Source organism: Geodermatophilus siccatus, assembly GCF_900103785.1.
GTDB classification, from domain to species: domain Bacteria; phylum Actinomycetota; class Actinomycetes; order Mycobacteriales; family Geodermatophilaceae; genus Geodermatophilus; species Geodermatophilus siccatus.
Genome location: NZ_FNHE01000005.1, coordinates 170572 through 228242 on the forward strand (window position 1 = coordinate 170572; position 57671 = coordinate 228242).

Annotated in this window: 45 protein-coding genes and 1 tRNA gene (1 of these 46 running past the window's edge); 16 read left to right on the top strand and 30 right to left on the bottom strand. The window is 74.1% G+C overall.

What is annotated here, in order from left to right; all coding sequences use genetic code 11:
- Nucleotides 1-27 precede the first annotated feature (27 nt).
- Entirely contained in the window at nt 28-1488 is a 1461-nt protein-coding gene (gene rpsA / locus BLS21_RS11560; RefSeq protein WP_091218071.1) for a 30S ribosomal protein S1, read from the bottom strand.
- Between the two features lie 214 nt (nt 1489-1702).
- On the opposite strand from rpsA, the gene BLS21_RS11565 reads away from it, so the two are divergent.
- Nucleotides 1703-2557, top strand: a complete 855-nt coding sequence (locus BLS21_RS11565; RefSeq protein ID WP_091218074.1) for a class I SAM-dependent methyltransferase — start codon at nt 1703-1705, stop codon at nt 2555-2557.
- Here BLS21_RS11565 and BLS21_RS11570 read toward each other — a convergent pair whose 3' ends face one another.
- From BLS21_RS11570 to BLS21_RS11590, 5 genes are read right to left on the bottom strand one after another with little or no spacing between them, the layout of a single operon-like run.
- Nucleotides 2558-3529 (bottom strand): zinc-binding dehydrogenase, encoded by a 972-nt coding sequence (locus BLS21_RS11570; RefSeq protein ID WP_091218076.1) that lies wholly within the window; start codon nt 3527-3529, stop codon nt 2558-2560.
- A 2-nt stretch (nt 3530-3531) separates the two neighbouring features.
- Complete coding sequence (locus BLS21_RS11575) at nt 3532-3891, bottom strand: hypothetical protein (RefSeq protein ID WP_091218079.1); 360 nt, start codon at nt 3889-3891, stop codon at nt 3532-3534.
- A complete protein-coding gene (locus BLS21_RS11580; protein WP_091218081.1) occupies nt 3888-4781 on the bottom strand; it encodes a DODA-type extradiol aromatic ring-opening family dioxygenase in 894 nt (297 codons plus the stop codon). Before BLS21_RS11580 ends, BLS21_RS11575 begins: the two co-directional genes overlap by 4 nt.
- Nucleotides 4774-5628: a citryl-CoA lyase gene (locus BLS21_RS11585; protein ID WP_091218084.1), complete on the bottom strand. Its 855-nt coding sequence runs from the start codon at nt 5626-5628 to the stop codon at nt 4774-4776. Before BLS21_RS11585 ends, BLS21_RS11580 begins: the two co-directional genes overlap by 8 nt.
- Nucleotides 5625-6821, bottom strand: a complete 1197-nt coding sequence (locus BLS21_RS11590) for a CaiB/BaiF CoA transferase family protein (protein ID WP_091218087.1) — start codon at nt 6819-6821, stop codon at nt 5625-5627. The genes BLS21_RS11585 and BLS21_RS11590 overlap by 4 nt, the downstream gene beginning before the upstream one ends.
- Before the next feature lie 224 nt (nt 6822-7045).
- Between BLS21_RS11590 and BLS21_RS11595 the strand changes: the two genes are divergently transcribed.
- Both BLS21_RS11595 and BLS21_RS11600 read left to right on the top strand, forming a co-directional pair.
- A complete protein-coding gene (locus BLS21_RS11595; protein ID WP_091218089.1) occupies nt 7046-8539 on the top strand; it encodes an amidohydrolase family protein in 1494 nt (497 codons plus the stop codon).
- A gap of 104 nt (nt 8540-8643) precedes the next feature.
- Entirely contained in the window at nt 8644-9465 is an 822-nt protein-coding gene (locus BLS21_RS11600; protein WP_091218092.1) for an IclR family transcriptional regulator domain-containing protein, read from the top strand.
- A gap of 93 nt (nt 9466-9558) precedes the next feature.
- Here BLS21_RS11600 and polA read toward each other — a convergent pair whose 3' ends face one another.
- Nucleotides 9559-12315 (bottom strand): DNA polymerase I, encoded by a 2757-nt coding sequence (gene polA, locus BLS21_RS11605; RefSeq protein WP_091218095.1) that lies wholly within the window; start codon nt 12313-12315, stop codon nt 9559-9561.
- A gap of 200 nt (nt 12316-12515) precedes the next feature.
- Between polA and BLS21_RS11610 the strand changes: the two genes are divergently transcribed.
- From BLS21_RS11610 to BLS21_RS11635, 6 genes are all read left to right on the top strand, one after another.
- Entirely contained in the window at nt 12516-12920 is a 405-nt protein-coding gene (locus BLS21_RS11610) for a PaaI family thioesterase (protein ID WP_091218099.1), read from the top strand.
- 515 nt (nt 12921-13435) lie between these two features.
- Complete coding sequence (locus BLS21_RS11615; protein ID WP_175479540.1) at nt 13436-14707, top strand: branched-chain amino acid ABC transporter permease; 1272 nt, start codon at nt 13436-13438, stop codon at nt 14705-14707.
- A 3-nt stretch (nt 14708-14710) separates the two neighbouring features.
- Nucleotides 14711-15709: a branched-chain amino acid ABC transporter permease gene (locus BLS21_RS11620; RefSeq protein ID WP_091218102.1), complete on the top strand. Its 999-nt coding sequence runs from the start codon at nt 14711-14713 to the stop codon at nt 15707-15709.
- Nucleotides 15699-16727 (top strand): ABC transporter ATP-binding protein, encoded by a 1029-nt coding sequence (locus BLS21_RS11625; RefSeq protein WP_175479541.1) that lies wholly within the window; start codon nt 15699-15701, stop codon nt 16725-16727. Before BLS21_RS11620 ends, BLS21_RS11625 begins: the two co-directional genes overlap by 11 nt.
- Nucleotides 16724-17596, top strand: a complete 873-nt coding sequence (locus tag BLS21_RS11630) for an ABC transporter ATP-binding protein (RefSeq protein WP_217636095.1) — start codon at nt 16724-16726, stop codon at nt 17594-17596. The genes BLS21_RS11625 and BLS21_RS11630 overlap by 4 nt, the downstream gene beginning before the upstream one ends.
- A gap of 167 nt (nt 17597-17763) precedes the next feature.
- On the top strand, nt 17764-18183 hold the full coding sequence (locus BLS21_RS11635) for a DUF7712 family protein (RefSeq protein ID WP_091218105.1): 420 nt from the start codon (nt 17764-17766) through the stop codon (nt 18181-18183).
- Between the two features lie 69 nt (nt 18184-18252).
- Here BLS21_RS11635 and BLS21_RS11640 read toward each other — a convergent pair whose 3' ends face one another.
- A complete protein-coding gene (locus BLS21_RS11640) occupies nt 18253-19590 on the bottom strand; it encodes an ABC transporter substrate-binding protein (RefSeq protein WP_091218107.1) in 1338 nt (445 codons plus the stop codon).
- A 191-nt stretch (nt 19591-19781) separates the two neighbouring features.
- Nucleotides 19782-20384: an ANTAR domain-containing response regulator gene (locus tag BLS21_RS11645; RefSeq protein WP_091218110.1), complete on the bottom strand. Its 603-nt coding sequence runs from the start codon at nt 20382-20384 to the stop codon at nt 19782-19784.
- A 71-nt stretch (nt 20385-20455) separates the two neighbouring features.
- Between BLS21_RS11645 and BLS21_RS11650 the strand changes: the two genes are divergently transcribed.
- Nucleotides 20456-20529: transfer RNA gene (locus BLS21_RS11650), tRNA-Leu, on the top strand.
- 140 nt (nt 20530-20669) lie between these two features.
- On the top strand, nt 20670-22424 hold the full coding sequence (locus BLS21_RS11655; protein ID WP_245700322.1) for a pyridoxal-dependent decarboxylase: 1755 nt from the start codon (nt 20670-20672) through the stop codon (nt 22422-22424).
- Nucleotide 22425: 1 nt separating this feature from the next.
- On the opposite strand, the gene BLS21_RS11660 is transcribed toward BLS21_RS11655, so the two are convergent.
- From BLS21_RS11660 to BLS21_RS11730, 15 genes are all read right to left on the bottom strand, one after another.
- A complete protein-coding gene (locus BLS21_RS11660; RefSeq protein WP_091218113.1) occupies nt 22426-23307 on the bottom strand; it encodes an acyl-CoA thioesterase in 882 nt (293 codons plus the stop codon).
- The gene (pyk, locus tag BLS21_RS11665) at nt 23304-24719 is read right to left on the bottom strand and encodes a pyruvate kinase (protein WP_091218116.1); all 1416 of its coding nucleotides are present in this window, start codon (nt 24717-24719) and stop codon (nt 23304-23306) included. Before pyk ends, BLS21_RS11660 begins: the two co-directional genes overlap by 4 nt.
- A gap of 165 nt (nt 24720-24884) precedes the next feature.
- Nucleotides 24885-26372 carry a glutamate synthase subunit beta gene (locus BLS21_RS11670; RefSeq protein ID WP_091218119.1) on the bottom strand — a complete coding sequence of 496 codons (1488 nt, stop codon included), beginning with the start codon at nt 26370-26372 and terminating at the stop codon, nt 24885-24887.
- A 53-nt stretch (nt 26373-26425) separates the two neighbouring features.
- Nucleotides 26426-31093, bottom strand: coding sequence for a glutamate synthase large subunit (gltB, locus tag BLS21_RS11675; RefSeq protein ID WP_217636096.1), 4668 nt, complete (start codon nt 31091-31093; stop codon nt 26426-26428).
- A 323-nt stretch (nt 31094-31416) separates the two neighbouring features.
- Nucleotides 31417-32388 carry a prolipoprotein diacylglyceryl transferase gene (lgt, locus tag BLS21_RS11680; protein ID WP_091218121.1) on the bottom strand — a complete coding sequence of 324 codons (972 nt, stop codon included), beginning with the start codon at nt 32386-32388 and terminating at the stop codon, nt 31417-31419.
- Nucleotides 32385-33182 carry a tryptophan synthase subunit alpha gene (gene trpA / locus BLS21_RS11685; RefSeq protein ID WP_091218125.1) on the bottom strand — a complete coding sequence of 266 codons (798 nt, stop codon included), beginning with the start codon at nt 33180-33182 and terminating at the stop codon, nt 32385-32387. Before trpA ends, lgt begins: the two co-directional genes overlap by 4 nt.
- Nucleotides 33179-34555 carry a tryptophan synthase subunit beta gene (gene trpB / locus BLS21_RS11690; RefSeq protein WP_091218128.1) on the bottom strand — a complete coding sequence of 459 codons (1377 nt, stop codon included), beginning with the start codon at nt 34553-34555 and terminating at the stop codon, nt 33179-33181. Before trpB ends, trpA begins: the two co-directional genes overlap by 4 nt.
- Before the next feature lie 244 nt (nt 34556-34799).
- Entirely contained in the window at nt 34800-35609 is an 810-nt protein-coding gene (gene trpC / locus BLS21_RS11695) for an indole-3-glycerol phosphate synthase TrpC (RefSeq protein ID WP_175479542.1), read from the bottom strand.
- A gap of 177 nt (nt 35610-35786) precedes the next feature.
- Complete coding sequence (locus tag BLS21_RS11700) at nt 35787-36398, bottom strand: Trp biosynthesis-associated membrane protein (RefSeq protein ID WP_245700325.1); 612 nt, start codon at nt 36396-36398, stop codon at nt 35787-35789.
- Complete coding sequence (locus tag BLS21_RS11705; RefSeq protein WP_091218133.1) at nt 36395-37891, bottom strand: anthranilate synthase component I; 1497 nt, start codon at nt 37889-37891, stop codon at nt 36395-36397. The genes BLS21_RS11700 and BLS21_RS11705 overlap by 4 nt, the downstream gene beginning before the upstream one ends.
- Nucleotides 37878-38252, bottom strand: a complete 375-nt coding sequence (hisI, locus tag BLS21_RS11710) for a phosphoribosyl-AMP cyclohydrolase (protein ID WP_091218136.1) — start codon at nt 38250-38252, stop codon at nt 37878-37880. The genes BLS21_RS11705 and hisI overlap by 14 nt, the downstream gene beginning before the upstream one ends.
- Nucleotides 38253-38288: 36 nt before the next feature.
- Complete coding sequence (locus tag BLS21_RS11715; protein ID WP_139177085.1) at nt 38289-38843, bottom strand: hypothetical protein; 555 nt, start codon at nt 38841-38843, stop codon at nt 38289-38291.
- 83 nt (nt 38844-38926) lie between these two features.
- On the bottom strand, nt 38927-40579 hold the full coding sequence (locus BLS21_RS11720; RefSeq protein ID WP_091218141.1) for an FAD-binding dehydrogenase: 1653 nt from the start codon (nt 40577-40579) through the stop codon (nt 38927-38929).
- An 86-nt stretch (nt 40580-40665) separates the two neighbouring features.
- Nucleotides 40666-41172: a hypothetical protein gene (locus BLS21_RS11725; protein WP_091218144.1), complete on the bottom strand. Its 507-nt coding sequence runs from the start codon at nt 41170-41172 to the stop codon at nt 40666-40668.
- 44 nt (nt 41173-41216) lie between these two features.
- Nucleotides 41217-41606 carry a hypothetical protein gene (locus BLS21_RS11730; protein ID WP_091218147.1) on the bottom strand — a complete coding sequence of 130 codons (390 nt, stop codon included), beginning with the start codon at nt 41604-41606 and terminating at the stop codon, nt 41217-41219.
- Nucleotides 41607-42188: 582 nt separating this feature from the next.
- Here BLS21_RS11730 and BLS21_RS11735 point away from each other — a divergent pair.
- The 3 genes from BLS21_RS11735 (at nt 42189) to BLS21_RS11745 (ending at nt 49348) form a co-directional block, all read left to right on the top strand.
- Nucleotides 42189-43718 (top strand): aspartate aminotransferase family protein, encoded by a 1530-nt coding sequence (locus tag BLS21_RS11735; RefSeq protein ID WP_091218149.1) that lies wholly within the window; start codon nt 42189-42191, stop codon nt 43716-43718.
- Nucleotides 43719-43906: 188 nt separating this feature from the next.
- Nucleotides 43907-48112, top strand: a complete 4206-nt coding sequence (locus tag BLS21_RS11740) for a Pls/PosA family non-ribosomal peptide synthetase (RefSeq protein ID WP_217636097.1) — start codon at nt 43907-43909, stop codon at nt 48110-48112.
- A 189-nt stretch (nt 48113-48301) separates the two neighbouring features.
- The gene (locus BLS21_RS11745; RefSeq protein ID WP_175479543.1) at nt 48302-49348 is read left to right on the top strand and encodes a M28 family peptidase; all 1047 of its coding nucleotides are present in this window, start codon (nt 48302-48304) and stop codon (nt 49346-49348) included.
- 46 nt (nt 49349-49394) lie between these two features.
- Here BLS21_RS11745 and BLS21_RS11750 read toward each other — a convergent pair whose 3' ends face one another.
- Entirely contained in the window at nt 49395-51224 is a 1830-nt protein-coding gene (locus BLS21_RS11750) for an ABC transporter ATP-binding protein (RefSeq protein ID WP_217636098.1), read from the bottom strand.
- The gene (locus BLS21_RS11755) at nt 51221-53011 is read right to left on the bottom strand and encodes an ABC transporter ATP-binding protein (RefSeq protein ID WP_245700328.1); all 1791 of its coding nucleotides are present in this window, start codon (nt 53009-53011) and stop codon (nt 51221-51223) included. The genes BLS21_RS11750 and BLS21_RS11755 overlap by 4 nt, the downstream gene beginning before the upstream one ends.
- Nucleotides 53012-53114: 103 nt before the next feature.
- Here BLS21_RS11755 and BLS21_RS11760 point away from each other — a divergent pair, with 103 nt between their 5' ends.
- Nucleotides 53115-53738, top strand: coding sequence for a TIGR03085 family metal-binding protein (locus BLS21_RS11760; RefSeq protein ID WP_091218159.1), 624 nt, complete (start codon nt 53115-53117; stop codon nt 53736-53738).
- A gap of 57 nt (nt 53739-53795) precedes the next feature.
- Here BLS21_RS11760 and BLS21_RS11765 read toward each other — a convergent pair whose 3' ends face one another.
- From BLS21_RS11765 to priA, 4 genes are all read right to left on the bottom strand, one after another.
- Complete coding sequence (locus tag BLS21_RS11765; protein WP_091218162.1) at nt 53796-55202, bottom strand: FAD-binding oxidoreductase; 1407 nt, start codon at nt 55200-55202, stop codon at nt 53796-53798.
- A 100-nt stretch (nt 55203-55302) separates the two neighbouring features.
- Nucleotides 55303-56097 carry an imidazole glycerol phosphate synthase subunit HisF gene (gene hisF, locus BLS21_RS11770; RefSeq protein WP_091218167.1) on the bottom strand — a complete coding sequence of 265 codons (795 nt, stop codon included), beginning with the start codon at nt 56095-56097 and terminating at the stop codon, nt 55303-55305.
- A complete protein-coding gene (locus tag BLS21_RS11775; RefSeq protein ID WP_091218170.1) occupies nt 56094-56486 on the bottom strand; it encodes a RidA family protein in 393 nt (130 codons plus the stop codon). The genes hisF and BLS21_RS11775 overlap by 4 nt, the downstream gene beginning before the upstream one ends.
- A complete protein-coding gene (gene priA / locus BLS21_RS11780) occupies nt 56483-57214 on the bottom strand; it encodes a bifunctional 1-(5-phosphoribosyl)-5-((5-phosphoribosylamino)methylideneamino)imidazole-4-carboxamide isomerase/phosphoribosylanthranilate isomerase PriA (protein WP_091218172.1) in 732 nt (243 codons plus the stop codon). Before priA ends, BLS21_RS11775 begins: the two co-directional genes overlap by 4 nt.
- A gap of 133 nt (nt 57215-57347) precedes the next feature.
- Here priA and BLS21_RS11785 point away from each other — a divergent pair, with 133 nt between their 5' ends.
- Nucleotides 57348-57671: the 5' portion of a nitroreductase family protein gene (locus tag BLS21_RS11785; RefSeq protein WP_091218174.1), read on the top strand. 276 nt of this gene lie beyond the right edge of the window; only the first 324 of its 600 coding nucleotides appear in the window; it begins with the start codon at nt 57348-57350; its stop codon lies beyond the right edge, outside the window.

Below are 57671 nucleotides of genomic sequence, written 5' to 3' on the forward strand. Positions count from 1 at the left end.
GTGCTGCTCAGCCGCGCTGAGCGGGGGTCACTCGCCGCCGGCGAGCTTGGCCCGCAGCGCCGCGAGCGCCTCGTCGCTGGCGAGGGTGCCGCCGGAGGTGTCCCCGGTCTCGACCTCACCGCTGGAGTAGTTGCCGCCGGCCGCAGCCTCGGCGTCGGCCTCGCGGGCCGCCGCGATCTGCTTGCGGTGCGCCTCGTAGCGGGCCTGGGCCTCGGCGTACTGCCGCTCCCAGGTCTCGCGGGCCTCCTCGTAGCCCTCGAGCCACTCGCCCGTCTCCGGGTCGAACCCCTCGGGGTAGATGTAGTTGCCCTGCTCGTCGTACGAGGCGGCCATGCCGTAGGCGGCCGGGTCGAACTGCTCCTCGTCGCCGATGACGCCCTCGTTGGCCTGCTTGAGCGACAGGGAGATGCGGCGCCGGTCGAGGTCGATGTCGATGACCTTGACCAGGATCTCGTCGCCGACCTGCACGACCTGCTCGGGGATCTCGACGTGCCGCTCGGCCAGCTCGGAGATGTGCACCAGACCCTCGATGCCCTCGTCGACGCGGACGAACGCACCGAAGGGCACCAGCTTGGTGACCTTGCCGGGGACGACCTGGCCGATCTGGTGGGTCCGGGCGAACTGACGCCACGGGTCCTCCTGCGTCGCCTTCAGCGACAGCGAGACCCGCTCGCGGTCCAGGTCGACGTCGAGGACCTCGACGGTGACCTCCTGGCCGACCTCGACGACCTCGGACGGGTGGTCGATGTGCTTCCAGGACAGCTCGGAGACGTGCACCAGACCGTCGACGCCACCCAGGTCCACGAACGCGCCGAAGTTGACGATCGAGGAGACGACGCCGGTGCGGACCTGGCCCTTGGCGAGCTTGTTGAGGAACTCGCTGCGGACCTCGGACTGGGTCTGCTCCAGCCACTGCCGGCGGGAGAGGACGACGTTGTTGCGGTTCTTGTCGAGCTCGATGATCTTGGCCTCGAGCTCGCGGCCCACGTAGGGCTGCAGGTCGCGGACGCGGCGCATCTCGACCAGCGAGGCGGGGAGGAAGCCGCGCAGGCCGATGTCGAGGATGAGACCGCCCTTGACGACCTCGATGACGGTGCCGGTGACGACCTCGTCGGCTTCCTTCTTCGCCTCGATCGTGCCCCAGGCGCGCTCGTACTGGGCGCGCTTCTTGGACAGGATCAGGCGGCCTTCCTTGTCCTCCTTCTGGAGGACGAGGGCTTCCACCTCGTCGCCGACGCTGACGACCTCGTTGGGGTCGACGTCGTGCTTGATGGACAGCTCACGCGAGGGGATGACGCCCTCGGTCTTGTAGCCGATGTCCAGCAGCACCTCGTCCCGGTCGACCTTGACGATGACGCCTTCGACGATGTCGCCGTCGTTGAAGTACTTGATCGTCTGGTCGATGGCCGCGAGGAAGTCCTCGGCGGTGCCGATGTCGTTGACGGCGACCTGGGGGGTGCTGTTAGGACGGACCTGGGTGGAGGTCATGTGGTCGAGTGCTCCGGACGGGGGATGCGTAGGGACAGGACGACCCGCGGCCGGGTGACCGCGGGGAGCGGGGAGAGCCGGCGCGCGCCGATCCCCTGGTGGGCTCAGCACTGACAGACCTCTGGCGCATTCCCATGGTACGGAGCCGGGGAGCACCCGGTCCACCTGGGTGCGGCGCCTCCCCGGGCCCCCGGCGTGTCACGATCGGCGTGTCATGGACAGCCCGGCCGCTCCCCCGCCCGACCTCCCCCTCGCCGACGACGGCTACCCGGCGCCGAGCGGCGTCGCCCGGCGCCCGGCAGGGACGGCGGAGTCGGTCCGGGCCAACCGGCGGTGGTGGGACGCCGCGGCGCCGGCCTACCTCGCCGAGCACGGCAGCGACCTCGGCGACGTCGACTTCCTGTGGTGCCCCGAGGGACTGCGCGAGTCCGAGGCGCACCTGCTCGGGGACGTGACCGGCCGCCGGGTGGTCGAGATCGGCTGCGGGTCGGCGCCGTGTGCACGCTGGCTGCGCCGCGAGGGGGCGGACGTCGTCGCGCTCGACCTCTCCGGCGGGATGCTGGCCCGGGCCGCCGAACTGAACCGGGCCACCGGCATCGACGTCCCGCTGCTGCAGGCCGACGTGGGGGCGCTGCCGCTGGCGACCGGCAGCGTGGACCTGGCCTGCTCGGCGTTCGGCGGGCTGCCGTTCGTCGCCGACGTCGAAGGGGCGCTCGCCGAGGTGGCGCGGGTGCTGCGGCCCGGCGGGCGGTTCGTCGCGTCGGTGAACCACCCGTTCCGCTGGCCGCTGCCGGACTCCCCCGACCCCGAGGACCTGCGGGTCGTCTCCTCCTACTTCGACCGGACGCCGTACGTGGAGACCGACGAGGACGGCCGCGCGGTGTACGTCGAGCACCACCGCACGGTCGGCGACTGGGTGCGCGCGGTCGTGGGTGCGGGGCTCGTCCTCGAGGACCTGGTCGAGCCGGAGTGGACGCCGGGCCGTACGCAGGAGTGGGGCCAGTGGTCCCCGGCCCGCGGGGCGCTGGTCCCCGGCACCCTCGTGCTGGTCTGCCGCGCGCCCGGCTGATCAGCTACCGGGGACGAGCACGACGCGGCGTCCGCCGCTCGCGGTGCGGTCCCAGCCCTCGGCAGCCCGGGACAGCGGCAGGACGTCGTGCTCGACCGCCAACTGCCCGGCGGCGGCGCGGGCCAGCACGGCGGCGAGCGCGGTGGACCGCTGCTCCCCGGTGAGCGCGTTGTTGGTGTAGCCGAGCACCGAGGCGCTGCGGCCGCGCAGGGTGGCCGAGGAGAACACGGCGGTGTCGCCCGACGCCCCGCCGAGGTTGACCAGCCGGCCGCCCGCCGCGAGCACCCGCGACGCCGCGGTCGCGGCGGCGCCGAACACGGGGTCGACCACGACGTCGGCACCCCCGCCGGTGGCCTCCGCCAGCCGCGCCGCCAGCTCGTCGACGTCCCCGGTGAGGGGGACGACCTCGTCGGCGCCGGCCCGCGCGGCCCGCTCGGCGGACGCCCCCGGCCGGCACACGGCGACCACCCGTGCCGCGCCCAGCGTCCGGGCCGCGCCGACGGCGGCCTGCCCGACGGCTCCCCCGGCGCCGAGCACCACGACCCGCTCCCCCGGCCGCAGCCGCCCCCGCCAGGTCAGCGCCATCCAGGCGGCGACCCCCGACAGGCCGATCGCGGCCACCGCCGGGTCGGGGAGGTCGGCGTCGAGCGGGACGACGTCGTCGTCGGGGACGGCGCAGCGCTCGGCCTGGCTGCCGTCACCGGGCGCCATGCCGGCGGAGGTGGCGAACCAGACGCGGCTCCCGGCCGGGTGGACGGCGGATGTCTCCACCACGCCGACGCCCTGCACCCCGGGGACGTAGGGCACGGCCGGGCGCCCGAGGTACGACGTCCCGGAGGCGCAGAGCAGGTCCAGGGGGACCACCGGCGCGGCCGTCACCCGGACCAGCGTCCGCCCGGTGGCGGGGACGGGGTCCGGGTGCGGGCGGTACGCCGGCGGTTCCCCCAGGGTGTGCAGGACGGCGGCGTGCACGGTCAGGTCGCGATGTCGGGATAGGGCAGGGAGATGTGCTGCATCGCCCTGCCGTAGGCCTTCTGGTACTCCAGCGGGCCGTGGTCGCGCTCGAACATCGCGATGAACAGCGTGAGCGTCAGGAACGGGTGCGCGCCCATCTGGAACAGCGCCACGTGGTCGTGCTCGCGCAGGGCACGCCGCTCGTCCTCGGTGAACGACAGCCAGGTGGACCGCTCGGCGTCGACGCAGTTGAGGATCCGGTTGGCCATCTCGGCCTCCCACCACGCCACCGTGCCCGCCGGGTCCTCGCGGTAGCGCTCGACCAGCTCGGGGTCGCGGTCGACGGTGTAGAGGAACTTGTCCAGCAGGTACCTGCTCACCGGACTGCCTCCGTCGGGGCGCCGGGCGCCTGGGGCGCGCCGTCCGGGTACCAGGTGAAGTAGGCCTCCATGGTGTGGAACAGGTCGAGGGTGTCGACGTGGTCGGCCTTCTGCCCCTCGCCGGCCACGCCCATCATCAGCATGAAGTCCATGAAGCCGTGGGTGGCGTTCCCCGGCGCGTGCAGGCTGTCCAGGCTGACCTCCGCCAGGCAGCCCTCGATGTCGCCGCCGGCGATCCACTCCACGGCCTTGCGGTCGAACTCCGGGTCGGGGCCGTGCTCGCCGAACTGGCGCGGCCCGCCCAGTTCCAGCGACAGGTGGCCGGTGCCGATGACGGCGACCCGCTTGTCGCTCTCCCAGGACTCGACCATCTCCCGGATGGCCCTCCCCAGCTGCACGAACCGCTTCGGCTGCGGCAGCGGCGGGGCGAAGATGTTGGTGTAGACCGGCACGATCGGCAGGTCGGCCTGCGGGCGCAGCGTGATGATCGGGCACGTGATGCTGTGGTCGATCCGCAGCTCGTTGCTGAACGCCAGGTCGAACCCGCGGTCCAGGCCGTCGCGCAGCAGGTGCGCGGCGAGCTCCTCCTCGCCCCGCAGCAGCATGCGGGGCAGCCCGAACTCGCGCTCCTCGTTGTAGAAGTTCGCGTCGAAGAACGGCGCCTTGCCCACCAGGAACTGCGGCATGTTGTCCAGCCACAGCTGGTGGAAGTGGTCGCTGCCGACCATCACCAGGACGTCGGGCTCGGCGACGGTGAGCGTCTCGCGGAACCGCTCGATCTTGGCCACCCACTCGTCGGCGAACGGCGGCCGGTCGGCACCGGTCGACGTGCTCGCCCGGTAGTAGAACGGGTGGTGCGTGGACGCGATGACCGCGGCCAGTTCAGCCATGACGACCTCCGTCGGCGTCTGGGTCGGGAGCGGGCAGGGGGTCGGGGACGTAGGGGTCCGGGGGGACCGACCGGTTGTTGAGGTCGACGGAGAGGAAGACCTCGTTGGCGACCGGGTGCCGCAGCTCCTCGGCCAGCTGCCCGATCAGCCCGGCGGTGCGCGCCAGCAGCGCGAAGCCGCGCAGCAGCTCCAGCGGCAGCCCGAGGTCGGCCAGCGCGGCGCCGCACACCCCGGCGCCGTTGAGCGGCAGGGTCCTGCCCAGCACCTGCGGGTGCACCCGGCCGATGGCGGCGAACAGCGACAGGTGGGGTCCGTGGAGCCCCTCCTCGGCGGCGATCTGGAACAGCCGGGGGGTGCGCGGGTCGCCGTCCTTGTGCACGTGGTGACCGAGGCCCGGGACGAAGCGGCGGGCCGCCCGCTGCGCGGTCACCGTCTCCAGCGCCAGGACGTCCCAGCCGGCGTCGTCGGTGGGCAGGACGCCGGCCACCCCGGTCAGGACGTCGTGCAGGAAGCGGCCGCAGTCCTCGGTGACCCCCAGGAACCGCGAGCCGCCGCCGAGCAGCCCGGCGGCGAGCGCTCCCTGCACCGAGTCCGGGGCCGACAGGTGGGTCAGCCGGGCGACGATCGCCGTCGGGGTGAAGCCGTGGTCGGCCAGCGCCGCGAGCACCGCCTCGAACACCCGGGTCTCCCCGCGCGTGGGGCGCCGCTGGGTGGCCAGCCAGAAGGCGAGCTCCCCGAAGCCGACCTCCCCCATCACGTCGCGGGCCAGGTCGGTGCCGAGCAGGGTGATGCTGTCGCGGCTGGATGCGCCCAGCGCCGTCGGGTACTCGGGGCGCTCGGCGCTCATCGGCCGTCCTCCTCGGGGGTCCTCAGCCAGCGGCGGATCTCCTCGCCGTGCTCGTCCAGGCCGGGCGGGGGCAGGCGGTAGTCGGCCGGGGTCTCGGAGAACCGGATCGGGTGGCGCACCGACGGGACGGCGGCGGCGCCCTCCCCCACGGTCACCACCGGGTCCAGTCCCACCTCCTCGGCGAAGGCGACGCCCTGGTCCACGGTGTTGATCGGCCCGCAGGGCACGCCGGCGGCGATGATGTCGCGGAACCACTCGAGCTTGGTGCGGGTGCGCAGCCGCTCGACCAGCAGTGGCCGGAGCTCGTCGCGGTTGGCCGTCCGGTCCTCGTTGCGGCTGAAGCGCGGGTCGTCGGCCAGCTCCGGCACGCCGAGCACCTCGACGAGCCTGCGGAACTGCCCGTTGTTGCCCGCGGTGACGATGAGGTCCCCGTCGGCGCAGGGCAGCGGCTCGTAGGGGAACAGGCTCGGGTGGCTGTTGCCCATCCGGAACGGGACGACGCCGCCGGCGACCCAGGCACTGGCGTGGTTGACCAGCCCGGACAGCGCCGAGGCCAGCAGGTTGACCTCGACGTGCTGGCCACGGCCGGTCTCGTGCCGGAGGTTCAGGGCCGAGAGGACGCCGATGGTGGCGTGCAGGCCGGCCATCACGTCGAACACCGAGATGCCGGCGCGGAAGGGCTCGCCGTCCGGGTCGCCGGTGAGGCTCATCAGGCCCGAGATCGCCTGCACGATGAGGTCGTAGCCGGGCAGCGCCGCGCCGCCCGGCTGGCTGCCGAAGCCGCTGATCGAGGCGTAGACGACGCGCGGGTTCGTGGCCGACACGGTGGCGTGGTCGAGGCCGAAGCGGGCCAGGCCGCCGGGCTTGAAGTTCTCCACGAGCACGTCGGCACGACGGGCCAGCTCACGGGCGGCCGCGAGGTCGTCGGGGTCCTTGAGGTCCAGCGCGACCGACCGCTTGTTGCGGTTGACGCCGAGGTAGTAGGTGGCGACGCCCTCGCGCACCGGCGGCTGCCACGACCGGGTGTCGTCCCCGGCCGGCCCCTCGACCTTGACCACCTCGGCGCCCAGGTCGGCCAGCAGCATGGTCGCGTACGGCCCGGCGAGCACCCGGGAGAAGTCGGCGACGAGCAGGCCGGCCAGCGGGCCCGTGGGGCCGTTCCCGGTGCCGCTGCCGGGCTGTCCGACGGTCATGGGTGCTGCGGCCTCCTCGAGGGTCCGGACGCTGACCGCGGACAAGTGTCCGCGGATCCGCCGCAGTCTCGGCCCGCGCCGCCCGCGCTGTCAACAGGTCGCTGAGCTGCCAAGACCCCTTGACACGTGAGCGAGCACGCGGCCAGGGTGGCGCCCACCCGGACGTCGTGACCGCTGTGCGTACGCTTGTCCGGATTCCCGACGACGACGTCCTGGAGGAAGCGATGACCCACCCCGAGCCCGCGGGTGCACCGCCGGAGGCCGGCCGCCCGGTCGTGCTGCGCGGCGGCACGGTGCTGACCATGGACGACGCGTGCACCGTCCTGCCCGGCGCCGACGTCCTCGTCGTGGGCGACCGGATCGCCGCTGTGGGTACGGCGCTGGACGTGCCGGAGGGGACCCAGGAGATCGACGCGCGCGGTGGCATCGTCATGCCGGGGATGATCGACACCCACCGGCACATGTGGCAGACCGCGATGCGCGGCTACGGCGCCGACTGGACGCTCACCCAGTACTTCGTCTGGTACTACCTCGAGCACGGCAAGCAGTTCCGCCCGCAGGACATCGCGGCCGGCAACCGGCTCGCGGCCATCGAGTCGCTCGACGCCGGCGTCACGACGACGGTCGACTGGTCGCACAACCTGCAGACCGTCGAGCACGGCGAGGCGGCCGTCGAGGCGTTGCGGTCGGTACCCGGCCGGTTCGTCATGGCCTACGGCAACATCCAGGCCGGCCCGTGGGAGTGGAGCGCCGACCCCGCCGTCCGCTCCTTCCTCGAGCGCCTGCGCGACGCCGGCGACGACATGATGGGCGTCCAGATGGCGTTCGACGTCACCGGCGACCCGGCCTTCCCCGAGAGGGCGGCCTTCGAGGTGGCCCGCGACCTCGGCATCCCGGTGACCACGCACGCCGGCGTCTGGGGTGCCACGAGCGACACCGGCATCCAGCAGATGTACGACGGCGGCTTCATGACCCCCGAGACGACGTACGTGCACGCCTCGACGCTGACCCGCGACTCCTACCAGCGGATCGCCGCGACCGGCGGCTCGATCTCGGTGGCGACCGAGTCGGAGTGCAGCGCCGGACAGGGCCACGCGCCGACCGAGCAGGTGCTGCAGTACGGCATCCCGGTGTCGCTGTCGATGGACACCAGCGTGTGGTGGAGCGGCGACATGTTCTCCGCCATGCGCGCGACGCTCAACGCCGACCGCATGGCCGAGCACCTCGACGCGCACCTCAAGGGCGAGACGATCACCCACCTGCGGCTGCGCGCCAAGCAGGTCGTGGAGTGGTGCACCCGAGGCGGTGCGCACACGATCGGCCGCGACGGCGACCTGGGCAGCCTCGAGGTCGGCAAGAAGGCCGACCTCGTGCTGATCAAGAACGACACCTCACCGGTGTCGTTCCCGCTGCTCAACCCGCTCGGCCACGTCGTCTTCCAGGCCCAGCGCGGCGACGTGCACACCGTCGTCGTGGACGGCCGGGTGGTGAAGTACGACGGCGAGCTCGTCGGCATCGACCTCGCCCGGGTACGTGCCGAGGTCGAGGACACCATCGACCACCTGAGGGGCGCACTCGGCGAGGAGACCTGGCAGGCCGGGATGTTCCCGGAGATGCCCGAGGCCGAGGCCTCGATCCTCGACAACCCGTACCAGTACACGGACTTCAAGGACGAGTCGAAGCGGGCCGGCGGCGAGGAGCGCGTCCTCGGCCGCTGAAGGAGGGTAGGAGGACCCCGCTGCCGCCACCGCTCAGGCTCGCGGCGGGACCCTGCAGCGGGGTCGAGGGCGGGGCCCGGGATGCCCGAGGAGGGAGGTGACCGATGGCAGGACGCGGAGCGGGTCCGGACTTCGTCGAGGCGCTCGCGCGCGGCCTCGACGTCCTGGCGTGCTTCGACGCCGATCACCGGACCATGTCGCTGACCGAGGTCGCCGCCGCGGCCGGGCTGGCCCGGCCGACCGCCCGCCGGCTGCTGCTGACCCTCGAGGAGCTGGGGTTCGTCCGCAGCTCCGGCGGCCTGTTCCAGCTGACCCCGAGGGTGCTCACCCTGGGCACCGCCTACGTCAGCTCGCTCGGGCTGTGGGACATCGCCCGGCCGCACCTCGAGGCACTGGTCGCCCGCACCGGCGAGTCGTCGTCGATGGCCCAGCTGGACGGCTCCGACATCGTGTACGTGGCGCGGGTGTCGGTGCCCAAGCTCATCGCTCTCCGGGTGGAGATCGGCACCCGGTTCCCCGCGGTGCAGACCTCGCAGGGCAAGGTCCTGCTCGCGGCCCTCTCCCCCGCCGAGCTGGAGGCGACCCTGGCGCTGCCCAGCCGCGCCGGGCTGCCGGCCTACATCGGCCGGTCCGCCGAGCAGCTCCGCGACGAGCTGACCGAGGTGCGGGCCCGGGGCTGGGCGCTCGCCGACGAGGAGCTGGCGCCCGGGGTCCGGTCCGTGGCGGTGCCGGTCCGGGACGCCACGGGCGCGGTGCGCGCAGCGATGAACGTGACGGTGCACGCGGCCGAGACCTCGGTCGAGCGGCTGCTCGGCGAACACCTGCCCCTGCTGCTGCGCACGGCCGGCGACGTCAGCGCCGAGTGGGCCCTGTGGCAGAGCCGGCCGCACGTCGAGGTGCCCCGGCGCGGCGACGCCACCGCCTGAGGGCGAACCCCCGGCCTCGGGGACCCGATGGAACCGGCCCCGTCCAGAGGCTCGCCGCGAGCCTGCGAGCGGTGAGGGGGACGGGGTCCTCTTTCAGTGGGCGGCCTCGTTCCAGGTCCGGCCGAAGCCGACCGAGACCTCCAGCGGCACCGACAGCTGCGCGGCGCCGGCCATCTCCCGGCGCACCAGCGTCTCCAGCGCCTCCCGCTCCCCCGGCGCGACCTCGAGCACGAGTTCGTCGTGCACCTGCAGCAGCATCCGGGAGCGGAGCCCCTCGTCGGCGATCGCCTTCTCCACGCGCAGCATGGCCACCTTGATGATGTCGGCCGCCGAGCCCTGGATGGGGGCGTTGAGCGCCATCCGCTCGGCCATCTGCCGGCGCTGCCCGTTGTCGCTGGTCAGGTCGGGCAGGTAGCGCCGGCGACCCAGCGTGGTCTCGGTGTAGCCGGTCTGGCGGGCGTCCTCCACGACGCCGTCCAGGTACTCGCGGATGCCGCCGAAGCGCTCGAAGTAGGCGTGCATCTGCTCGCGCGCCTCCTCGGTGGAGATGCGCAGCTGCGAGGCCAGCCCGTACGCCGACAACCCGTAGGCCAGGCCGTAGCTCATGGCCTTGATCCGGCGGCGCATCTCCGGGTCGACGTCCTCGATCGGGATGTCGAACGCCCGCGACGCGACGAAGGAGTGCAGGTCCTCCCCCGACGTGAAGGCCTCGATGAGCCCCGCGTCGCCGGAGAGGTGCGCCATGATGCGCATCTCGATCTGGCTGTAGTCCGCCGTCATCAGCGACTCGTGGCCGGGGCCGACGATGAACGCCTGACGGATCCGGCGGCCCTCCGCCGTGCGGATCGGGATGTTCTGCAGGTTCGGGTCGATCGAGGACAACCGGCCGGTGGCGGCGATCGTCTGCTGGAACGTCGTGTGGATCCGCCCGGCGTCGTCGACCATGGGGATCAGGCCGTCGATGACGGTGCGCAGCCGGGTCACGTCGCGGTGCCGCAGCAGGTGCTCGAGGAACGGGTGGCCGGTTGCGCTGAGCAGGTTGGTCAGCGCCTCGGCGTCGGTCGTGTAGCCCGACTTGATCTTCTTGGTCTTCGGTAGGCCCAGCTCGTCGAAGAGCACCGCCTGCAGCTGCTTGGGCGAGCCGAGGTTGACCTCGCGGCCGATCACCGCGTAGGCCTCGGCGGCCGCGGCGGCCACCTCGTCGGCGAACTCCCGCTGCAGCTCGCGCAGGAAGTCCAGGTCCGCGGCGATGCCGCGCTGCTCCATGCGGGCCAGCACGAAGGTCAGCGGCAGCTCGAGCTCGTCGAGCAGCGTGTCGCCGCCGCGCTGACCGAGCAGGGAGTCCAGCGCGTCGGAGAGGTCGTTGACGGCGACGGCCTTGAGGACGTCGGCGTGCGCGGCCTCGCGGGCGAGGTCCTCCTCCGACGGCCCCATCCCGTCGAGGGTCAGCTGGGGCTCCTCGGCGGCGGAGTCCTTCAGCTCGCGGCGCAGGTACCGGACGGCGAGGTCGCCCAGGTCGAACGACCGCTGCCCGGGCAGGGCCAGGTAGGCGGCCAGCGCGGTGTCGCTGACCACGCCGGCGAGGTCCCAGCCGCGCGCCCAGATCGCCAGCAGCGGGCCCTTGACCTCGTGCACGACCTTGTGCGCGCCCGGGTCGGCCAGCCAGTCGGCCAGCGCCTGCTCGTCGGTGGCGTCGAGGTCGGGGCCCAGGTCGACGAAGGTGGCGTGGTCGTCGCCGCCGGCGAGCGCGAGGCCGGTCAGCTCACCGGTGCCCCGGCCCCAGGTGCCCCGGAAGATGATGCCGGTGCGGCTGGTGCGCGCGTGCTGGTCCAGCCAGCCGCCCAGCCCGCCGGCGGGCACCTCGTCCTCGGTGACGTCGAAGCCGCCCTCGGCCTCCGGCTCCGCGCTGGAGAGCGTGGCGAACAGCCGGTCGCGCAGCACCCGGAACTGCAGGTTGTCGAACAGGGTGTGCACCTCGTTGCGGTCCCACGCGCGGACGGCGAGGTCGCCCGGGCCCACCTCCAGCGGGACGGCGCGGTCGAGCTCGGTCAGCCGCCGGTTCTGCAGCACCGAGGACAGGTGCTCGCGCAGCTTGTCGCCGACCTTGCCCTTCACCGTGTCGACCTGGTCGACCAGCGCGTCGAGCGAGCCGTACTCGCGGACCCACTTGGCCGCGGTCTTCTCCCCCACGCTCGGGATGCTCGGCAGGTTGTCGCTGGGGTCCCCCCGCAGCGCGGCGAAGTCGGGGTACTGCGTGGGCGACAACCCGTACTTGGCCTCGACCTCCTCCGGGGTGAACCGGGTGAGGTCCGAGACGCCCTTGCGGGGGTACAGCACGGTGACGTGCTCGCCGACCAGCTGCAGGGCGTCGCGGTCGCCGGTGCAGATGAGCACGTCCATGCCCTGCTCGACGGCCTGCACGGTGAGGGTGGCGATCACGTCGTCGGCCTCGTAGCCCTCGGCGGTGATGACCGGGATGTGCAGCGCGGCCAGCACCTCCTGGATGAGGCTGACCTGGCCGCGGAAGTCGGTCGGGCTCTCGCTGCGGTTGGCCTTGTACTCCGCGTAGATCTCGCTGCGGAAGGTCTTGCGGCCCACGTCGAAGGCGACCGCCACGTGCGTCGGCTGCTCGTCGCGCAGCACGTTGATCAGCATCGAGGTGAAGCCGTACACCGCGTTGGTCGGCTGCCCGGTCGTCGTCGAGAAGTTCTCGACCGGCAGGGCGAAGAAGGCGCGGTAGGCCAGCGAGTGCCCGTCGAGCAGCAGCAGCCGCGGGCGGGGTGGGCCGGGTCGGGCACCCGCGGAGGGGACGGCGGGGCTGGACGCGGGGGCGGAGACCGGAGCGGACATCGCCGCCGATCCTAAGAGGACCCCGTTGCCCCCCACCGCTCGCGAGCTCGCGGCGGGACCCTGCAACGGGGCTGACCCTTCCTGCCCTCCCCTCCCGAGCTCGGGGTGGGGCCCGGGGAGAGGGCCGTTCCGGTACGTCACCGGGCGCGCGCCGGGCCCTGCGGTGGGGCCGCCGCGCGGGCGGTGGCTACCGTGCCGGGGTGACCGTGGACCGCCCCGCCTGGCTCGCCGCCGGGCAGATGAGCCCGCTGGACGACAAGCTCGGCATCCGCATCACCGACTTCGACCCCGACCACGTGGTCGCGACCATGCCGGTCGACGGCAACCAGCAGCCGTTCGGCCTGCTCCACGGCGGCGCCACCTGCTCGCTGGTGGAGACGGTCGGCTCCTGGGCCGCGGCGCTGGGCGCGGGTCCGGGCCGGCAGGCGGTCGGGGTGGAGCTCAACGTCAGCTACCTGCGCGCGGCCACCGAGGGGGTCGTCACCGCCGTCGCCACGCCGGTCCGCCGCGGCCGGACGCTGGCCACCTTCACCATCGAGGTCACCGACGAGCAGGACCGCGTGACCGCCAGCGCCCGGCTCACCTGCATGCTGCTGGCCGCCTGACAGCGGACCCCGGCGCCCTTCGCAGGCTCGGAGCGGGACCCGGGGCGCGGCCAGGCCAAGGGGGTCGCCTCGGCCTTCCACGGCGTCGCGCGTGTCGGGCCCGGGCAGCCCGGCCGGCACGCCCCCCGTCCGACCCGGTCGGCCCCCTTGGCGCGGTGCCGGCGCACCCGGGTGCGGTCGGCGGGACGCGCGGCGCGCGTCGTGCCGCGGGACCGCGAACCGGCACGGGAGCCTGTCCGGACGGCGGCCGGAGAGCGCACCCGGCGACCGGCGCGATGACGATGCGGCCGCCCGTGGGACCGGCGTGACGAGTGCGGCGTGTCGCGGACAGGTAACAGCTGGGCCGCGAGGGAGTCGAACCGCAACACCGCTGGGTTACCGTCCCCCGTCATGCACAGAGCCAGGGAGGTCGAGTGACGCACGCACCAGGCCGTGTACCGGGACGCGGTGCACCCAGGGGACCCGCCCGCGCCCGGCGCCGGTCCGCACGGGGATCCCGGGTCGCCGGCGGCCGGATGCTGCTCCGCCTGCTCCTGCTGACCGTCCTCGGCGGCCTCGCCCTGATGCTGGCGCCCGGTGCCGCGTCGGCGCAGACCGAGGAGCCCGCGGCCTCCGAGCAGGTGTCGGGCACCCTGCGGACCAACCTCAGCGGGCCGGTCGAGGGCGTCGAGGTGGTCGTCACGGCCGCCGACGGCGCCGAGGTCGACACCGTGGAGACCGACGAGGACGGCCGGTGGGCGGTGCCGGTGCCCGGTCCGGGTCAGTACACCGTCACCATCGACGCCGACGACCTGCCCGAAGGCGTGGTGCTCACCGGCGAGAACAGCCGCACGGTCACCGTCGACGCCGGCCGCAACCAGGGCGTGATCATCGCGCTCAGCGACGGCAGCCGGGAAGCCGGCGGCGGCACGGTCCGCTGGGTCCAGCTGCTCGTCGAGGGCCTGCGCTTCGGCCTGCTCATCGCCATGGCGGCTGTCGGCCTCTCGCTGATCTTCGGCACGACCGGGCTGACCAACTTCGCCCACGGCGAGCTGGTGACCATCGGCGCGATCGCCGCGTGGTTCATCAACGTGCAGGGCGGCGTGCCGCTGATCCCGGCCGCGCTGATCGCCATGGTGATCGGTGCAGGTGTCGGGGCGCTCAACGAGCTGGTGATCTGGCGGCCGCTGCGGCGGCGCGGCACCGGACTGGTCGCCGCGCTGGTCATCTCGATCGGCCTGTCGCTGCTGCTGCGCTACCTGTACCAGATCATCTTCGGCGGGGGCTCGGAGGCCTACGCCGCGTACCGGGGCCAGCGCGCCGTCGACTACGGCGCGTTCACCATGACCAACGCCGACCTCGCGTCGATCGTCATCGCGCTGGTCGTGCTGCTGCTGGTGGCGGTCATGCTCCAGCGCACCAAGATCGGCAAGGCGATGCGGGCGGTCGCCGACAACCGCGACCTGGCGGCGTCCTCGGGCATCAACGTCAACCGGGTGATCCTGGTCGTCTGGATGATGGGCGGCGCGCTCGCGGCCCTCGGCGGCGTCCTGCTCGGCCTCTCCGACGAGGTGCAGTGGGACATGGGCTTCCGGCTGCTGCTGCTCATGTTCGCCGGGGTCACCCTCGGCGGTCTCGGCACCGCCTACGGCGCCCTCGTCGGCAGCATCGTGGTGGGTGTCTTCGTGCAGATGTCGACGCTGGTCATCCCGAACGACGTCAAGTACGTCGGCGGGCTGCTCCTGCTGATCGTCATCCTGATCGTGCGGCCGCAGGGCATCCTCGGCAGCCGGGTGAGGGTGGGCTGAACGATGGGTGAGTTGATCGACGCCCTGGCGGTCGCGCTCAAGGCCGGCCTGGGCTTCCAGGCCATCTTCCTCGCGCTGCTCGCCATCGGCATCAACGTGCAGTTCGGCTACACCGGGCTGCTGAACTTCGGGCAGATCGCCTTCGCGATGCTCGGCGGCTACGGCATCGCCATCTCGGTGAGCAAGTGGGGCCTGCCGTTCTGGGTGGGCGTGGCCGTCGGCATCCTCGCGGCCGTCGTCCTCGCGCTGCTGCTGGGTCTGCCGACCCTGCGACTGCGCGCCGACTACCTGGCCATCGCCACCATCGCGGCGGCCGAGGGGCTGCGGCTGCTGTTTCGCTCGGTGTCGGCCACCCCGGTCACCAACGGCACCCGCGGCCTGTCCGGCTTCAACGCCGACTTCGTGGCGCTGGCGCCGTGGGACACCGCGCGCCGCTACCCGATCCTCGGCACCCAGTGGAGCGGCGCGGAGCTGTGGGTGACCACGGTCGGCTGGCTCCTCGTCGCGCTGTCCTGCCTGCTGATCTGGCTGCTGGTGCGCAGCCCCTGGGGCCGGGTGGTGAAGTCCATCCGCGAGGACGAGGACGCCGTGCGCGCGCTCGGCAAGAACGTCTACGTCTACAAGATGCAGGCGCTCGTCCTCGGCGGTGTGCTCGGCGCGCTGGGCGGCATGGTCTACGCCCTCGGCACCGCGTCGGCCAACCCCGACCAGTACCAGAACGCCAACACGTTCCTGGCCTACGCCGCCCTCATCCTGGGCGGCGCGGCCCGCGTCCTCGGCCCGGTCGTCGGCTCGATGCTGATGTTCTTCATCATCCAGTTCGCCGACACCGGCCTGCGTACGCTGATCGACAACGGGGTGATCCCCGAGGACCTGCTCTCGGCGACCGACGTGGCTCAGATCCGGTTCGTGCTCATCGGGCTCGGACTCATGCTGCTGCTGGTCTTCCGGCCACAGGGCATCTTCGGCGACCGACGAGAGGTGATGCTCGATGCCCGCTGACCCCACCGCCGGCCAGCCGGCCCCGCACGGCGCCCACGCCGCGTCCCTGGACCCGGCGGCCGCCGGCCGGGCGCCCCGCCTGCTCGCCCGGGCCGCGCTGCGCGACGTCCCCTGGGAGGTCGGGGTGGCCAAGCCCGACCCGGCCATCGTCGTCGACGGCGTCACCCGCACCTTCGGTGGCCTCACCGCGGTGTCGGTGGACCACCTCGAGGTGCAGCGCGGCGGCATCACCGGCCTGATCGGGCCCAACGGCGCCGGCAAGACCACGCTGTTCAACCTGCTGACCGGCTTCGACCAGCCCAACACCGGCTCCTGGTCCTTCGACGGCCGCCCGCTGGGCAAGCTGGCGCCGCACCAGGTGGCCCGGCTGGGCGTCGTCCGCACGTTCCAGCTGACCAAGGCGCTATCCCGGCTGACCGTGCTGCAGAACATGCTGCTCGGCGCGCAGGGGCAGAAGGGCGAGAGCTTCCTGCGCGCGCTCGTGCCGGGCACCTGGCGGGCGCAGGAGCGGGCCAACACCGAGAAGGCGATGGATCTGCTCACCCGGTTCAAGCTGGACCGGAAGAAGGACGACTTCGCGGGCACGCTCTCGGGCGGCCAGCGCAAGCTGCTGGAGATGGCCCGCGCGCTCATGAGCGACCCGAAGGTCGTCATGCTCGACGAGCCGATGGCCGGCGTGAACCCGGCGCTCACCCAGAGCCTGCTCGGGCACGTCAAGGACCTGCGCGAGCAGGGCATGACGGTCGTCTTCGTCGAGCACGACATGGACGTCGTCCGGGACATCAGCGACTGGGTCGTCGTCATGGCCGCCGGGAAGGTCATCGCGGAGGGCCCGCCGGAGTCGATCAGCCAGAACCAGGCGGTCGTCGACGCCTACCTCGGCGCGCACCACGACGCGCCGCTCACCGTCGAGGAGGAGGACCGCGTCCTCGCCGAGGCGGAGGCGGCCATCGCCCGTGAGGAGAACGCCGACGGCGACGTCATCGGCTCCGACACCCGACGCGAGGAGGACCGATGAGCACCATGGACGACCCGGCCATGGAGGACCCGATGTTCCAGGTCGGGCACTCCGACGGCGGCACCCCCGACCAGCGGGCGATCGCCGGGGAGCTGTCCCGGGCGGAACTCGCCGCCACCCGCGAGGAGCACGTGCGGCTCGCCGAGGGGGCGCTGGTGCGGGCCGACGACCTGGTCGCCGGCTACGTGCCGGGCGTCAACATCCTCAACGGCTGCGACTTCTACCTGCAGGACGGCGAGCTGGTCGGCATCATCGGCCCGAACGGCGCCGGCAAGTCCACCCTGCTCAAGACGCTGTTCGGACTCATCCCGGTGCGCTCGGGCACGGTCAGCCTCCGCGGCGAGGACATCACGTCCGCGCCGGCTCACCGGCTGGTCTCCCTGGGTGTCGGCTACGTGCCCCAGAACAACAACGTGTTCCCCTCGCTCACCATCGAGGAGAACATGCAGATGGGCGCCTACCTGCGGCCGAAGGTCTTCCGCGAGCGCTTCGACTACGTGGCCGACCTGTTCCCGCTGCTCGGGGAACGGCGCAAGGTCAAGGCCGGATCGCTGTCGGGCGGTGAGCGGCAGATGGTGGCCATGGGCCGGGCGCTCATGATGGAGCCGTCCGTCCTGCTGCTCGACGAGCCGTCGGCCGGCCTGTCCCCCGCCTACCAGGACGAGGTGTTCATCCGCTGCCGGCGGATCAACGCGACCGGTGTCTCGATCATCATGGTCGAGCAGAACGCCCGCCGGTGCCTGCAGATTTGCGACCGCGGCTACGTCCTCGACCAGGGCCGCAACGCCTACACCGACACCGGGGAGTCGCTGATGAACGACCCCAAGGTCATCGAGCTCTACCTGGGGACGCTGGCCAAGGCCCACTGACGGGGGACCACCCTCCCCCGCCTCGTAGCAGGACCCCGTCCACCTCGCCGCTCGCGGCGAGCTCTGGACGGGGCCGGCGGGCCCGGATGGTGGCCGTTCCAGTGCCGCACCCTGACGGCGCCGGCCCCCTGTGGGGCCGGCGCCGTCGTGCTGGGTAGACAGCGGTCGTGAACTGGACCTGGGAGCTGCGGTCCCGCGACGGCGGGATGAACGGGCTGGAGTTCTCCCGCTCCACGACGGCGAGCGGCTTCTCCCGCGTGCTGGTGCACGCCGCACCCGCGCAGCTGGAGCTGACGGTGGTGGCCGACGACGACACGGTGGTGCTGCGGGGCGACGCGGACCGCGACGGCGCCTACTCCCCCATCACGCTGCTCGAGCTCGACGGCGGCAGGGTGCGCCGCACCGAGGTCTGGCCCGGGCCGGAGCTGTACGGGCTGCCGGTCCTGCTGCCCGGCGGCGAGGTCGGCGTCCTGACCGCGTGGGAGCACGCCCCCGACCGCAGCTGGTGGCGCTGGTCGGTGGAGTTCTCCACCCACCGCGGCCGGCCCGCCGACTGGGCGCCGGAGGGCCAGCACCTGCAGCGCTGACCCCGTGGACGACGACGGCCCGGCACCCGCGAGGGGTGCCGGGCCGCTGCCCGTGGGGACGGAGCTACATCAGCGCTGCGGGCCGACGCCCTGCGAGTTGAGCCCCTCGATGATCCGCGCCGACTCCTCGAAGCCGATCACCACGATGGCGTCGGGGTTGAAGTCCACCATCTGCTGGATCTCGGCATCGTAGTTGGCCGCCTGCGGGTCGTAGGTCAGCGTCTGGATGCTGTCCTCGGCCAGGCCCGCCGCGATGAGGTTCTCGCGGGTGTTGTCCATCAGACCGGTGCCGTACGGGTCGTTGAGCGCCATGATCCCGACGGTGTTGTTGCCGTCGTTGATGATCAGGTCGGACAGCGCCCGGGCCTGCAGCGTGTCCGGGGGCGCGGTGCGGAAGTACAGCCCGTTGTCGTTGTAGTCGGTGAACTGGTCAGACGTGTTCGCCGGCGAGAACTGGAGGACACCGGCGCCGGTGATCCGGTCGATCACCGTCAGGCTGACGCCCGAGGACGCCGCACCGATGATCGCGTTGACCCCCTCCTGGAGCAGCCGGTCGACGGTCTGCGTGGCGGTGTCGGTCGACGCGTCACCGGAGTCACCCTCGGCCAGGCGGACGTCCTGACCGAGGACGCCGCCGGCGGCGTTGATGTCCTGGACCGCCAGTCGGGCGCCGGCCACCTCGGGCGGGCCGAGGAAGGCCAGGTTGCCGGTCAGCGGCAGCAGCGTGCCGATGGCCAGCTGCTCGCCGGTGGTGCCGGCCGGTGCATAGGCCGGGCCCTCGTCGGAGGAGGCGTTCTCCTCGTCGCCGGCGAAGACGAAGCTCGTCGGAGTGAGGACGCCCTGGTCGTCGAACTCCATGATGCCGAAGCTCGCCCGGGCGGGCTCACCCGGATCGCTGAAGGCCAGCGGCCCCGAGATGCCGTCGAAGTCGACGTTGCCGCCGTTGTTGATGATCTCCAGGCAGCCGGCGAAGTCGGTGCACTTCTCACCGCCGAAGGTCATCCCGTTGACGTACTCCTTGAAGACGTTGGCGTCGTTCGTGCCGGCGGCCTGCGCAGCCAGCGCTGTGATGATGATGGCGTCGTAGGTCTCGCCCGCGTAGTTGTAGTCCTCGAGGTTGGGGTAGATCTGGTCCAGCCGGTCGGTGAAGTCCGACGACAGCTCGGTCAGCGGGGTGGTGCCCTTCATGCCGTCCAGGGCTCCCGGCTGATCGGAGAAGGCGTTGGCCAGCGCGTTGCCCATGTTGCCGTCGGTGCCGTAGACGTTGACCTGGCGCTCGCCGCCGCCTCCGCCTGCCTCGGTCCCACCGCCGCCGCCCTCGTCGTCGCCCCCGCCGCCACACGCGGTCAGGACGAGGAGGGCCGCGGCCGCGACGGCGGCGTTGCGCGCGAGGATCCCTGTGCGCATCAAACAACTCCCACTGTGGTGTCGGTCCTTCAGCCGTCCGCCCAGGCGGGCGACCGGTCAGTGGGGGGAAGGTAGCTGCCGGATCCGGGGGTGGAGCGGGGGTCGCCCGGACCGTGACCAGGTCGTGACCTGCCGGATCCCTACCCGTCACACGGCGTGTCGGACGCGCGACCGGGGTCGCACCGCAGGCGTCAGCTGCCCGTCGTCGGGTCCGCCGCGGCCTGCGGCTGCAGGATGCGCTGGGCGAGCGCTCTCATCGACGTGCGCTCGTTCATCGCCGTCCGCTGGATCCACCGGAACGCCTCGGCCTCGGTCATCCCCTGGTCGGCCATCAGCTTGCCCTTGGCCTGCTCGACCACCTTGCGGGTCTCCAGGCGCTCCTCGAGGGTGCGCACCTCGCCGTCCAGGGCGGTCATCTCGGCGAAGCGGCCGCGGGCCACCTCGATGGCCGGGACCAGGTCGTTCTTGGAGAACGGCTTGACCAGGTAGGCCATGGCGCCGGCGTCGCGGGCCCGCTCGACCAGCTCCCGCTGGCTGAAGGCCGTGAGCACGATGACTGGGGCGATGCGCGCCGAGGCGATCTGCTCGGCCGCCGAGAGCCCGTCGAGCACCGGCATCTGGATGTCGAGGACCACGAGGTCCGGCCGCAGCTCCGTGGCCTGGTCGACGGCCTGCTGCCCGTCGCCCACCTCGGCGACGACGGTGTACCCCTCCTCCTCGAGCATCTCCTTGAGGTCGAGGCGGATCAGCGCCTCGTCTTCTGCGATGAGGACCCGGATCGGCTCGCTGCTCACGCGCCGGAGCCTAGCGATGCGGGACGGAACACGACGGGCCGTTAGGCTGCTCCTCGGTCGCCGGCCCGTACGCCCCCGTACCCCAATCGGCAGAGGGAGCGGATTCAAAACCCGCGCAGTGTGCGTTCGAGTCGCACCGGGGGCACGCACGACATCGTCGTCCGCCGGACGACACCGCCACCACGTGCCGTCCCGGCCTGCGTCGAGCCGTTGCACCCCGGCTGTCCGGGACGCACCCACGGGGCCGTCCGCTCGCGTCCACGAGGCGGCCCTACGGTGGGTGCCGTGAGCGAGCCCGAGCCGACGCCGTCCGCCCCGCACATGACCCCGGAGCAGTTCCGTCGGCACGGCCACGAGGTCGTCGACTGGATCGCCGACTACTGGACGCGGGTCGGTTCGCTGCCCGTGCGCTCCCCCGCCACCCCCGGCGACGTGCGCGCCGCGCTGCCCGACGCCCCGCCCGAGCAGGGGGAGCCGTTCGACGCCGTCCTGGCCGACCTCGACCGCGTCGTCGTCCCCGGGCTCACCCACTGGCAGCACCCCGGCTTCTTCGGCTACTTCCCGGCCAACACGTCCGGGCCCTCGGTGCTCGGCGACCTGGTGTCGGCGGGCCTGGGCGTGCAGGGCATGTCGTGGGTGACCAGTCCGGCGGCCACCGAGCTCGAGCAGCACGTCCTCGACTGGTTCGCCGGCCTGCTGGGCCTGCCGGAGACCTTCCTGTCGACCGGTCCCGGCGGCGGCGTCGTCCAGGACTCCAGCTCCGGCGCCAACCTCGTCGCCCTGCTCGCGGCCCTGCACCGGGCCAGCGGCGGCGGGACGGTGCGAGGGGGCGTCCGGCCCGACGAATACACCGTCTACGTCTCCGCGGAGACGCACTCCTCGATGGAGAAGGCCGTGCGGATCGCCGGCCTCGGCAGCGACGCCGTCCGCATCGTCGAGGTGGACGGCGACCTGGCGATGCGCCCGCAGTCGCTGGAGGCGCGCCTGGAGCGGGACGTCGCCCGCGGCTACCGGCCGGTGCTGGTCTGCGCCACCGTGGGGACGACGTCGACGACGGCCGTCGACCCCCTCGCCGAGCTCGGCCCGATCTGCCGCGACGCCGGCGTCTGGCTGCACGTGGACGCCGCCTACGCGGGCGTGAGCGCCGTCGTCCCCGAGCTGCGGGCGCTGCAGGCCGGCGTCGAGTGGGCCGACAGCTACACCACCGACGCGCACAAGTGGCTGCTCACCGGCTTCGACGCGACGCTGTTCTGGGTGGCCGACCAGGCCGCGCTCACCGGCGCGCTGGCGATCCTCCCGGAGTACCTGCGCAACGCCGCCACCGACGCCGGCGCGGTCGTCGACTACCGCGACTGGCAGATCGAGCTCGGCCGCCGCTTCCGGGCGCTCAAGCTGTGGTTCGTGCTGCGCTGGTACGGCGCCGAGGGCCTGCGGGCGCACATCCGGTCCGGTGTCGCGCTGGCGCAGGAGCTGGCCCGCTGGGCGGAGGCCGACGACCGGTTCGACGTCGTCACCCCGCACCCGCTGTCGCTGGTGTGCCTGCGCCCGCGCTGGGCCGAGGGGGTGGACGCCGACGTCGCCACCATGACGCTGCTGGAGCGGCTCAACGACGGCGGCGAGGTCTTCCTGACCCACACGACCGTCGGCGGCCAGGTGGTGCTGCGGGTGGCGATCGGCGCGCCCGCGACGACGCGGGCGCACGTCGAGCGGGCCTGGGCGCTGCTGCGCGAGGGCCACGACTGGCTGGCCGCCGACTTCGCCGAGTCCGCGGCGGAGCGGGCCCGCGAGGAGGCCGAGCGCCGCGCCGCCGAGGAGCGGGCCCGGGAGGAGCGGGCGCGGGAGGAGGCCGCCCGCGCCACGGCCCTCCCGCCGGTCGAGACGCCGGCCACCCAGGACGAGACGGCGGCCCAGGCGCACGCGCAGGAGAACCTGACGCCGCCGGAGACCGCACCGCCGGCCGAGGCCGACCACCCGGAGGCCGACGGCGTCGTGCCCGCCCACGACAGGACCGACGCCGGCGCCCGCGGCACCGGCTCCTGAGTCAGGAGCGCAGCGACCGGATGAGGCCCTGCTGCGCGACCGTGGCCACGTGGGTGCCGTCGGCCGCCCAGATCTGGCCGAAGCACAGCGCCCGCCCGCCGGAGGCCGCGGGGCTGTCGGTCTCGTAGAGGAACCACTCGTCGGCGCGCACCGGCGCGTGGAACCACACCGCGTGGTCGAGGCTGGCGCCGACGTACTCCCCGCCCCAGCCGCCGCCGGTGCGGGCCAGCCCGGCCGAGAGCAGGGTCAGGTCGCTGACGAAGGTCAGCGCCGAGCGGTGCACGTTGCCGTCCTCGGGCAGCCGGCCGGCGACCCGCATCCACGCGCAGGTGCGGGTGTCCGGCGGCGACTTCGGCATCCGGTCGAAGGGGTCCTCGAGCAGCCGCTGCTCCACGGCCTGGCTGATGGCGAGCGCGGCGGCGGCGCGCTCCCCGTGGGGCGCGACCACCTCGGGGAGGCTGGGCAGGGTCTCCGGGGCCGGCACCTCGGGCATCGGCAGCGCGTGCTCGACGACGGGGGTCTCCGGCACCGAGGCGTCGGCGGTCAGGGCGAAGATCGCGACGTCCGCACCCCGGCGCCGCTGCCAGGCGATGACCCGCCGGGTGCTGAACGTGCGCCCGTCGCGGATCCGCTCGACGGCGTAGCGGATCTCCTCGTGCGGGTCACCGGGCCGCAGGAAGTACGAGTGCAGCGAGTGGACGGCGCGCTCCCCCGGCAGCGTCCGGGAGGCGGCCATGAGGGCCTGCCCGGCCACCTGCCCGCCGAAGATGCGCTGCAGCGGCGTCCGCGGCGTCTGGCCGACGTACAGGTCGGTGTCGCGCTCCTCGAGGTCGAGGACGGCCATCAGCGAGGCGGCCTGGCTGCCGCCGTCCACCTGCGTCACGAGTCGGTGCCCACCTCGTGGACCCGGATGAGGTTGGTCGACCCGGGGGTGTTCGGCGGGCTGCCGGCCACGACGACGACCCGGTCGCCCTCCTTGAGCCGGCCGATGGACAGCAGCGAGAAGTCCACCTGCCGGACCATGTCGTCGGTGTGCTGCACCTCGGGGACCAGGAAGGTCTCCACGCCCCAGGACAGCGCCAGCTGGCTGCGCACCCGTCCGTCGACGGTGAAGGCCAGCAGCGGCATCCGGGGGTGCAGGGCGGCCAGCCGCCGGGCGCTGCCGCCGGTCTGGGTGAAGGTGGCCAGGGCCTTGACGTCGAGGGACTCGGCGATGTCCCGGGCGGCCCGGACGATGGCGCCGGACCGGGACCGCGACCGCCGGACCAGCTCGGGGACGCGCACGGGGTCGCTCTCGACGGCGTCGATGATCCGCTCCATCGTCCGCACCGCGGCGATCGGGTAGCGCCCCACCGAGGTCTCCCCCGACAGCATCACCGCGTCGGCGCCGTCCAGGACGGCGTTGGCGACGTCGGAGGCCTCCGCGCGCGTGGGCCGCGAGTTGGTGATCATCGACTCGAGCATCTGCGTGGCCACGATGACCGGCTTGTTGCGCTCGCGGGCGGCCTGGACGGCCCGCTTCTGCACCAGCGGCACCTGCTCCAGCGCCAGCTCCACGCCCAGGTCGCCGCGGGCGACCATGATGCCGTCGAACGCCTCGACGATCGCCTCGAGGTTCTCCACCGCCTCGGGCTTCTCCAGCTTGGCGATCACGGGGACGGAGACGTCCTCCTGCCGCATGACGTCGCGGACCAGCTCCACGTCGCGCGGCGAGCGCACGAAGGACAGCGCGACGAAGTCGACGCCCATGTGCAGGGCGAAGCGGAGGTCCTCCTCGTCCTTGTCCGACATGGCCGGCACGCTCACCGCGACGCCCGGCAGCGACAGGCCCTTGTTGTTGGACACCTCGCCGCCCTCGACGACCAGGCACCACACGTCCGACCCGTCGATCTCGACGACCGACAGCGCCAGCTTGCCGTCGTCGACCAGCAGCCGGTCACCGACCCTGGCGTCGGCCGCGAGGCCCTTGTAGGTGGTGGAGACCCGCTCGGCGGTGCCCTCGACGTCGTCGACGGTGATGCAGACCCGGCTGCCGGTCTCCCAGTGGACCGGGCCGTCGGCGAAGGTGCCGAGGCGGATCTTCGGCCCCTGCAGGTCGGCGAGGACCGCGACGGCGTGACCGGTGCGGTCGGAGGCCTCGCGGACCATCCGGTAGTTCTTCTCGTGGTCGGTGTGCGCCCCGTGGCTGAAGTTCAGCCGGGCGACGTCCATCCCGGACTCGACGAGGGCGGTGACCTGCTCCTGGGAACCGGTCGCCGGCCCGAGGGTGCAGACGATCTTGGCGCGACGCGACATGGGACAGACGCTAGTGCGGCGGCTCGTCGCGCGCGGGGAGGGCTCCCTGTGAGGCTCGTCCACACACGACGAGGGCCGGGAGGTGGACCCCGCCCCCCTCACCCCTCGCAGGTACGGGGCGAGCCTCCGGACGGGGCCGGACGCTCAGGGGACGGGGTCCTCCTGTCAGCGCAGCGCCACCGCGGTGGGCGCGATCGGTCGCGGCAGCATCGTCGAGCCGGTCAGCCAGGCGTCGGCGGCGCCCGCGGCGGCCCGGCCCTCGGCGATGGCCCACACGATGAGCGACTGGCCGCGGCCCATGTCGCCGGCGACGAAGACGCCTGGGACGGTCGACATGAAGTCGCCGTCGCGGGCGACGTTGCCGCGCCCGTCGATCTCCACGCCGAGCCCGTCGAGCAGCCCCTCCCGCTGGGCCCCGGTGAAGCCCATGGCGAGGAACACCAGGTCGGCGGGCAGCTCGCGCTCGGTGCCCTCCACCTTCTGGAACCGGCCGTCGACCCGCTCCACGTCGTGGATGAGCAGCGCGCGCACGTTGCCCTCGTCGTCGCCGACGAAGCGCTCGGTGTTGACGCTGTAGAGCCGTTCCCCGCCCTCCTCGTGGGCGCTGGAGACGCGCATGACCATCGGGTAGGTCGGCCACGGGTTGGTCTCGGCCCGGCGGTCCGGAGGCGCCGGCATGATCTCCAGCTGGGTGACCGAGAGCGCCCCCTGCCGGTGGGCGGTGCCCAGGCAGTCGGCGCCGGTGTCACCGCCGCCGATGATCACGACGTGCTTGCCGTGGGCGTTGATCGGCGGCTCGTCGAGCTCGCCGAGCGCCTGCCGGTTGCCGAAGGGCAGGTACTCCATCGCCAGGTGGATGCCATGCAGCTCCCGCCCCGGTGCGGGCAGGTCGCGGCCCATGGTGGCGCCACCGGCCAGGACGACGGCGTCGAAGTCCGCGCGCAGCTGCTCGACGGTCGGGTCGCCGTCCCGGCCGCTGCCGACCTCGACCCCGGTGACGAACCGGGTGCCCTCGGCCCGCATCTGGTCCAGCCGCCGGTCGAGCACGGCCTTCTCCATCTTGAACTCGGGGATGCCGTAGCGCAGCAGCCCCCCGACGCGGTCGGCCCGCTCGAAGACGGTGACGTCGTGACCCGCCCGGGTGAGCTGCTGGGCGGCGGCCAGCCCGGCGGGCCCGGAGCCGATGACGGCGACCTTCTTGCCGGTGTGCTCCTGCGGGGGGACCGGCTTGACCAGGTCGCGCTGGAACGCCTGGTCGATGATCTCCCACTCGATCTGCTTGATCGTGACCGGCGACTCCTGCAGGTTCAGCACGCAGGAGCCCTCGCACGGCGCCGGGCAGAGCTTCCCGGTGAACTCCGGGAAGTTGTTGGTGGCGTGCAGCCGCTCGATCGCCTCGGTCCAGTCGTCGCGGCGGGCGAGGTCGTTCCACTCCGGGATCAGGTTGCCCAGCGGGCAGCCGTGGTGGCAGAACGGGATGCCGCAGTCCATGCACCGGGCGGCCTGCTGGCGCACCGCCGCGACCGGGAAGACGGCGTCCTCCCCGTTCTGCCGGGAGAGGTAGACGTCCTTCCAGTCCAGGATCCGCACGTCGACCGGGCGCCGCGGCGGCAGCGCCCGCTCGTGCTTGAGGAAACCGGTCGAGTCAGCCACGTGCGGCCTCCATCGTCTCGTCGTGGGGCGAGCTGCAGGGTCGGAGGCGCGACTCAGCCACGAGCCGCCTCCATGACCGCGCGGTCGACATCCGTTCCTGCGGCCTCGGCAGCCCGCCGGGCCTCCAGCGCCCGCCGGTAGTCGCGCGGCATGATCACGCTGAACCGCTCGGACCAGCGGCCCCAGTCGGCCAGCAGCGCGGCGGCCACCGGCGAGGCGGTGTCCGCGGCGTAGCGCACCAGCACGTCGCGCAGCCACTGCGCGGACTCCCCGTCCAGCGGGTCGACGTCCACCATCTCGGTGTTGACCCGGTGCCGGGCCAGGTCGAGCACGTAGCCGATGCCGCCGGACATGCCGGCCGCGATGTTGCGGCCGGTCGGGCCGAGGACCACCGCGGCTCCGCCGGTCATGTACTCCAGCGCGTGGTCGCCCACGCCCTCGACGACGGCCAACGCGCCGGAGTTGCGCACGCAGAACCGCTCGCCGACCCGACCGCGGAGGAAGACCTCGCCCCCGGTGGCGCCGTAGGCGATGACGTTGCCGGCGAGGACGTTGTCCTCGGCGGCGAAGCCGGCCTCGCGCGCCGGGCGGACGACGATCCGCCCCCCGGACAGGCCCTTGCCGACGTAGTCGTTGGCGTCGCCGAACAGCCGCATCGTGACGCCCCGCGGCAGGAAGGCCCCGAAGGACTGACCGGCCGACCCGGTGAAGGTCAGGTCGATCGTGCCGTCGGGCAGCCCCTCACCGCCGAAGCGCCGGGTGACCATCGAGCCCAGCATCGTGCCGACGGTGCGGTTGACGTTGCGCACCGGCAGCTCGAGGCTCACCGGTCGCGCGTCGAGCAGCGCGCCCTCGCACAGCTGGATCAGCGTCTGGTCCAGCGCGACGTCCAGGCCGTGGTCCTGCTCGCGGACCCGGTGCCGGGCAGCGCCCTCGGGCAGCTCCGGCACGGCCAGCATGCGGGACAGGTCCAGCCCGGCGGCCTTCCAGTGGTCGACCGCCTTGCGGGTGTCGAGCAGCTCGGCGTGGCCGATCGCCTCGTCCAGCGAGCGGAAGCCCAGCTCGGCGAGGTACTGGCGCACCTGCTCGGCGAGGAACTCGAAGAACGTGACGACGAACTCCGGCCGCCCGGTGAAGCGCTTGCGCAGCTCGGGGTTCTGGGTCGCGACGCCGACCGGGCAGGTGTCGAGGTGGCAGACGCGCATCATCACGCAGCCGGAGACGACCAGCGGAGCGGTGGCGAAGCCGTACTCCTCGGCGCCCAGCAGCGCGGCGATGAGCACGTCGCGGCCGGTCTTCATCTGCCCGTCGGCCTGGACGACGATGCGGTCGCGCAGGCCGTTGGCCAGCAGCGTCTGCTGCGTCTCGGCCAGGCCCAGCTCCCACGGCGAGCCGGCGTGCTTGAGCGAGGTCAGGGGTGCCGCGCCCGTCCCGCCGTCGTGCCCGGAGATGAGGACGACGTCGGCGTGCGCCTTGCTCACGCCGGCCGCGACCGTCCCGACCCCGACCTCGCTGACCAGCTTGACGTGGACCCGCGCCTCGTTGTTGGCGTTCTTCAGGTCGTGGATCAGCTGCTTGAGGTCCTCGATCGAGTAGATGTCGTGGTGCGGCGGCGGGCTGATCAGGCCGACCCCCGGCGTCGAGTGCCGGGTGCGGGCCACCCACGGGTAGACCTTCGCGCCGGGCAGCTGGCCGCCCTCGCCGGGCTTGGCGCCCTGCGCCATCTTGATCTGGATGTCGTCGGCGTTGACCAGGTACTCGCTGGTGACGCCGAACCGGCCGCTGGCCACCTGCTTGATCGCCGAGCGGCGCAGGTCGCCGTTGGGGTCGGGCTGGAAGCGGTCGGGGTCCTCGCCGCCCTCACCGGTGTTCGACTTGCCGCCGATCCGGTTCATGGCGATCGCCAGGGTCTCGTGCGCCTCCTGCGAGATGGAGCCGTAGCTCATCGCGCCGGTCTGGAAGCGCTTGACGATCTCGCTGGCCGGCTCGACCTCCTCCAGCGGCACGGGCGGGCGCACGCCGGTCCTGATCGTGAACAGGCCGCGCAGGGTGGCGGCCTCCTCGGACAGCTTGTCGACGGTGTCGGTGTAGCGCTGGAACACCTCGTACTGCCGCGAGCGGGTGGCGTGCTGGAGCAGGAACACCGTCTCGGGGTTGAACAGGTGCACCTCGCCCTCGCGGCGCCACTGGTACTCGCCGCCGGTCTCCAGCCGCCGGTGCGCGCGCTCGGTGGGGTTCTCCGGGTAGGCGCGGCGGTGGCGCATGGCCACCTCCTCGGCGAGGACGTCGATGCCGACGCCGCCGAGCGGGCAGGAGGTGCCGGTGAAGTACTCGTCGACGACCTCGTCGGAGAGACCGACCGCCTCGAAGATCTGGGCCATCGTGTACGAGCCGACGGTGCTGATGCCCATCTTGCTCATGACCTTCAGGACGCCCTTGCCCAGCGCCTTGACCACGTTGCGGACCGCCTGCGCCGGCTGGATGCCGGTGAGGACGCCGTCGCGGATGAGGTCCTCGATGGACTCGAAGGCCAGGTACGGGTTGACCGCGGCGGCGCCGTAGCCGAGCAGCAGCGCGACGTGGTGCACCTCGCGGCAGTCGCCGGACTCGACGACCAGGCCGACCTCCATGCGGGTCTTCTGCCGCACGAGGTGGTGGTGGACCGCGGCCGTCATCAGCAGCGACGGGATCGGCGCGCGGTTCTCGTCGCAGTCCCGGTCGGAGAGCACGATGATCCGGGCGCCCGCGGCGATCGCCTTGCTGACCTTGGTGCGCAGCTGCTCGACCGCCTCGGCCAGCGCCGTCCCGCCGCCGTTGACGTCGAAGTGGCCGGTGATCCGGACGGCGGCGTAACCGGGCAGGTCGCCGTCGTCGTCGATGTGCAGGATCTTGGCCAGCTCGTCGTTGTCGATGACCGGGTAGGGCAGGAAGAGCTGCCGGCAGGACGCCGGGGTGGCGTGCAGCAGGTTCTGCTCGGGGCCGAAGGTGCGGCCCAGGCTGGTCACCAGCTCCTCGCGGATGGCGTCCAGCGGCGGGTTGGTCACCTGTGCGAACAGCTGCCCGAAGTAGTCGTAGAGCAGCCGCGAGCGGTCCGACAGCGCCGCTACCGGGGTGTCGGTGCCCATCGAGCCGATCGGCTCGGCGCCGGAGGACGCCATCGGGGTGAGCAGGACGCGCAGGTCCTCCTCGGTGTAGCCGAACAGCTGCTGCCGGCGGACGACGGACTCGTGGCTGGGCCGGGCGCGACGGCGCTCGGGCAGCTGCGGGAGGTGCACCAGGCCGGCGTGCAGCCAGTCCTCGTACGGGTGCTCGCCCGCCAGGGCGCCCTTGACCTCCTCGTCGGAGACAATCTTCCCGGCCGCGGTGTCGACGAGGAACATCCGGCCCGGCTGCAGCCGGCCCTTGGCGACCACCTCGGAGTCGGGGATCTCCAGGACCCCGACCTCGCTGGCCAGCACGACCAGGTCGTCCTTGGTGTGCCACCAGCGGCCGGGCCGCAGCCCGTTGCGGTCGAGGACCGCGCCGATGAGCGTGCCGTCGGTGAAGGCGACCGCCGCGGGCCCGTCCCAGGGCTCCATGATCGAGGCGTGGAACCGGTAGAAGGCCCGGCGGGCCGGGTCCATCTCGTCGTGGTTCTCCCACGCCTCGGGGATCATCATGAGCACCGCGTGCGGCAGCGAGCGGCCGGACAGGTGCAGCAGCTCGAGCACCTCGTCGAAGGTGGCAGAGTCGCTGAAGTCGCTGGCGGTGACGGGGAAGATCCGCTCGAGGCCGAGCTCGGACGCGGGGCCGGCGGGCCCGTCGAACAGCTCGGTCTCGAGCTTGGCCTCGCGGGCGCGCATCCGGTTCCGGTTGCCCTTGATGGTGTTGATCTCGCCGTTGTGCGCGATCACGCGGAACGGGTGGGCCAGCGGCCAGCTCGGGAAGGTGTTGGTGGAGAACCGGCTGTGCACCAGCGCGATCGCCGACGCGTAGCGCTCGTCGCGCAGGTCGGGGAAGAACGCGGGCAGCTGGTCGGTGGTCAGCATGCCCTTGTAGGTGATGGTGCGCGAGGACAGCGAGACGATGTAGAGGGAGCTGCCGGCCTCGGTCGCGGCCCGCTCGGCCCGCTTGCGCAGCACGAAGGCGCGCCGCTCCAGCCGGGTGACGCCGTTGACGGCCTTGGCGCCGCCGAACGCGGTCGCGTCGGCGCGGGCACCGATGGTCTCGGCGACGAACACCTGAGCGAAGTGCGGCATGACCGCGCGGGCGGTGGGGCCGACGTCGGCGCCGTCCGGGTCGACCGGCAGCTCGCGCCAGCCGAGGACGGTCAGGCCCTCCTCGGCGGCCAGGCGGGCGACGTCCTCGACGCGCGCGGCGCGCTCGGCCTCGTCGACCGGCAGGAAGGCGATGCCGACGGCGTACTCGCCCAGCGGCGGCAGGTCGAAGTCGACCTCGGCGCGCAGCAGCGCGTCGGGGACCTGCGTGAGGATGCCGGCGCCGTCGCCGGAGTTCGGCTCGGAGCCGGCCGCACCGCGGTGGTCGAGGTTGTGCAGGGCGGTGAGCCCGGCGGCCACGATCCCCCGGGAGGCACGCCCCTGCACGTCGGCGACGAAGGCGACGCCACAGGCGTCCTTGTCGTTGGCCGGGTCGTACAGGCCGGACGCCGCGGGGACGGCGGAGAACGGCACGGCGGTACCGCCGGAGGCGGAGGGCGCGGCGGGGGCGGTGGACTCGGACATGTCACTCCCGTCGTCGGCACGCCGCCCGGTCGCCGTCGGCGGTGACGGGAGCGGGGCGGGGGGCGGGGGGCCCGGCCGGTGGTCAGTGGTCAGAGGAGCGGGGCACTGCGGCTGATACCGGTGGCAGGGTGGTCCGTGGACCCCCGGGCCGACCCGGCAGGCGAGCTCCGGGGGTGGTGCCCCGGTGCCGTCGTCCGCGGGGCGGCGCTGGCCCGGTTCCGACTCGTGCGACCCCGCCAGGATCACTGTGGGGTCTTGGCAGAAGGGTACACAGCCGCAACCCGGATCTCGTACGGATGAACCCCGGGTGCGGCGCGTCGTCCTCAGGTACCGGGATGTCGCCGGTCGCCGTCGTCACCTGGGTCTTCGCCGTCGCGGTGCTCCGCGGCGGCCGGGGTGGCGGCCGGAGCGGACTCCGCGCGGGGGCGACGGGCCGGCGTGGTGTCGCCAGCGTCACGTCCGCGGGTGATCACCTCGCGGGGCCGGCCGCGCTGCCAGACCAGGTGGACCACCGCGAGCAGACCCACGACGACGGCGGTGAAGACGTTGAGCCGGATGCCGGCGAAGGTCTCCGCGGGGTCGACGCGCAGCAGCTCGATCCACAGCCGGCCGGCGCAGTAGAGGGCCACGTAGAGCGCGAACGCCCGCCCGTGGCTGAGCCGGAAGCGCCGGTCGGCCCACACCACGACCGCCGCCGCGGCCAGGTTCCAGAGCAGCTCGTAGAGGAAGGTCGGGTGGAAGGTGCCGAGCACCACCGGCTGGCCGTCGGGGCCGACGACCGCCTGGGTGCCGGTCCAGTCGTAGACCGTCAGCGCCCAGGGCAGGTCGGTGGCGCGGCCGTACAGCTCGTTGTTGAACCAGTTGCCCAGCCGGCCGATGGCCTGGGCGACGAGCAGCCCGGGGGCCAGGGCGTCGGCGAAGGCCGGCAGCGGGATGCCGCGACGGCGGCAGGCGATCCAGGCGCCGACGCCGCCCAGGGCGATCGCGCCCCAGATGCCGAGGCCGCCCTCCCAGATGGCGAAGGCCCGCAGGGGGTCGCCGCCCTCGCCGAAGTAGGGCCGGGGGCTGCTGACGACGTGGTAGAGCCGGCCGCCGACGATGCCGAACGGCACCGCCCAGACGGCGATGTCCAGGACGTCGCCCTTCGCCCCGCCCCGGGCGACCCAGCGTCGCTCGGTGATCACGACCGCCGCGACGATGCCGGCGATGATGCACAGCGCGTAGGCCCGGATGGGCAGCGGGCCCAGCTCCCAGACGCCCTGCGTGGGGCTGGGGATCGCGGCCAGGACGCTCACGGCACGGACACCGGGCGGCGCACACCCGCGGCGAGGTCCTCCGAGAGCCGGCGCACGCCCTCGGCGCCCCGGCCCTCGAGCAGCTCCCGCACGTAGGCCGACCCGACGATGACGCCGTCGGCGAACCCGGCGACCTCGGCGGCCTGGTCGCCGTTCGAGACGCCCAGGCCCACGCACACCGGCAGCTCGGTGACCTCCCGGGTGCGGGCGACCAGCCGCTCCGCGGCGTCGCCGACGGTGGCCCGGGTGCCGGTGACGCCCATGGTGGAGGCGGCGTAGACGAAGCCCCGGCAGGCCGCGGCGGTGGCGGCCAGGCGCGCGTCGGTGGACGACGGCGCGACCAGGAACACGCGGTCGAGGTCGTGCGCCTCCGACGCGGCCAGCCACTCCCCGGCCTCGTCGGGGATGAGGTCGGGGGTGATGGCCCCCGCTCCCCCGGCGGCGGCCAGGTCGGCGGCGAACCGCTCGACCCCGTAGCGCTCGATCGGGTTCCAGTAGCTCATCACCACCGGCACCGCGCCGGTCGCGGCGACCGCCTCGACGGCGCGCAGCACGTCGCGCATGCCGACGCCGGCGCGCACGGCGGGGTCGACGGCCTGCTGGATCACCGGGCCGTCCATGCCGGGGTCGCTGTAGGGGACGCCGACCTCGACGACGTCGGCCCCGCCCCCGACCGCTGCGACCATGGCCGCGATCGAGGTGTCGACGTCCGGGTACCCGACCGGGAGGTAGGCGACCAGCGCCGAGCGCCCCTCCGCCCTGGCCCCGGCGATGGTGTCCTGCGAGCGACTCACGCCGACTCCCCCGCGTCCTGCCCGGCGACCGCGTCGCCGGAGGTGACCGCACCCTCGGTGGGCTGCTGGTCGGTGTCCATGCCGGCGCCGGGCTCGACGTGCTCGCGATCACCGAGGCCGAACCAGCGCGACGCCGTCTCGACGTCCTTGTCCCCGCGGCCGGAGAGGTTGACCAGCAGGAGTGGGGGCTCGTCGCCCCGCCCACCAGCCCCCCGCGACGCCAGCTCCTCGCCCAGCTTCACGGCGCCGGCGAGGGCGTGCGCCGACTCGATCGCGGGGATGATCCCCTCGGTGCGGCACAGCAGCGCGAAGGCCTCCATGGCCTCGGCGTCGGTGACCGCCCGGTACTCCGCCCGGCCGATGTCGTGCAGGTGGGAGTGCTCCGGACCCACGCCCGGGTAGTCCAGGCCGGCGCTGATCGAGTGCGACTCGACGGTCTGGCCGTTGTCGTCCTGCAGCAGGTAGGAGCGGGCGCCGTGCAGCACGCCCGGCGTCCCGCCGGTGATGGTGGCCGCGTGCCGGCCGGTGTCCACGCCGTCCCCGCCGGCCTCCAGGCCGACCAGCCGGACCCCCTCGTCCGGGACGAACGCCGTGAAGATCCCGATGGCGTTGGAGCCGCCGCCCACGCAGGCCAGGACGGCGTCGGGCAGCCGGCCGAGCCGCTCGAGCACCTGGGCGCGCGCCTCGTCGCCGATGACCCGCTGGAAGTCGCGGACCATCTCCGGGAACGGGTGCGGGCCGGCGACGGTGCCGAACACGTAGTTCGTCGTCTCGACGTTGGTGACCCAGTCGCGGAACGCCTCGTTGATGGCGTCCTTGAGGGTGCGCGAGCCGGTGGTCACCGGGACGACCTCGGCGCCGAGCAGCCGCATCCGGGCGACGTTCAGCGCCTGCCGGCGGGTGTCCTCCTCGCCCATGTAGATCGTGCAGGACAGCCCCATGAGCGCCGCCGCGGTGGCGGTCGCGACGCCGTGCTGGCCGGCCCCGGTCTCGGCGATGACCCGCTGCTTGCCGATCCGCTTCGTGAGCAGCGCCTGGCCCAGCACGTTGTTGATCTTGTGCGAGCCGGTGTGGTTGAGGTCCTCGCGCTTGAGCCAGATGCGCGCCCCGCCGGCGTGCTGGGCGAACCGCGGCACCTCGGTGATCGGGCTCGGCCGGCCGGTGTAGTCGCGCTGCAGCGCGGCGAACTCCTCGATGAAGGCCGGGTCGACGCGCATCGCGCGGTAGGCCTCGGTCAGCTCGTCGAGCGCGGCGATCAGCGCCTCCGGCACGAACCGGCCACCGAAGACCCCGAAGTGACCGGTGGCGTCGGGCCAGCTGGGGTGCGCCGGCTCGAGTCGCGCTTCCGGCGGGGAGACGGCGCTCGTGGTCATGCCCCCAGTGTCCCGCGTCCGGGCGACGGGGTGGTGGGGTGGGTCGGCAACACGCTGGTGGAGGGGTCAGCGCACCGGGCAGGCCGGGCTCGGGCCACTGTGGCGCCGTCGCCCGCGCCCCCGCGCTGCTGCTACGGCGCCGACGCGGACGCAACCGCGCGACACTCGGGCCTCCCGCTGAAGAAGGACCCCGTCCTCCTCACCCCTCGCAACCTCGGGGCGAGCCTCGGGACGGGGTCCTTCTTCAGCGGGGGGTGTGCGGGGTGGCGGGGTGCGCGCCGGCCGTGACCAGGTCGGCGACCGCCTGGCGGGCGTCACCGGCGGTCACCAGGCCCTCGCCCACGAGGACGGCGTCGGCGCCGGCCGCCGCGTAGGAGATGAGGTCGTGCGGCCCGCGGACGCCGGACTCGGCGACCTTCACGACCTCCGACGGCAGCCCCGGCGCGATCCGCTCGAAGGTGGAGCGGTCGACGTGCAGCGTGGTCAGGTCGCGGGCGTTGACGCCGATCACCGCGGCGCCGGCGGACAGCGCGCGGTCGGCCTCGGCCTCGGTGTGCACCTCGACGAGCGCGGTCATGCCGAGCGACTCGACCCGCTCCAGCAGGCCGACGAGCGCGTTCTGCTCCAGCGCGGCGACGATCAGCAGGACGACGTCGGCCCCGTGGGCCCGCGCCTCGTGCACCTGGTAGCTGGTGACCACGAAGTCCTTGCACAGCACCGGGACGTCGACGGCCGCGCGGACGGCGGCGAGGTCGGCCTGGCCGCCCCCGAAGCGGCGCCGCTCGGTGAGCACGCTGATCACCCGGGCGCCGCCGTCGGCGTACTGCCGGGCCAGCACCGCGGGGTCGGGGATGTCGGCGAGCGCACCCTTGGAGGGGCTCTGCCGCTTCACCTCGGCGATGACGCCGACCCCGGGCGCGCGCAGCGCCGCGAGGGCGTCGAGGGGCGGCCGGGCGTCCCGCGCGGCGGCCTTGACCTCCGCCAGCGGAGTGGTCGCCTCGCGTGCCGCCAGGTCCTCACGGACGCCGGCGACGATCTCGTCGAGCACGGACACGAGTCCTCCCCGCTGCTGCTCGTCAGTCGCCCACCGGGCCAGGAGAACCACCCACCGGGCGCGGCCCGGGCCGGGCCTCGATCCGTGGGCCCACTCTAGAGGCGGCGGATCGCCGGGCCGCCCGCGGGGGCGCACGCACGCCCCGGACGGGGGTGTGGACCAGGCGGCCCCGGGTACTCAGCGGTGTTCCGCCGTCCCCTCGGTGGGGTCCTCGCCGCGGTCGAGCGCCCGCCAGGCGTCGAGGGCGCGGTCCTCGTCGGTCTGCCCGCGGGCGGGGGCCGCGGGGGCTGTGGCGGCCGCACGCTCGTACCGGCGTCCCATGCCCGGCCAGGTGCGGCCGCGGAGCACGGTGAGCAGGCCCGCCGCCACGGCGAGCAGCCCCGCCACGAGGGCCAGCACCGGCCAGGCGGCGGACACCGCGGTCGTGACCGTGCTGCCCGGCGTCCCGCTACCCAGCACGCCCGCTGCCGCGGCGCCCGCGTCGGTCGCCAGGGTCCGCAGGCCCGACCAGCCGAGCACTCCCCCGGCGACGGCGGCCAGCAGCCCCACCAGCACCCGCCCGGCGCCGCGGACGGCGACCAGCGCGACCGCGGCCGCCAGCAGCACCAGCCCGCCGGCCGGGACCAGCGGCGCGAGCGCCGAGCCGGTCAGCTGCTCGGTGACCGGCGGCAGGGGCTCCGGGCGCGCCACGCTCGCGGTGAGCCAGGTCTGACCGCCGGTGGACAGCGCCAGTCCCCCGGACGCGGCCAGGCCGACGACGGCCGCGGCCATCTCGCGGCGGTCGCTCACGGGAGCTCCCGCATCCCCTCCGCGGTCGCGATCGCCGAGAGCACCGCGCGCGCCTTGTGCCGGGTCTCGGCCTCCTCGGTGGCCGGGTCGCTGTCGGCGACGACGCCCGCGCCGGCCTGCACGTAGGCGCGGCCCTGGTGCAGCACCGCCGTCCGGATGGCGATGGCCATGTCCAGGTCGCCGCTGGCGTCGACGTAGCCGACCGTGCCGGCGTAGAGCGCCCGCCGGGTGGGCTCCAGCGACTCGATGATCGCCATCGCGCTCGGCTTGGGCGCCCCGGAGACGGTGCCGGCCGGGAAGGTCGCGTCGAAGACGTCGAGGGCGTCCCACTGCGGGGCGACCTCGCCGGCCACGGTCGACACCAGGTGCATCACGTGGCTGTAGTGCTCGATGCGCATGAAGTCGGGGACCTCGACCGTGCCCGGCACGCAGACCCGGCCCAGGTCGTTGCGGGCCAGGTCGACCAGCATCACGTGCTCGGCGCGCTCCTTGGGGTCGGCGAGCAGGCCCTCGGCCAGGCGCGCGTCCTCCTCGGGGGTGGCGCCCCGCGGGCGGGTGCCGGCCGGCGGGTGGACGACGGCCGAGCTGCCGGTCACGGTGACCAGCGCCTCCGGCGAGGAGCCGACGACGTCGAACGGCGACTCCCGCCCGGCGAAGCGCAGCAGGTACATGTACGGCGAGGGGTTGGTCGCCCGCAGCACCCGGTAGAGGTCCAGGGCCTCGACCTCGGTGGGCACCTCGAAGCGCTGCGAGAGCACCACCTGGAACGCGTCGCCGGCCCGGATGTGCTCCCGCACGCGCTCCACGCCGTCCTCGAAGACGCCCGGCGCCATGTTGCTCTGCACCGGCGGCGGAGCGGCCGTCGTGAAGGTGGCCACCCCCGGGGGTGCGGCCTTGGCCAGGTCGGCGGCCATCGCGTCGAGCCGGGTCACCGCGTCGTCGTAGCCCTCCGACCCGCACACCGCGTTGGCGATCAGCAGCACCGTGCCGTCGTGGTGGTCGAGCACCGCGAGGTCGGTGACCAGCATGAGCGCGAGCTCGGGCATGCCGAGGTCGTCGACGGCGGTGACCGGCAGCCGCTCCAGCCGCCGGACGACGTCGTAGCCGAGGTAGCCGACCAGGCCGCCGGTCAGCCGGGGCAGGTCGGGACGGCGCGGCGAGCGCAGCCGGCGGGCCAGCGTGCGGACGGCGGCCAGCGGGTCCGCGGGCAGGTCGTCGGTGAGGCCGGGCAGCTCCTCCCCCAGCCACAGCGCGGTGCCGTCCCGCTCCGTCAGCACCCCGGCGCTGCGGACGCCGACGAAGCTGTACCGGCTCCACTGCTTGCCCTGCTCCGCGGACTCCAGCAGCACCGTGCCCGGCCGGTTGCCGGCCAGCTTGCGGTAGATGCCGACCGCGGTCTCGCCGTCGGCCAGCAGCCGCCGGGTGACCGGCACCATCGGCTGGTCGACGGCCGCGGCCTCCTCCCGCGACGGGGTGGTCTCACCGAGCCGCACGGGTGACCTCCAGCTCGCGGTGGAAGCAGGAGCGCTCGCCGGTGTGGCAGGCCGGGCCCTCCTGGTCGACGAGGACCAGCAGCGCGTCGCCGTCGCAGTCCAGGCGGACGTCGCGGACCCACTGGCGGTGCCCGGAGGTCTCGCCCTTGACCCAGTACTCGCGCCGGCTGCGCGACCAGTAGGTGGCCCGGCCGGTGGTCAGGGTGCGGCGCAGCGCCTCGTCGTCCATCCAGGCGACCATGAGCACCTCACCGGTGTCGTGCTGCTGGACGACGGCGGCGACCAGCCCGGCGGGGTCGCGGCGCAGCGCTGCTGCGACCGCGGGGTCCAGGGCGGACTCGGCGGCGGGGACGGCGGACATGCGCCCGATCGTCCCACCCGCGCACCCCCGGCCGGGTCACCGGTGCGGCGCCGTCCCCTCGTCCGGGCTGCTCCGGAACCAGGCGCGCGCGGGCCGGCCCACCGCGAGCCCCAGGGCGACCGCCGGCGCGGCGGCGAAGCCGAGGACGAGGGCGGCCAGCACGCCGGCGCCCTGGTCGAGCACGGCGAGCAGCCGCGCCGCCCAGTAGGCGGCCAGCGACAACTGCAGGGAGAAGGCGGCGACCAGCGTCCAGCGGGCGACGGGGCGGCGGCTGGCGAGCCCCAGGACACCCGCGGTCAGCAGCAGGACGACCGAGGCCAGCTGCACGAGGGAGAGCACGCCCGCCTCGGCGGCCAGGGCCGCGCCGTCGGCCGGGAACCCGGGCTCGCCGGCCGCCATCGAGAACACCGCGCCGAGCAGCTGGAGGTAGGCGGTGGCGAGGGCCACGCCGGCGGCCTGGACGAAGGCGAGCACCGCGGCCGCGATCACCTGCCCGGGCCGCTGCGGCCGGGCGGGGGCCGGCGGCCACGGCTGGGGCCAGGGCTGGGGCCACGGGACCGCGTGGGGAGCGGCCGGGGTCCAGTACGGCATCGTCGTCGGCGGGGGCCCGGCGTAGGGGGCACCGGGCTCGGTCTCCGTCGCCGGGTCCGACCACGGGCTCGGGTGCGACGACGTCACAGCGCGGCCGCGAGCGCCCGGCCGGCGACCCGGCCGCTGAACAGGCAGCCGCCGAGGAAGGTGCCCTCCAGCGAGCGGTAGCCGTGCATGCCGCCCCCGCCGAAGCCCGCCACCTCGCCCGCGGCGTAGAGGCCCGGGAAGACCGCGCCGCCGGGCTGCAGCACGCGGCCGGAGAGGTCGGTCTCCAGCCCGCCGAGGGTCTTGCGGGTGATCAGGTTGAGCCGGACGGCGACCAGCGGGCCGGCCTGGGGGTCGAGCAGCCGGTGCGGTGGCGCCACGCGGATGAGCTTGTCGCCGAGGTAGCTGCGCGCGCCGCGGATCGCGGTCAGCTGCAGGTCCTTGGTGAAGGGGTGGGCGACCTCGCGGTCGCGGGCGACGACCTCGCGCTCGACGTCGGCCAGCCGCAGCTCGGGGGTGCCGCCGGTGACCCGGTTCATCCCGGCGACCAGCTCGGGCAGGGTGCGGGCGACGACGAAGTCCTCCCCCGCGTCGAGGAAGGCCTGGACCGGGGCGGCGACGCCGGCGCGGGCCCGGTTGAGCAGCAGCTTGACGTCCTTGCCCGTGAGGTCGGGGTTCTGCTCGGAGCCCGACAGCGCGAACTCCTTCTCCACGATCTTGTGCGTGGCGACGAACCAGGTGTGCTCGTGGCCGGTCTGCCCGATGTGGGCCAGCGTGCCGAGGGTGTCGAAGCCGGGGAACAGCGGCACCGGCAGCCGCTTGCCGGTCGCGTCCAGCCACAGCGACGAGGGCCCCGGCAGGATCCGGATGCCGTGTCGCTCCCAGACCGGCGAGTGGTTGGCGATGCCCTCGGTGTAGTGCCACATCCGGTCGCGGTTGATCAGGTTCGCGCCGGCGGCCTCGGTGGCCTGCAGCATCCGCCCGTCGACGTGCGCCGGGACCCCGGAGAGGAGTCGTCGCGGCGCGGGGCCGAGGCGGGCGGGCCAGTTCTGCCGAACCAGGTCGTGGTTGCCGCCGATACCGCCGGAGGTGACGACGACGGCCTGCGCCGAGACCTCGAACTCCCCGGCCGCGTCGCGGCTGCTCGCCTCACCACGGGCGACGTCGCTGGGCTCGAGCACGGTGCCGCGGACACCGGTGACCGCGCCGCCGCTGACGACGAGCTCGTCGACGCGGTGCCGGAAGAGCAGCTGCAGCGCCCCGCGGTCGGCGGCGGCCCGGACCCGGCGGGCGAAGGGCTCGACGATGCCCGGGCCGGTGCCCCAGACGATGTGGAAGCGCGGCACGGAGTTGCCGTGGCCCGTGGCGGTGTACCCGCCGCGCTCGGCCCAGCCGACCACCGGGAAGAACCCGATGCCCTGCTGGCGCAGCCACGCGCGCTTCTCCCCCGCGGCGAACTGCAGGTAGGCCTCGGCCCACCGGCGCGGCCAGTGGTCCTCCTCGCGGTCGAAGGAGGCGGTGCCGAACCAGTCCTGCCGGGCCAGCTCGAGCGAGTCGCGCACCCGCAGCCGCCGCTGCTCGGGCGAGTCGACGAGGAACAGCCCGCCGAAGGACCACCAGGCCTGCCCGCCCAGGGACTGCTCGGGCTCCTGGTCGAGCAGCACCACCCGCGTGCCCGCATCGGCCAGCTCCGCGGCGGCGACCAGCCCGGCCAGCCCCGCACCCACCACGACGACGTCGGTGTCGGTCACGTGTCTCCTCGCTGGCGCTCGTCGCCGACGTGATCGGCGATGCCGTGTCCATGCGTGACCTGGCAAGCTCGGTCACGTTCTGCACGCTAGCCGGTGCGCTGCGTCCGGCGGCCCCGGTCCGGGGACCGCGTCGCCCGCGCGGGGCCCGTCCACTCCCGGACCGGGCGACGGACGACGAGCACCAGGCAGCCGAGCGGCCCGACGAGCAGCAGCAGGGTCTGGGCGACCACCGCGCCCAGGCCCAGGACGCCGAACAGGGCGGCGGTGCCCAGCAGGCACAGCACCAGGACGACGCTGACGGCGGCCAGCAGCACCCACGCCCGCGCCCGCCCGAGGACGACGAGCACCGCGCCGGCCAGGGCGAGCACGGCCAGCACCTCGGGGACGGCGACGAACCACGGCGTCCCGACCTCCGGGTCGCGGAGCAGCCAGGCCAGCCACAGGTACTCGGCGGCGACCAGGACGCCGAAGACGGCGGCGAACGGGGCGAGAACCGGCCGTCCGGCCGGCCTCGGCGGGGGTTGCTGCCGGCGGGGCGCCGCCCGCGGCGAGCGACGCGCCGCCACCCGGCTGCGGGAGGACGACGACGCCATGGTCGGCAGCGTAGGTCGGCCGCCGGCGCTCCGGCTGGAGCCGGTCAGCGGGTGCGGCGCGGCCGTCCGGCCACCCAGCGGCGCACCCGCGGGGTGGCCGCCAGGACCGCGGCGAGCACCGGGGCCACCAGGAGCAGCAGCGGCAGGCCCGCGTTCCCGGCGTCCTCGGTGCCGGTGGCCGCCCAGACGACCGCACCGGCCAGCACCGCGACCGGGACGACGGCCAGGACCAGGAGCAGCCAGCTGCGGCGGGCCAGCAGCCACGCCGCGCCGAGGACCTGGACCAACGGGGCGGCGAGCAGCAGGTACGTCCAGGGGTCGGGTCCGGCGTCCGCGGAGAGCCCGCCGAGCGCCACGGCGACGACGGCGAGGAACAGCGTGGGGAGTGCGCCGACGAGGCCGAGGACGCCGGCGGTCAGCGCGAGCGGCGGCATGCGCGCGTCCGGCGGCGGGAGGTCGGCTACCGGACGGCCCCGGTCTCGAGGAGTGGCCACGCTGCGCAGGCTAGGCCCCCCGCCCACCCACCGTCCGCATCCCGCCGCCTTCTCGCCGCCGGTGCACCGCCGGCGGGACGACCGCACGGTGCGACAGGCGGTGAGCACACGCTGTCCCGACACACACCGGTGCTGTTCCGGAACCGGGTCAGGCGCAACGGGGCGTTGACACGTGCGGGTGCGCCCTGAACCGTTGCCCGCCTCCATTAACCATCCGCTGACCGATCCGCAACCATCCGCTGATCAATCCGCCGGACTCATCGCGGAGAGCGTGATGAGGACGCTGTCAGGCAGGGCCGGGCGGCCACGTCGACCACCCCCACGACGTCCGTCCGCCGGCATCGGCCCGCTCCTCACCCGGAGCGCACGGCCTGCTGACAGCGGCCATCACGCGTGGGACGGCTCCCTCGCCGGACCCCACGACCACCCCTGGGGACACACCCGCTCAGCAGCCGTGGACCCACGGACACGCGAAGGACGAGTCGAGCGACGCCCGCATCCCGAGACAGAGGAACCAGGACGATGACCGACACCACGACGCCCCCGATCCGCTCCGACGCCCGATCCGCGGGCTCCGCCCGGCCGACGGACCCACCCACCGCTCTCGCCGCCGTTCCGCCCGGCCTCGCCGACGAGCCACCGCACGTCCGCGGTGAGCTGCCCGGACCCCGGTCGGCTGAGCTGCTCGCCCGCCAGGAGCAGCGCGAGTCCCGCGCTCGCACCTACCCCCGGCACCTCCCGATCGCGATCGCCGAGGCGGCCGGCAGCCACGTCCGCGATCTCGACGGCAACGTGTACATCGACTTCCTCGCGGGAGCAGGCGTGCTCTCCCTGGGCCACAACCACCCGGACCTGGTGCAGGCCGTCGTCGAGCAGCTCGGCCGGCACGTCCACGGACTGGACCTCCCCACGCCGGCGAAGGACGCCTTCACCGACGCCCAGCTGAAGATGCTCCCGGACTCCATGCGTGACCGGATGCGCGTCCACTTCTGCGGCCCCACCGGGGCCAACGCCGTGGACGCGGCCCTCAAGCTGTGCAAGACCGCGACCGGACGAGGCGACGTCATCTCCTTCCAGGGCGGGTTCCACGGCAGCAGCCACGCGGCCATGGCGGTGACCGGCCTGGTCGAGCAGAAGAGCCCGGTCCGCAACGGTGTCCCGGGGATCCACTTCTTCCCGTTCTCCTACTGCGGCCGCTGCCCCGTGGAGCTCACCCCCGACAGGTGCACCACCAACTGCGTGGCGTACCTCGAGCGCGCGCTGACGGACAGCAACGGGGGGATCCCCCTCCCGGCCGCCGTCATCCTCGAGCTGGTCCAGGGCGAGGGCGGCGTCATCCCGGCGACGGTGGACTTCGCCCGGCGGGTCCGGGAACTCACCCGCGCCCTGGACATCCCCCTCGTCGTGGACGAGGTCCAGACGGGGTGTGGCCGGACAGGGACCTGGTACGCCTTCGAGCAGTACGGGATCGAGCCCGACGTCATCGTGACGTCCAAGGGACTCAGCGGCATCGGGCAGCCGGTCGCGCTCATCATCTACGACCGGCGGCTCGACACGTGGGCCCCCGGTGCCCACACCGGCACGTTCCGTGGCAACCAGCTGGCCTTCGCCGCGGGTGCCGAGATGGTCAAGGTCGTACGCCGCGACGGCGTCCTGCAGAACGTGCGCGAGCGCGGTCTGCAGATCGACCGGCTGCTGGCCCCCCTCCAGGAGCTCCCCCACGTCCGGGAGATCCGGGGCGTCGGCCTGATGTGGGGCGTCGAGCTCGCCGATCCCGTGACCGGCCACCCCGCGGGGCAGCTCGCCCGGGACGTCCAGCACCGCGCGCTGCGGCGTGGGCTGATCCTCGAGTGCGGCGGACGGGACGACTGCGTGGTGCGCATGCTGCCCCCGCTGAACGTCACGGCGGAGACCGTCGACCTGGCGTGCGAGATCCTCGCGACCAGCCTGCGCGAGGCGATCGACGGCCTGCCGACCGCGTTCGAGGGCGGTCGCGCTCTCGGCGACGGCGCGAGGATCCCGTCGCCCCGCACCCAGCCGCCCCATCGGTGATGAGAGGGCCGTCGACCGGGGTCGGGCGTCACCGGGCCCCGGAGGTCGGGCGTCACCAGGCCGCGGGAGGCGGGCGTCACCAGGCCCCGGGGGGCGGGCGGCACCCGACCTCGGGGGGCGGGCGGCACCCGACCTCGGGGGGCGGGCGGCACCGGGCGCCGGAGCCGGGGCACGCCCTGCAGCCGGCGGTGGCGCAGCCGACCGGCGGACGCGGGCCGGTGCGGGACGAGGCGGTCCTGGTCGGCGAGCTCGGCCCGGACGGGCACCGTTGGCGGCCCGGGGAACGGCTGGAGCAGGTCTTCGAGCGGCGGGTCGACGCGCTCGTCGCGGCGGGCCGGTCCGACCAGCTGGCCGTCGACGCCGGTGACCGGCGGCTCAGCTACGTCGAGCTCGACGTCCGGGCCAACCGACTGGCCCACCTCCTGCGCCGGCGGGGTGCCGCACCGGGTTCCCGCGTCGCCCTCCTCTGCGACGAACCCGTGGCCACCTACACGGCCCTGCTCGCCGTCCTGAAGGCGGGCGCGGCGTACGTCCCCCTGGACCTGGCCTTCCCCGCCGACCGGATCTCCTACATCGTCGAGGACGCCGGTGTGGGACTCGTCGTGACCACGGCCGGTGCCCGTGGCCGACTCGACGGCCTCCCCGTGCCGGTGCTGTGTCTCGACGACGACGCCGCTGCTCTCGCCGCCGAGGACGGCCGACGCCCCGCGCCGACCGGGACGGAGCCGGACGCCCCCCAGCCGGACGACGGGCTGTGCTACGTCGTGTACACGTCGGGGACGACCGGGCGGCCCAAGGGCGTGATGATCGACCACTCGGCGATCTGCCACTTCGTGGGCGTGGCCGCGGAGGTCTACGGGGTCCGTCCGGACGACCGGGTGTACCAGGGCCTGACGATCGCCTTCGACTTCTCCGTCGAGGAGATCTGGGTGGCCTGGGCGGTCGGCGCGACCCTGGTGCCCCGTCCGCCGGGGGGCAGCCTCCTCGGGGCCGACCTGCACGAGTTCCTCACCGATCGCAGGGTCACCGCCCTGTGCTGCGTGCCCACGTTGCTCGCGACCCTCGACGACGACCTCCCGGCGGTGCGCTTCCTGCTGGTCTCCGGTGAGGCCTGCCCGCGGGACCTGGTCGTGCGCTGGCACCGTCCCGGCCGCCGCTTCCTCAACACCTACGGGCCCACCGAGACGACGGTCACGGCCACCCTCTCGGTCGTCGACCCCGACCGGCCGGTCACCCTCGGCAGCCCTCTGCCCGGGTACTCCGTGACGGTCCTCGACCCCGACGGGGAGGCAGCGCTGCCGCCGGGTCGACTGGGCGAGATCGCCATCGCCGGCATCGGCCTGGCGACGGGCTACCTCAACCGGCCCGACCTCACCGAGCGGGCGTTCGTCCCCGACCGCGTGGGGCTGCCGGACAACCCGTCCGGTCGCCTGTACCGGACCGGCGACCTGGGCTGCATCGTCGACGGCGAGGTGGAGTACCACGGCCGGATCGACACCCAGGTCAAGATCCGCGGCTACCGCATCGAGCTGACCGAGATCGAGTCGGTCCTGCTGCAGCTGCCCGGCGTGGCGCAGGCCGTGGTGTCCACCCACGAGCCGGCGCCGGGAGCGGTGGAGCTCGTCGGCTACTACACGCTGCGCGGCGGGGCGGCGTCGCTGGACGTCGGCGCTGCCTACACCCACCTGCGCGGGCGGTTGCCGATGTACATGGTCCCCGCGTACCTGGAGGAGCTCCCGGTCATCCCGATGACCACGAGCGACAAGGCCGACCGGAAGGCGCTGCCACCACCCCGCGGGCCCCGTCAGCTGGCCGACCAGGGGCCGTACACGGCACCGGAGACCCCGCTCGAGGAGGTCCTCGCGGACTCCGTGGGCTCGGTCCTCGGGCTGTCGGAGGTGTCGGTGACCAGCAACCTGTTCGACGACCTCGGTGCCGACTCGCTCCTCCTGGCGCGGATCTGCGCGAGGATCCGTGAACGCGGCGACCTCCCCGCGGTCGCCACCAAGGACGTCTACCAGCACCCGACGGTCCGCCGGCTCGCCGCCGCCCTGGCCGTGCGGCACGTCCCCGGCCCACCGGCCGCCACCGCGTCCTCGGGGGTACCCGCAGCGACGCCGGCCGCGCGCCACCAGCACGTGGTCTGCGGCGTGCTGCAGTCCCTGGTGTTCCTGGCGTGGGCGTCCCTCATCGGTGCGACCGTGGCGATGAGCAACGAGTGGATCACCCACCCGGAGGGCTTCCTGCCCACCTACGAACGCGCCGTCGTCCTCGGCGGAGCGGTCTTCCTCGGCGCCTGCCTGCTGCCGATCGCCGCCAAGTGGCTCCTCGTCGGCCGGTGGCGGGCGGAGCGGTTCCCCGTGTGGAGCATGAAGTACCTGCGGTTCTGGGTGGTCAAGCGGCTGGTCCGCACGAGCCCGCTCGTGCTGTTCCACGGCTCCCCGCTCACCGTGCTGTACCTCCGGGCGCTCGGTGCCCGCGTGGGGCCCGGGGCGCTGGTGCTCACCTCGCACGTCCCGGTCTGCACGGACCTGGTGACCATCGGCGCCGGAGCCGTGCTCCACAAGAACACCCACCTCAACGGCTACCGAGTGGTGGGCGGGGTCGTCGAGATCGGGCCGGTCAGCATCGGTCGGGACGCCGTCGTCGGCGAGTCGAGCGTGCTGGACGTGCACAGCACCCTCGGAGACGGTGCCGAGCTGGCCCATGCCTCGAGCCTGAACGCGGGGCAGTCGGTCCCGGCCGGGGAACGCTGGCTCGGCACGCCCGCCGAACCGTCGCAGCACCCACCACGCCTGCTGGACGCCGCTCGCTGCGGGCCCGTGCGCCGGGCCGTCTACGGCACCGTGCAGCTGGCGGTGGCGGTGCTCGTCCACACGCCGTTGGTGATCCTGGTGGCCACCTTCGTCCTGCCGGCCGCGGCGCACGACTGGGCGGTCCAGCGCGGCCTCCCCGACCTCCTCTGGCACGGGGTGTGGACGTCCTCGGTGGTCTTCTGGGGCGTCGTCGTCGGGAGCATGCTGCTGGCGGTGGCGGTCCCGCGCTCGCTGCGGCGCTGCCTGCCACCGGACCGCGTCTTCCGCCTCTACGGGTGGCGCTGGGCGGTCCAGCGCACCGTCGCCCGGGTCACGAACGTGAAGACCCACGCGGCCCTGTTCGGGGACAGCTCGGCGATCGTCCACTGGCTGCGCGGGCTGGGCTGGCACCTCTCCCCCGTCGTGCAGACGGGTTCCAACTTCGGGATGGGGATCGCGCAGGACGTGCCGAGCCTGAGCCTCGTGGGCAGCGGCACGATGGTGTCGGACGGGTTCTCGATGAACAACGCCGAGTTCTCCGGGACCTCCTTCCGGGTGCGGCGCGCGACGGTGGGCGCGCGGTGCTTCGTCGGGAACAACGTCGTCTACCCCGCGGGCGCGCGGACCGGGGAGAACTGCCTGCTGGCCACCAAGGTGCACGTCCCGGTCGACGGGCCGATGCGGCAGGACGTCGGCCTCCTCGGCTCCCCGCCGTTCGAGATCCCACGTTCGGTCGAGCGGGACCGCCTGCCCGACGGCCTGGCCGGGTGGGGATCCCTGAGGGCGGCGCTCCGGGCCAAGGCCTGGTACAACGCCCGGACGGCGGGCCACTTCCTGCTGGTCCGCTGGGTGCCGTTCGTCGTCGTCGTCTCGCTGTGGAACGCCGCGCTGAGCGTGCCGCCGGCCTGGGAGCCGGTCACGGTCGCCGCCGCCCTGGTCGGTGCACCGGTCGTGCTCGTCCTCCACTGGGCGCTGGTCGACCGCGCGTTCCCGCCCCTGCGGCCGCTCTTGTGCTCCATCTACGACCGCCGGTACTGGCGGCACGAGCGGTACTGGAAGGTCCCCGGGTACCTGATCGCCAACGCCTTCAACGGCACGCCGCTCAAGCCCCTCGTCTGGCGAGCGTTCCGGGTCCGGGTCGGCCGCCGGGTCTTCGACGACGGAGGCATCGTCATCGAACGGTCGCTGACGCACATCGGTGACGACTGCACCCTGAACGAGGCGAGCGTCATCCAGGGGCACTCCATGGAGAACGGTGTCTTCAAGACCGACCGCATCGAGATCGGTGCCGGGTGCACGATCGGGCCGGCAGCCTTCGTCCACTACGGCGTCACGATGGGACCCGGCGCCGTCCTGGAGGCCGACGCCTTCCTGATGAAGGGCGAGCAGGTCGGAGCCGGGGAGCGCTGGGCGGGGAACCCGGCCCGTGCGCTCACTGCAGCAGTGGGACCGTCCGCGGCTCCACCGGGAGGTGCGCCCTCGGCCGCCGTGGCCGGGCTCCGCGCCGACCCGGCCCCCCGGATCCCGCCCCCGCGTGGGCGCCCCCTCGGCAACGACCTCCCACCGACGCCACACCGACCGACGACACGGACCGGGTGACCTCCGGTGCGACCGGCCGACGCCGACGGCCGGTCCGACGGACCTGCCCGCGCTCCCGCGCAGCAGGCGCCGTCGCCGCCCACCTTCCCGCTCCGGGGGTACGCCGTGGATGGACAGGACACACACCAGGAGCTCACTTCCCGGCACGGCCGGGAGCGGTCGTCGCGGCAGCGGTCCGCGGGCGAGTCCGTGAGCCGCACCGCCGCTCCCCCACGAGGGGACGCGGAGGCCGGACGGGTCCCGTTCGCGGTGCCCGATCAGCTGCCCGGGACCTCGGTGGAGTCGTGCTCGCCCCTCGGGGACGCCGTCCTGGAACGGCGCCTCCGGGCCACGGCCACCGGCGCGGGCGCCGGCGAGCACCTCTTGGCACTGCAGCGGATCGCCGACGCCAACGGGGGCAACCGCGCCTGTCCCGGCCCCGGGTACGAGGCGAGCGTCCGCCACGTGACCGAGACCCTCCGCGCGGCGGGCTACGACGTCAGCACCCCCGCGTACCCGCTGCCGAAGCGGCGGCGTCGTCGGGACGGCGAGACCTGCTGCCGCAACGTCATCGCCCAGACCCGGACGGGGGACCGGGGACGGGTCGTCGTGCTCGGAGCACACCTGGACTCGGTGAGGAGGGGGCCCGGGATCAACGACAACGGCTCCGGGGTCGCCGCGCTGCTGGAGATCGCCACCCGGCTGGGCGGGTCACCGCCGGTCCGCAGTGCGGTCCGCTTCGCCTTCTGGGGTTCGGAGGAGGACGACCTGGTGGGGTCGACGCACTACGTCGACACGCTGTCCCGCGCGGAACGCGACGACGTCCTGCTGTACCTCAACCTCGACATGCTGGCGTCACCGAACCCCGGGTACTTCGTGCTGGGAGGTGAGGGGAGGTCCCGTGCCGAGCACGGCCCACCCGGCTCGGCGCAGGTGGCGTGCCTCCTGGTGGAGCAGCTCGCCGCGACGGGGGTCGTCGCCAGGACCGTCCCACTGGACCGCGAGTCGGACTACGTCCCGTTCATCGACGCCGGCATCCCGTCCGCCGGCGTCTGGGCCGGGGACAGGGAGACCAAGACCCGCAAGCAGGCCCAGCGCTGGGGCGGGCGCGCCGGCCGTCCGTTCGATCCGCACTACCACACCGAGCGGGACCGGCTCGACACGCTCGACCGCGCCGCCCTGGACCACTTCACCCGCGCCGTGGCGGGGGCGGTCGGCCGCGCCGCCGTCTCGCTCCACACCCGTCCGGGCGCGTAGGCCCTCGTCCCGGACCCGTCCGGGGCGGCCGGCGGATCCCCGGACCTCAGCCGGCCGGCTGGGGCTCCCCTGCCGAGGAGCGCCGCCAGGAGGCGTGCAGCCGCGCGTAGGGACCCTCGGCGTCCACCAGCTCGGCGTGCGAACCGCGCTGGACCACGCGGCCGGCGTCCACGACGAGCACCTCGTCGGCCCGCTCCGCGGTGGAGAGCCGGTGGGCGATGGTGAGCGTCGTCCGGCCGTCGGTGAGCCGGTCGAGCGCGTGCGTCAACCGGCGCTCGGTGGCCGGGTCGACGGCGCTGGTGGCCTCGTCGAGCACCAGCAGGTCGGGGTCGGCGACGTAGGCGCGGGCCACGGCGACCAGCTGCCGCTCCCCCGCCGACAGCGACTCCCCGCGCTGGCCGACCCGCGTGGCCACACCGTCGACCAGCCCCGCCACCCAGTCGCCCAGCCCGAGCTCCTCGAAGGCGGCGCGCACGTCGTCGTCGGAGAGCCCCGGCCGGCCGTAGCGCACGTTGTCGGCGACGGTCGCGTCGAACAGGAAGCCGTCCTGCGGCACCATCACCACCCGCCGGCGCAGCGAGGCGAAGGCGACCCGGTCCAGCGGCACCCACCCGGCGTCGTCGTCGCCGAGCAGCACGCGGCCGCAGGAAGGGTCCATCAGCCGGGTGACCAGCTTGGCGAACGTCGTCTTGCCCGAGCCGGTCTCGCCGACGATGGCCACGCGGCGGCGCGGCGCGATCTCGAGGTCGACGTCCAGGAGCGCCGGGCGCGCACCCGGCGCGTAGCGGAAGGTCACGTGCTCGAAGCGCACGCCCAGCGGCGTGTGCGGCAGCTGCCGCGCGGTGGCCGGGTCGGCGACCGCCGGGTCGCGGACGTCGGGCTCGGTCTCCAGCACGTCGAGCACCCGGCGGAACCCGGCGACGGCGTTCTGCGCCTCGTTGAGCACCTCGCTGGCGGTCTGCACCGGGGAGACGAAGAGCGTGACGAGGAAGAGGAACGCGACCAGGGTGCCGGGGGTGATGTCGCCGTCCAGGCCGAGCAGGACGCCGACGACGACCACCGCGACGTTGGCGACGGCGGCCACGAACTCGCCGCTGACGAAGACCGACGCGGTGACCCGCTGCGCCCGCACCTGGGCCCGGTAGTGCCGGTCGATGGCGCGGTCGAGGCGGGCGGCGGTGCGCTCGCGGATGCCGTAGGCCCGCACCGTCGAGGCGCCGACGACCGACTCCGACACCGCGGCCAGCACGTCGCCGACCCGCTCGCGCACCACGCCGTGGACGACGGCCAGCCGCGCGGCGAAGAAGCGCACGGCGATCGCCAGCGGCACGAAGCACAGCAGCACGACGAGGGTCAGCTGCCAGGAGTAGACGGCCATGACGACGGTGGCCACGATCAGCTGACCGAGGCTGACCACGCCCAGCACGCCGCCCCACTGCATGAACGTGGACAGCTGGTCGACGTCGCTGGTGACCCGGGAGACCAGCGAGCCGCGGCGCTGGGTCTGCTGGTGCAGCACCGAGAGGTCGTGCACGTGCCGGAACGCCCGCACGCGCAGCCCGGCCAGCGCGGTCTCCGTCGTCCGGAACAGCCGGACGTTCATCCGGTAGACCGCGACGACGGTCAGCACCACGACGGCGGCGCAGAGCAGCACGACGTTCCGGACCAGGTCGAGGTCCGGGCCGCCGGGGCCGGCCAGGCCGCGGTCGATGACCTGCTGGACGGCGATCGGCACGACCACCCGCCCGGCGGTGGCGACCAGGGCGAGGGCGAAGGTGGCCGGCAGGCCGCGGCGGAACTCCGGCATCATCCGCAGGCCGCGGCGCAGGGTGGCGAGGGCGCCCTCCTCGCGGTGCTCGGCGACGGCGGTGGTCACGCGGCCACCTCCGTCTGCGCGTAGGCCCGCACCAGCGCGGCGTAGCCGGGCACCTCGGCCAGCAGCTGCTCGTGGCTGCCGCGGGCGAGCACCCGGCCGCCCTCGAGCCAGACGACCTCGTCGGCCAGCGCGATGGTGGCCTGCCGGTAGGCGACCACGACGACGGTCGAGGGCCGCTCGGCACGGTCGGCGGGATGGCCGCGCAGGGCGTCGAGGATGCGCGCCTCGACGGCGGGGTCGACGGCGCTGGTCGCGTCGTCGAGCACCAGCAGCCGGGGACGGCGCACCACCGCGCGGGCCAGCGCGATCCGCTGCCGCTGGCCGCCCGACAGGGTCGCCCCGCGCTCGCCGACCCGGGTGTCCAGACCCTCGGGCAGCCGGCGGACGACGTCGTCGACGGCGGCGACCCGCAGCGCCGCCCACACCTCGTCGTCGGGGACGTCGGCGCCGAGGGTGACGTTGCCGCGCACCGTGTCGTCGAAGAGGAAGGTGCCCTGCGGGACGACCGCCGCCTGGGCGCTGACCTCACCCTCGCGCAGCGCGCGCAGGTCGACGCCGTCGAGCAGCACCTCGCCGGTGCCCGGGTCGACCAGGCGGACCAGCAGCCCGGCCAGGGTCGACTTGCCCGACCCGGTCGGTCCGACGACGGCGACCGTGCTGCCCGGCGCCACGTCGAAGGTGACGCCCGACAGCGTGGGACGGGTCGCTCCCTCGAAGCCGTAGTCGACCCCGCGGACGCCCAGCCCCGCGCCGCCGGTGCCGGCCACGGCGACCTCGGTGCCGTGCGGCGTCTCGCCGGTCGCGTCGAGGACCGGCGTCACCCGGTCGAAGCCGGCCAGGGCGCGCGGCAGGTCGGCCAGCACCCAGCCGATGGCGCGGATCGGCAGCGCCAGCAGCGTGAACAGGTAGGCGATGGAGACCAGTGCGCCGGGGTCGGTGACGCCGTCGGCGACGCGGCCGGCGCCGATGAGCAGCACCGCGAGGGTGCCGAGGTTGGGCAGCGCCTCCATCAGCGGGTCGAACAGCCCGCGCACCCGGCCGACGGCGACCAGCCCGTCGCGCAGCTCCTCGGCGCGCTCGGTGAACCGGCGGGTCTCGACGTCCTCCCGGCCGAGGGTCTTCACGACCAGGGCGGCGTCGAAGCTCTCGTGGGCGATCTCGCTGACCTCGGCGCGCAGCTGCTGGGCGCGCCGCATCCGCGGGCTCATCTCCTGCGAGTAGACGGCGTTGACGACGAACACCAGCGGGAAGACCACCAGGCCGACCAGTGCCAGCCACGGGTCGGTGGCGACCAGCGCGGCCACGGTGATGCCGATCATCACGACCGCGCCGCACGCGAAGGGCAGCGGCGCGACGAAGAACCAGGACGCCTCGACGTCGGAGTTGGCGTTGGACAGCAGCTGCCCCGTCGGGTGGCGCTGGTGCCAGGACAGCGGCAGCCGCAGGTACTGGCCGGTCACCCGGCGGCGGTACTCGGCCTGCAGCCGGTAGCCCATGACGCCGGCGAACAGCCGCCGGCCCAGGATGCCGAGGATCTTCAGGACGGCGACGCCGAGGATGGCGGACGCGGCCAGGGTGAGCGCGCCGGCCGAGGTGACGCCGTCGTCCAGGGCCGGGAGGACGACGCGGTCGGTGACCTCGCCGAGCACGTAGGCGCTGGCGACGGTCATCCCGCCGTAGAGGCTGCTGGCGAGGAAGGCCAGCGTGAACATGCCCGGCTGCTCGACGATCGCGCGCCCGACGTGGCGCATCCCTCGCCGCACGACGGCGTCTCGGCGGCGGGGCACAGGTCTCCTCGGTGGTCGTGCGGGGCGGCGTCCCGACTGTACGTAGTCGCGCCGAGCGGTCGCGCGCTGTTTCCGGAGCCCGCTCCGTCGGTAACCCCGCCCGGTGACCTCCTCTTCCCGGCCGCTGGCCGCGCGCGAGCGTGCGGCGCTCGCCGACCTCCTCGAGGAGCTGGGACCCGACGCGCCCACCCGCTGCGAGGGTTGGACGACCGCCCATCTGGCCGCGCACCTGGTCACCCGGGACCGCCGTCCGGACACCGCGCCCGGCTTCGCCCTGGAGACGACGCCGATCGGGGGGCCGCTCGCCGCCTGGTCCCACCGCGTGGAGGACCGTCTGCGCGGCGGCACCCGTTACGCCGACCTGGTGGCCCGCGTGCGCTCCGGGCCGCCGCGGTGGCTGCCGGCCGCCTGGCCACCGGTGGCCGCGGTGGTCGACACGGCGGAGTACGCCATCCACCACGAGGACGTCCGCCGGGCCCGGCCGGGCTGGTCCCCCCGCGAGCTCCCGCGGGGGGACCAGGACCGGCTCTGGGGCAACGTCGTCCTTTTCGGCCGGGTCGCCGCCGGCCAGGTGCCCGGGGCGCTGGTGCTGCGCCGCAGCGACGCGCCGGGGGTGGAGCGGCGCCACGGCAGCGGCACGCCGGAGACGGTCGTGGAGGGCGAGCCGCTGGAGCTGCTGCTGTGGGCCAGCGGGCGCCAGGACGTCGCCCGCGTGGAGGTGAGCTGACCCCCTCCGCCCCGCCACTCGCAGGCTCGAAGCGGGCCCTGCAGGGAGCCGACGGGGTCAGCCCGCGCGTGGTCGCGGCACCTGCCCCGACGGCGCGATGTTCTGGTTGAGGCAGAACAGGTTGTCCGAGTCGTAGCGGTCCTTGAGCGCGACCAGGCGCGCGTACTTCTCTGGCCCGAACGCGGCGCGGACCCGGTCGGGGCCCTCGTCGCCCAGGAAGTTGAGGTAGGCGCCGGCGGCTGCGTACGGCTTCAGCGCCCCGGCCAGCTCGCGGGTCCAGGCGATGTTCCGCTCGTCGTCGGCCGGGTCGGGCCACATGCTGAGGAAGTGGACGTTCCACGGCGCGTCCCGCAGGTCGAAGGCCGTCGCGTCCGGCGTGACCCGTGCCGGCGCCCCACCACCCGGGACCAGGATGACCTGGGTCAGCGGGGAGGGCACCCCGGCCGTCCGCGTCGCCGCTGCCTCGATCGCCTCGTCGGGCAGCTCCCGCAGGAAGTCCGCCGTCCACCAGTTGCGCATGCCCGCGGGGTAGGCCGTGTCGAGCATCTGCTGGATCGCCGTGTAGGGCATGGGCTGCACCATCGAGACCACCGGTGAGCCGTACTCGAGCAGCGGCCGCAGGACCGTGCGTCCCTCCTCCACGTCGCCGGCGTAGACCACGATCACCCCCACCGCGGGGCGACCCCTGGCCGCCTCGGGGACGAACGGCTCCGGCGGGGCGGAGAGCAGAGCCGCCCCACCGCCGACCTCGTCCGGCGCCTGGGCCATGAACTCGCGGTAGTGGCGGACGACGTCGACGGCGTCCTCGTGCCGGTACAGGAGCATGCCGCCGAGGAGCACCGGGCCCAGCCGGTGGGCGCGGAAGTCGAAGCGGGTGACGACGCCGAAGTTGCCGCCACCACCTCGCAGGGCCCAGAACAGGTCGGGTTCGTGGTCGGCGTCCACCTCGAGGACCTCGCCGGCCGCCGTCACGACCTGGGCGCCGGTCAGGCTGTCGCACGTGTAGCCGAGCTTGCGCTCCACCCAGCCGCTGCCGCTGCCGAGCGTGAGCCCGCCGACCCCGGTCGAGGAGACCCGGCCGCCGGTCACCGCCAGCCCGTGCTCCTGCGTGGCCGCGTCGAACTGGCCCCACGTGGCGCCGCCCTCCGCGCGCACCGAGCCGTCCGACGGCTGCACCTGGACGCGGTTCATCGGCCGCAGGTCGAGCATCAGCCCGGCGTCGCAGACCGCGTGGCCCACCACACCGTGCCCGCCGCCGTGCACGGCCAGCGGCAGGCCCGCGTCGCGCGCGTGCCGCACCGCGGCCACCACGTCGTCGGTGCCGGTGCACCGCGCGATCAGCGCGGGCTCGCGGTCGACCATGCCGTTGAAGACGCGGCGGGCGTCGTCGTAGCCGGGGTCGCCGGGGCGCAGCACCTCGCCCCGGAAGCCGCGGATGCCGGACTGCACGGTCGGGGTGGCCATCGCTGTCTCCTCGAGGGAGGGGAGCAGCCAGGGTCCCACCGGCACGCGGCCCCCGGAGACGGTCGAACGTCCTGGGTGGAGTCGTGCCTCCGGCACCGCCCTACGGCAGCGGGTGGTCGGTCTCCCGGCGGACGGGGACGCCGGCGTCGCCGAGGGCGGCCTTGACGTCGCCGATGCGCAGCTTGCCGAAGTGGAAGACGGTCGCGGCGAGCACCGCGTCGGCGCCGGCCTCGACCGCGGGCGGGAAGTGCGCGGTCTCCCCCGCGCCGCCGCTGGCGATGACCGGCACGGTGACCTCGCGGCGCACCGCCCGGATCAGCTCGAGGTCGAAGCCGGCCTCGGTGCCGTCGGCGTCCATCGAGTTGAGCAGCACCTCGCCGACGCCGAGCTCGGCGGCCCGCACGACCCACTCGACGGCGTCCCGGCCGGTGCCGCGCCGCCCGCCGTGCGTGGTGATCTCGAAGCCGGAGTCGGTGACCGCGCCGTCGCGGGTGCGGCGGGCGTCGAGGGAGAGCACGAGCACCTGGTTGCCGAAGCGGTCGCTGATCTCGCTGATCAGCTCCGGCCGGGCGACGGCGGCGGTGTTGACGGCGACCTTGTCCGCGCCGGCGCGCAGCAGCCGGTCGACGTCGGTCACCGAGCGCACCCCGCCGCCGACGGTGAGCGGGATGAACACGCTCTCCGCGGTCCGGCGGACGACGTCGTAGGTGGTCTCGCGGTCGCCGGAGCTGGCGGTGATGTCGAGGAAGGTGAGCTCGTCGGCGCCCTCGGCGTCGTAGACCCGGGCCATCTCGACCGGGTCGCCGGCGTCGCGCAGGTCGACGAAGTTGACGCCCTTGACGACCCGGCCGGCGTCGACGTCCAGGCACGGGATGACGCGCACCGCGAGCGTCACGCGACCGCCTCCCGGACGGCGTCGGCCTCGATCTCCACCAGCATCGCCGGGTCGAGCAGACTGCTGACCTCGACCATGGCGGTGGCTGGCCGGATGTCGCCGAAGAGCTCGCCATGCACGCGACCGACCTCCTCCCACCGGCTGATGTCGGTGACGTACATCCGGGTGCGGACGACGTCGGCGAGGGTGAAGCCGGCACGCTCGAGGGCGGTCGCGATGGCGGCGATGGCCTGGCGGGTCTGCGCGGCGGCGTCGCCCGGGTGCGCCACGACGCCGTCGACGACCGACGTGCAGCCGCTGACCCAGGCGCTGTCGCCGCGGACGACCACGCGGCTGTAGCCGATCATCGCCTCCCACGGGCCACCGGAGCCGAGCCGGACGACGCTCATGCCGCCTCCCGGGTGACGGCCAGCGCCTCGGGCAGCGTGAAGGCGCCGGCGTACAGCGCCTTGCCCACGATGGCGCCCTCGACGCCGACGGCGGTGAGGCCGGCCAGCGCCCGGATGTCGTCGAGCGAGCTCACGCCGCCGGAGGCGACCACCGGGCGGTCGGTGGCCGCGCAGACCTCGCGGAGCAGGTCGAGGTTCGGGCCGCGCAGCGTGCCGTCCTTGGTGATGTCGGTGACCACGTAGCGCGCGCACCCCTCGGCGTCGAGGCGGGCGAGGGTCTCGTAGAGCTCGCCGCCCTCGCGGGTCCAGCCGCGGGCGGCCAGCCGGGTGCCGCGGACGTCGAGGCCCACGGCGATGCGGTCGCCGTGCTCGGCGATGGCGCGGGCGCACCACTCGGGCGACTCGAGCGCGGCGGTGCCGAGGTTGACCCGGCGGCAGCCGGTGGCCAGGGCCGCGGTCAGCGACTCGTCGTCCCGGATGCCCCCGGAGAGCTCGACGTCGACGTCCAGCTCGCCGACCACGCGGGCCAGGAGCTCGCGGTTGCCGCCCCGGCCGAAGGCGGCGTCGAGGTCGACCAGGTGCACCCACTCCGCGCCGTCCCGCTGCCACTGCAGCGCGGCCTCCAGCGGGTCGCCGTAGGAGGTCTCGCTGCCGGCCTCCCCCTGCACGAGGCGGACGGCCTGGCCGTCGGCGACGTCGACGGCGGGGAGCAGCTGCAGCTTCGGCACGCTCCACAGCCTAGGGACCCCGGGCCGGTGGCCCGCGTCACCGGCCCCGGCGGCCCGGTGGCAGCCCGGCCGCCGTCGATCGCCGTACCGCGGCCGCGGCACCCGGGTCCCGGCGGGGTGGCAGGGTGGCGCGGTGGAGTTCGCTGACGTCGTCCGCCGGCGGCGCATGGTGCGCGACTACGACCCCGACCGGCCGGTGCCACCCGCGGTCCGCGAGCGGCTGCTCGAGCACGCGCTGCGCGCGCCGTCGGCCGGCTTCACCCAGGGCTGGGCGTTCCTGGTGCTGGAGGACGCCGCGGACCGCGACCTGTTCTGGTCGGTGACCACCACCGCCGGCGCCCCGGACGGGTGGCTGACCCGGATGCGGCGCGCACCGCTGCTGGTGGTGCCCCTGTCGTCGAAGGCCGCCTACCTCGAGCGCTACGCCGAGCCGGACAAGGGCTGGACCGACCGTGAC

What these genes read in the sequence shown, in the direction of transcription:
- rpsA (WP_091218071.1), bottom strand. Translation starts at nt 1,488, where the DNA reads ATGACCTCCACCCAGGTCCGTCCTAACAGCACCCCCCAGGTCGCCGTC.
- BLS21_RS11565 (WP_091218074.1), top strand. Translation starts at nt 1,703, where the DNA reads ATGGACAGCCCGGCCGCTCCCCCGCCCGACCTCCCCCTCGCCGACGAC.
- BLS21_RS11580 (WP_091218081.1), bottom strand. Translation starts at nt 4,781, where the DNA reads ATGGCTGAACTGGCCGCGGTCATCGCGTCCACGCACCACCCGTTCTAC.
- BLS21_RS11585 (WP_091218084.1), bottom strand. Translation starts at nt 5,628, where the DNA reads ATGAGCGCCGAGCGCCCCGAGTACCCGACGGCGCTGGGCGCATCCAGC.
- BLS21_RS11590 (WP_091218087.1), bottom strand. Translation starts at nt 6,821, where the DNA reads ATGACCGTCGGACAGCCCGGCAGCGGCACCGGGAACGGCCCCACGGGC.
- BLS21_RS11595 (WP_091218089.1), top strand. Translation starts at nt 7,046, where the DNA reads ATGACCCACCCCGAGCCCGCGGGTGCACCGCCGGAGGCCGGCCGCCCG.
- BLS21_RS11600 (WP_091218092.1), top strand. Translation starts at nt 8,644, where the DNA reads ATGGCAGGACGCGGAGCGGGTCCGGACTTCGTCGAGGCGCTCGCGCGC.
- polA (WP_091218095.1), bottom strand. Translation starts at nt 12,315, where the DNA reads ATGTCCGCTCCGGTCTCCGCCCCCGCGTCCAGCCCCGCCGTCCCCTCC.
- BLS21_RS11615 (WP_175479540.1), top strand. Translation starts at nt 13,436, where the DNA reads ATGCTGCTCCGCCTGCTCCTGCTGACCGTCCTCGGCGGCCTCGCCCTG.
- BLS21_RS11620 (WP_091218102.1), top strand. Translation starts at nt 14,711, where the DNA reads ATGGGTGAGTTGATCGACGCCCTGGCGGTCGCGCTCAAGGCCGGCCTG.
- BLS21_RS11625 (WP_175479541.1), top strand. Translation starts at nt 15,699, where the DNA reads ATGCCCGCTGACCCCACCGCCGGCCAGCCGGCCCCGCACGGCGCCCAC.
- BLS21_RS11630 (WP_217636095.1), top strand. Translation starts at nt 16,724, where the DNA reads ATGAGCACCATGGACGACCCGGCCATGGAGGACCCGATGTTCCAGGTC.
- BLS21_RS11640 (WP_091218107.1), bottom strand. Translation starts at nt 19,590, where the DNA reads ATGCGCACAGGGATCCTCGCGCGCAACGCCGCCGTCGCGGCCGCGGCC.
- pyk (WP_091218116.1), bottom strand. Translation starts at nt 24,719, where the DNA reads ATGTCGCGTCGCGCCAAGATCGTCTGCACCCTCGGGCCGGCGACCGGT.
- gltB (WP_217636096.1), bottom strand. Translation starts at nt 31,093, where the DNA reads ATGTCCGAGTCCACCGCCCCCGCCGCGCCCTCCGCCTCCGGCGGTACC.
- trpB (WP_091218128.1), bottom strand. Translation starts at nt 34,555, where the DNA reads ATGACCACGAGCGCCGTCTCCCCGCCGGAAGCGCGACTCGAGCCGGCG.
- hisI (WP_091218136.1), bottom strand. Translation starts at nt 38,252, where the DNA reads ATGTCCGCCGTCCCCGCCGCCGAGTCCGCCCTGGACCCCGCGGTCGCA.
- BLS21_RS11715 (WP_139177085.1), bottom strand. Translation starts at nt 38,843, where the DNA reads ATGCCGTACTGGACCCCGGCCGCTCCCCACGCGGTCCCGTGGCCCCAG.
- BLS21_RS11725 (WP_091218144.1), bottom strand. Translation starts at nt 41,172, where the DNA reads ATGGCGTCGTCGTCCTCCCGCAGCCGGGTGGCGGCGCGTCGCTCGCCG.
- BLS21_RS11730 (WP_091218147.1), bottom strand. Translation starts at nt 41,606, where the DNA reads ATGCCGCCGCTCGCGCTGACCGCCGGCGTCCTCGGCCTCGTCGGCGCA.
- BLS21_RS11735 (WP_091218149.1), top strand. Translation starts at nt 42,189, where the DNA reads ATGACCGACACCACGACGCCCCCGATCCGCTCCGACGCCCGATCCGCG.
- BLS21_RS11765 (WP_091218162.1), bottom strand. Translation starts at nt 55,202, where the DNA reads ATGGCCACCCCGACCGTGCAGTCCGGCATCCGCGGCTTCCGGGGCGAG.
- BLS21_RS11775 (WP_091218170.1), bottom strand. Translation starts at nt 56,486, where the DNA reads ATGAGCGTCGTCCGGCTCGGCTCCGGTGGCCCGTGGGAGGCGATGATC.